The sequence below is a fragment of the Sulfitobacter litoralis genome (assembly GCF_900103185.1).
Classification (GTDB): domain Bacteria; phylum Pseudomonadota; class Alphaproteobacteria; order Rhodobacterales; family Rhodobacteraceae; genus Sulfitobacter; species Sulfitobacter litoralis.
Genome location: NZ_FNJD01000024.1, coordinates 1 through 56,590 on the forward strand (window position 1 = coordinate 1; position 56,590 = coordinate 56,590).

Annotated in this window: 47 protein-coding genes and 5 pseudogenes; 25 read left to right on the forward strand and 27 right to left on the reverse strand. The window is 56.2% G+C overall.

What is annotated here, in order from left to right; translation table 11 throughout:
• Positions 1–421 precede the first annotated feature (421 nt).
• The 4 genes and pseudogenes from BLQ98_RS15445 to repA all read right to left on the reverse strand — a co-directional run bounded on the left by BLQ98_RS15445 (position 422) and on the right by repA (position 4,885).
• A pseudogene (locus tag BLQ98_RS15445) lies at positions 422–1,395 on the reverse strand (IS5 family transposase).
• Between the two features lie 75 nt (positions 1,396–1,470).
• Positions 1,471–2,490, reverse strand: coding sequence for a plasmid replication protein RepC (gene repC / locus BLQ98_RS15450; RefSeq protein ID WP_244148455.1), 1,020 nt, complete (start codon positions 2,488–2,490; stop codon positions 1,471–1,473).
• Between the two features lie 260 nt (positions 2,491–2,750).
• The gene (repB, locus tag BLQ98_RS15455) at positions 2,751–3,710 is read right to left on the reverse strand and encodes a plasmid partitioning protein RepB (protein WP_093734156.1); all 960 of its coding nucleotides are present in this window, start codon (positions 3,708–3,710) and stop codon (positions 2,751–2,753) included.
• Positions 3,710–4,885: a plasmid partitioning protein RepA gene (gene repA, locus BLQ98_RS15460; RefSeq protein WP_093734157.1), complete on the reverse strand. Its 1,176-nt coding sequence runs from the start codon at positions 4,883–4,885 to the stop codon at positions 3,710–3,712. Before repA ends, repB begins: the two co-directional genes overlap by 1 nt.
• 981 nt (positions 4,886–5,866) lie before the next feature.
• On the opposite strand from repA, the gene BLQ98_RS15465 reads away from it, so the two are divergent.
• The 5 genes from BLQ98_RS15465 to BLQ98_RS15485 all read left to right on the forward strand — a co-directional run bounded on the left by BLQ98_RS15465 (position 5,867) and on the right by BLQ98_RS15485 (position 9,783).
• Positions 5,867–6,643, forward strand: coding sequence for a hypothetical protein (locus BLQ98_RS15465; RefSeq protein WP_093734158.1), 777 nt, complete (start codon positions 5,867–5,869; stop codon positions 6,641–6,643).
• 115 nt (positions 6,644–6,758) lie between these two features.
• On the forward strand, positions 6,759–7,127 hold the full coding sequence (locus tag BLQ98_RS15470; protein WP_093734159.1) for a hypothetical protein: 369 nt from the start codon (positions 6,759–6,761) through the stop codon (positions 7,125–7,127).
• Between the two features lie 9 nt (positions 7,128–7,136).
• Entirely contained in the window at positions 7,137–8,318 is a 1,182-nt protein-coding gene (locus tag BLQ98_RS15475; protein ID WP_093734160.1) for a DNA cytosine methyltransferase, read from the forward strand.
• A 126-nt stretch (positions 8,319–8,444) separates the two neighbouring features.
• The gene (locus BLQ98_RS15480; protein WP_093734161.1) at positions 8,445–8,873 is read left to right on the forward strand and encodes a hypothetical protein; all 429 of its coding nucleotides are present in this window, start codon (positions 8,445–8,447) and stop codon (positions 8,871–8,873) included.
• Positions 8,874–8,988: 115 nt separating this feature from the next.
• Complete coding sequence (locus BLQ98_RS15485) at positions 8,989–9,783, forward strand: hypothetical protein (protein ID WP_244148456.1); 795 nt, start codon at positions 8,989–8,991, stop codon at positions 9,781–9,783.
• Between the two features lie 13 nt (positions 9,784–9,796).
• Here BLQ98_RS15485 and BLQ98_RS15490 read toward each other — a convergent pair whose 3' ends face one another.
• Positions 9,797–10,474, reverse strand: a complete 678-nt coding sequence (locus BLQ98_RS15490) for an SOS response-associated peptidase (RefSeq protein ID WP_093734163.1) — start codon at positions 10,472–10,474, stop codon at positions 9,797–9,799.
• 165 nt (positions 10,475–10,639) lie between these two features.
• Between BLQ98_RS15490 and BLQ98_RS15495 the strand changes: the two genes are divergently transcribed.
• Positions 10,640–12,256, forward strand: a complete 1,617-nt coding sequence (locus BLQ98_RS15495; RefSeq protein ID WP_093734164.1) for a BCCT family transporter — start codon at positions 10,640–10,642, stop codon at positions 12,254–12,256.
• Positions 12,257–12,298: 42 nt separating this feature from the next.
• Here the strand turns inward: BLQ98_RS15495 and BLQ98_RS15500 are convergent, their stop codons facing one another.
• Genes BLQ98_RS15500 through BLQ98_RS15520 form a run of 5 tightly spaced genes read right to left on the reverse strand, consistent with a single transcriptional unit; the run spans position 12,299 to position 18,056 of the window.
• Positions 12,299–13,612, reverse strand: coding sequence for a TRAP transporter large permease (locus BLQ98_RS15500; RefSeq protein WP_093734165.1), 1,314 nt, complete (start codon positions 13,610–13,612; stop codon positions 12,299–12,301).
• A gap of 15 nt (positions 13,613–13,627) precedes the next feature.
• Positions 13,628–14,149: a TRAP transporter small permease gene (locus tag BLQ98_RS15505; RefSeq protein ID WP_093734166.1), complete on the reverse strand. Its 522-nt coding sequence runs from the start codon at positions 14,147–14,149 to the stop codon at positions 13,628–13,630.
• Positions 14,150–14,186: 37 nt separating this feature from the next.
• Positions 14,187–15,272: a C4-dicarboxylate TRAP transporter substrate-binding protein gene (locus BLQ98_RS15510; RefSeq protein ID WP_093734167.1), complete on the reverse strand. Its 1,086-nt coding sequence runs from the start codon at positions 15,270–15,272 to the stop codon at positions 14,187–14,189.
• Positions 15,273–15,329: 57 nt separating this feature from the next.
• On the reverse strand, positions 15,330–16,877 hold the full coding sequence (locus BLQ98_RS15515) for a class I adenylate-forming enzyme family protein (RefSeq protein ID WP_093734168.1): 1,548 nt from the start codon (positions 16,875–16,877) through the stop codon (positions 15,330–15,332).
• A 6-nt stretch (positions 16,878–16,883) separates the two neighbouring features.
• The gene (locus BLQ98_RS15520; RefSeq protein ID WP_093734169.1) at positions 16,884–18,056 is read right to left on the reverse strand and encodes an acetyl-CoA acetyltransferase; all 1,173 of its coding nucleotides are present in this window, start codon (positions 18,054–18,056) and stop codon (positions 16,884–16,886) included.
• Between the two features lie 111 nt (positions 18,057–18,167).
• Between BLQ98_RS15520 and BLQ98_RS15525 the strand changes: the two genes are divergently transcribed.
• On the forward strand, positions 18,168–18,737 hold the full coding sequence (locus BLQ98_RS15525) for a PAS and helix-turn-helix domain-containing protein (protein ID WP_235183679.1): 570 nt from the start codon (positions 18,168–18,170) through the stop codon (positions 18,735–18,737).
• 6 nt (positions 18,738–18,743) lie between these two features.
• Here the strand turns inward: BLQ98_RS15525 and BLQ98_RS15530 are convergent, their stop codons facing one another.
• The 4 genes from BLQ98_RS15530 to BLQ98_RS15545 all read right to left on the reverse strand — a co-directional run bounded on the left by BLQ98_RS15530 (position 18,744) and on the right by BLQ98_RS15545 (position 23,866).
• Positions 18,744–20,171, reverse strand: a complete 1,428-nt coding sequence (locus BLQ98_RS15530; protein ID WP_093734170.1) for a Y4yA family PLP-dependent enzyme — start codon at positions 20,169–20,171, stop codon at positions 18,744–18,746.
• Positions 20,168–21,718 (reverse strand): FAD/NAD(P)-binding protein, encoded by a 1,551-nt coding sequence (locus BLQ98_RS15535; RefSeq protein ID WP_167354565.1) that lies wholly within the window; start codon positions 21,716–21,718, stop codon positions 20,168–20,170. Before BLQ98_RS15535 ends, BLQ98_RS15530 begins: the two co-directional genes overlap by 4 nt.
• Positions 21,715–22,767 carry a 2,3-diaminopropionate biosynthesis protein SbnA gene (gene sbnA / locus BLQ98_RS15540; RefSeq protein WP_093734172.1) on the reverse strand — a complete coding sequence of 351 codons (1,053 nt, stop codon included), beginning with the start codon at positions 22,765–22,767 and terminating at the stop codon, positions 21,715–21,717. Before sbnA ends, BLQ98_RS15535 begins: the two co-directional genes overlap by 4 nt.
• 310 nt (positions 22,768–23,077) lie before the next feature.
• On the reverse strand, positions 23,078–23,866 hold the full coding sequence (locus BLQ98_RS15545; protein ID WP_093734173.1) for a sulfotransferase family protein: 789 nt from the start codon (positions 23,864–23,866) through the stop codon (positions 23,078–23,080).
• Between the two features lie 216 nt (positions 23,867–24,082).
• Here BLQ98_RS15545 and BLQ98_RS15550 point away from each other — a divergent pair, with 216 nt between their 5' ends.
• Genes BLQ98_RS15550 through BLQ98_RS15565 form a run of 4 tightly spaced genes read left to right on the forward strand, consistent with a single transcriptional unit; the run spans position 24,083 to position 29,414 of the window.
• A complete protein-coding gene (locus BLQ98_RS15550) occupies positions 24,083–26,128 on the forward strand; it encodes an HAD family hydrolase (protein ID WP_244148457.1) in 2,046 nt (681 codons plus the stop codon).
• A gap of 2 nt (positions 26,129–26,130) precedes the next feature.
• Positions 26,131–27,288: a glycosyltransferase gene (locus BLQ98_RS15555; protein ID WP_093734174.1), complete on the forward strand. Its 1,158-nt coding sequence runs from the start codon at positions 26,131–26,133 to the stop codon at positions 27,286–27,288.
• The gene (locus BLQ98_RS15560) at positions 27,281–28,255 is read left to right on the forward strand and encodes a glycosyltransferase family 2 protein (RefSeq protein WP_093734175.1); all 975 of its coding nucleotides are present in this window, start codon (positions 27,281–27,283) and stop codon (positions 28,253–28,255) included. Before BLQ98_RS15555 ends, BLQ98_RS15560 begins: the two co-directional genes overlap by 8 nt.
• A 4-nt stretch (positions 28,256–28,259) precedes the next feature.
• Positions 28,260–29,414, forward strand: a complete 1,155-nt coding sequence (locus BLQ98_RS15565; RefSeq protein WP_093734176.1) for a glycosyltransferase — start codon at positions 28,260–28,262, stop codon at positions 29,412–29,414.
• Here BLQ98_RS15565 and BLQ98_RS18680 read toward each other — a convergent pair.
• A complete protein-coding gene (locus BLQ98_RS18680) occupies positions 29,371–29,730 on the reverse strand; it encodes an allophanate hydrolase-related protein (RefSeq protein ID WP_425263964.1) in 360 nt (119 codons plus the stop codon). The genes BLQ98_RS15565 and BLQ98_RS18680 overlap by 44 nt on opposite strands.
• Between BLQ98_RS18680 and BLQ98_RS15575 the strand changes: the two are divergent.
• Positions 29,704–30,411: pseudogene (locus BLQ98_RS15575) on the forward strand (IS6 family transposase). The gene BLQ98_RS18680 and the pseudogene BLQ98_RS15575 sit on opposite strands and share 27 nt — an antisense overlap.
• Before the next feature lie 220 nt (positions 30,412–30,631).
• On the opposite strand, the gene BLQ98_RS18130 reads toward BLQ98_RS15575, so the two are convergent.
• Complete coding sequence (locus BLQ98_RS18130; protein ID WP_244148459.1) at positions 30,632–31,516, reverse strand: glycosyltransferase; 885 nt, start codon at positions 31,514–31,516, stop codon at positions 30,632–30,634.
• A 643-nt stretch (positions 31,517–32,159) separates the two neighbouring features.
• Here BLQ98_RS18130 and BLQ98_RS15585 point away from each other — a divergent pair.
• Positions 32,160–32,438: pseudogene (locus BLQ98_RS15585) on the forward strand (transposase); the annotation flags it as partial.
• Here the strand turns inward: BLQ98_RS15585 and BLQ98_RS15590 are convergent.
• Positions 32,415–33,575, reverse strand: coding sequence for an IS30 family transposase (locus BLQ98_RS15590; protein ID WP_093734178.1), 1,161 nt, complete (start codon positions 33,573–33,575; stop codon positions 32,415–32,417). The pseudogene BLQ98_RS15585 and the gene BLQ98_RS15590 overlap by 24 nt on opposite strands.
• Before the next feature lie 66 nt (positions 33,576–33,641).
• Here BLQ98_RS15590 and BLQ98_RS15595 point away from each other — a divergent pair.
• Positions 33,642–34,541 (forward strand): annotated as a pseudogene (locus BLQ98_RS15595) (IS3-like element ISSusp1 family transposase); the annotation flags it as partial.
• 223 nt (positions 34,542–34,764) lie between these two features.
• A complete protein-coding gene (locus BLQ98_RS15600) occupies positions 34,765–35,697 on the forward strand; it encodes a stealth family protein (protein WP_093734179.1) in 933 nt (310 codons plus the stop codon).
• A gap of 663 nt (positions 35,698–36,360) precedes the next feature.
• On the opposite strand, the gene BLQ98_RS15605 is transcribed toward BLQ98_RS15600, so the two are convergent.
• From BLQ98_RS15605 to BLQ98_RS15620, 4 genes are all read right to left on the reverse strand, one after another.
• Positions 36,361–37,041, reverse strand: a complete 681-nt coding sequence (locus BLQ98_RS15605; protein WP_244148460.1) for an outer membrane protein — start codon at positions 37,039–37,041, stop codon at positions 36,361–36,363.
• A 557-nt stretch (positions 37,042–37,598) separates the two neighbouring features.
• Positions 37,599–39,185, reverse strand: a complete 1,587-nt coding sequence (gene tnpC, locus BLQ98_RS15610) for an IS66 family transposase (protein WP_093734180.1) — start codon at positions 39,183–39,185, stop codon at positions 37,599–37,601.
• 55 nt (positions 39,186–39,240) lie between these two features.
• Positions 39,241–39,594, reverse strand: coding sequence for an IS66 family insertion sequence element accessory protein TnpB (gene tnpB / locus BLQ98_RS15615; protein WP_093734181.1), 354 nt, complete (start codon positions 39,592–39,594; stop codon positions 39,241–39,243).
• The gene (locus BLQ98_RS15620; protein WP_093734182.1) at positions 39,588–39,995 is read right to left on the reverse strand and encodes a transposase; all 408 of its coding nucleotides are present in this window, start codon (positions 39,993–39,995) and stop codon (positions 39,588–39,590) included. Before BLQ98_RS15620 ends, tnpB (BLQ98_RS15615) begins: the two co-directional genes overlap by 7 nt.
• A 197-nt stretch (positions 39,996–40,192) precedes the next feature.
• Between BLQ98_RS15620 and BLQ98_RS18525 the strand changes: the two are divergent.
• A pseudogene (locus BLQ98_RS18525) lies at positions 40,193–40,365 on the forward strand (transposase); the annotation flags it as partial.
• A gap of 208 nt (positions 40,366–40,573) precedes the next feature.
• On the opposite strand, the gene BLQ98_RS15625 reads toward BLQ98_RS18525, so the two are convergent.
• The 6 genes from BLQ98_RS15625 to BLQ98_RS15650 all read right to left on the reverse strand — a co-directional run bounded on the left by BLQ98_RS15625 (position 40,574) and on the right by BLQ98_RS15650 (position 46,850).
• Positions 40,574–41,185 carry a tyrosine-type recombinase/integrase gene (locus BLQ98_RS15625; protein WP_093734183.1) on the reverse strand — a complete coding sequence of 204 codons (612 nt, stop codon included), beginning with the start codon at positions 41,183–41,185 and terminating at the stop codon, positions 40,574–40,576.
• Positions 41,186–41,469: 284 nt separating this feature from the next.
• On the reverse strand, positions 41,470–42,900 hold the full coding sequence (locus BLQ98_RS15630) for an ATP-binding protein (RefSeq protein WP_167354566.1): 1,431 nt from the start codon (positions 42,898–42,900) through the stop codon (positions 41,470–41,472).
• A gap of 422 nt (positions 42,901–43,322) precedes the next feature.
• Entirely contained in the window at positions 43,323–44,006 is a 684-nt protein-coding gene (locus BLQ98_RS15635) for a UPF0149 family protein (RefSeq protein ID WP_093734185.1), read from the reverse strand.
• Positions 44,007–44,340: 334 nt separating this feature from the next.
• A complete protein-coding gene (locus tag BLQ98_RS15640) occupies positions 44,341–45,780 on the reverse strand; it encodes an NAD(P)/FAD-dependent oxidoreductase (protein WP_208596080.1) in 1,440 nt (479 codons plus the stop codon).
• Positions 45,781–45,818: 38 nt separating this feature from the next.
• Positions 45,819–46,163 carry a RidA family protein gene (locus BLQ98_RS15645; protein ID WP_093734187.1) on the reverse strand — a complete coding sequence of 115 codons (345 nt, stop codon included), beginning with the start codon at positions 46,161–46,163 and terminating at the stop codon, positions 45,819–45,821.
• Positions 46,164–46,229: 66 nt separating this feature from the next.
• Positions 46,230–46,850: a cupin domain-containing protein gene (locus BLQ98_RS15650; RefSeq protein WP_093734188.1), complete on the reverse strand. Its 621-nt coding sequence runs from the start codon at positions 46,848–46,850 to the stop codon at positions 46,230–46,232.
• Positions 46,851–47,161: 311 nt separating this feature from the next.
• Between BLQ98_RS15650 and BLQ98_RS15655 the strand changes: the two genes are divergently transcribed.
• The 9 genes from BLQ98_RS15655 to BLQ98_RS15695 form a co-directional block, all read left to right on the forward strand.
• Complete coding sequence (locus tag BLQ98_RS15655; protein WP_093734189.1) at positions 47,162–48,862, forward strand: peptide ABC transporter substrate-binding protein; 1,701 nt, start codon at positions 47,162–47,164, stop codon at positions 48,860–48,862.
• Positions 48,863–48,892: 30 nt separating this feature from the next.
• Entirely contained in the window at positions 48,893–49,846 is a 954-nt protein-coding gene (locus BLQ98_RS15660; RefSeq protein ID WP_093734190.1) for an ABC transporter permease, read from the forward strand.
• Positions 49,846–50,721: an ABC transporter permease gene (locus BLQ98_RS15665; RefSeq protein ID WP_067622639.1), complete on the forward strand. Its 876-nt coding sequence runs from the start codon at positions 49,846–49,848 to the stop codon at positions 50,719–50,721. Before BLQ98_RS15660 ends, BLQ98_RS15665 begins: the two co-directional genes overlap by 1 nt.
• Positions 50,722–50,735: 14 nt before the next feature.
• A complete protein-coding gene (locus BLQ98_RS15670; RefSeq protein ID WP_093734191.1) occupies positions 50,736–52,565 on the forward strand; it encodes an ABC transporter ATP-binding protein in 1,830 nt (609 codons plus the stop codon).
• 389 nt (positions 52,566–52,954) lie between these two features.
• Positions 52,955–53,335, forward strand: coding sequence for an IS66-like element accessory protein TnpA (gene tnpA, locus BLQ98_RS15675; RefSeq protein ID WP_069301501.1), 381 nt, complete (start codon positions 52,955–52,957; stop codon positions 53,333–53,335).
• Positions 53,332–53,679: an IS66 family insertion sequence element accessory protein TnpB gene (gene tnpB / locus BLQ98_RS15680; RefSeq protein WP_093734192.1), complete on the forward strand. Its 348-nt coding sequence runs from the start codon at positions 53,332–53,334 to the stop codon at positions 53,677–53,679. The genes tnpA and tnpB (BLQ98_RS15680) overlap by 4 nt, the downstream gene beginning before the upstream one ends.
• Positions 53,680–53,741: 62 nt before the next feature.
• The gene (gene tnpC, locus BLQ98_RS15685; protein WP_093734193.1) at positions 53,742–55,355 is read left to right on the forward strand and encodes an IS66 family transposase; all 1,614 of its coding nucleotides are present in this window, start codon (positions 53,742–53,744) and stop codon (positions 55,353–55,355) included.
• A complete protein-coding gene (locus BLQ98_RS15690) occupies positions 55,355–55,651 on the forward strand; it encodes a hypothetical protein (RefSeq protein WP_093734194.1) in 297 nt (98 codons plus the stop codon). Before tnpC (BLQ98_RS15685) ends, BLQ98_RS15690 begins: the two co-directional genes overlap by 1 nt.
• A gap of 138 nt (positions 55,652–55,789) precedes the next feature.
• A partial coding sequence (locus BLQ98_RS15695) for an IS110 family RNA-guided transposase (protein ID WP_093734195.1) occupies positions 55,790–56,590 on the forward strand: 801 nt, incomplete at its 3' end.

Here is a 56,590-nt window from a genome sequence, read left to right on the forward strand (position 1 = left end):
CGTATGCTTGTTGCCGTGGCACTGGCGAATAAGATGGCCCGCGGTCTGTGGGCCATGGTGACGAAGCAAGTGGACTACCGAACCCCGGCAACGATGGCATGAGCGCAATGCGACAGACATCAAAACCCGGGACTTGAGCGTGTGACGAGATCGATGAACAGTAAGGGAAAATGATCGGAAAGATCCGGACCAGACAAAGCAGTCTTTGTGCAGGAGCCCATGAGCTCGATTTGTTGATCTGCCTTTGGTTCGCGCATCGCCATACCGGCCCGCGGCTGTATCAACCGCTGCAACGAGAGGCCTGATACATGACCGCATCCGATCACACACTCAAACCGTTCAGAAATCTCTTGCACCAACGGGGGCATCCATACATGCACAAATCCGTCTGAGGTTGGACTTCCCCTTACCTCAGGCGGATTTAGCCTACGGGGACGGTACGGGGTATGCCGAGAGCTGTGAAGTCGTTTAGGATCGCGGCACGAATTTGGATCTCCGCAACTTGCCGGTCGAAGTCACGTGCCGAAAGGCGCTGACCGAGCAACTTCACACAATGCATCCACTGACCGACAGGGTTATGCGTAGCATGATCCCGAGAGGTTTTGTTTCGACGCGGCTGCGGCGGTGGTACCCGGTCACCTGTCGCCACAATGCGCGACCCAGATACTTTGAGGATTGGACGGCTTCGTTGCGTGCTTTGGCCCCGGGCGTATCGGGCTTCCACAGCTTGGCATTCTTACGCGGCGGTATGACGGCATGGGCATTTCGTGCTGCAATCGCCTCATGGCATTTGCGCGTGTCCTAGGCTCCGTCAGCAGTGACACTCCCGAGGTTTTGATCCGGGGGGATCTGATTGAGTAGGTCAGGCAGCGTTGGAGCATCGCCGACACTGCTGCTTGTTACCTCAATGGCCCGTATCTCCAGCGTTTCCTCATCAATCCCTATACGGATCTTGCGCCATAGGCGGCGTTTGGAACCACCATGCTTACGGGCATTCCATTCACCTTCGCCCTCCGCCTTGATGCCTATGCTGTCTATCAGCAGGTACAGAGGACCTGCTGATCCTTTGTACGGGATAGCGACAGACAATGTTTTTTGACGACGACACAATGTATTGAAGTCCGGCACCGCCCAATCCAGCCCAACCAATTTCAGTAGGCTTTCCACAAATCCCGTCGTCTGCCTCAACGGCAGGCCGAACAAGACTTTAAGGGTCAGTCAGGCTTGCATAGCAGCGTCGCTGTAGGTTTGTTGACGCCCCCTTCGACCAGACCCGACCGCTTCCCACGTCATCCCTGGATCAAACCAGATGGATAGCGATCCTCATTGTTTGAGTGAAAAATTGTACTCCGCCCAGTTCCGGGTCTTGTACTTCGTCGGTGTCCAGCTGCTCATAGCAGCCTGTTACTATACTGGATTCATACAGTGAATCCTACAGGATGTGATTTGCGCAACAAAGCCGTCAAATTGTCAGCTGACAATTTGACGGTTGGCAAGAGCCATCAGCATAGGCTGCAGTGTAAACGCGCCATCATGCGCCATTTGTGTCAGCCGACGAAGGTATGCGCCTGGGCTGCGGATGGCATTGGCTTTCTCAAGCATACACAGAACGGTGACCGCAGCGGCTTCTGCACCCATGATGCGTTTTGCCTCAATCATCACAGGTTGGTCGATCCCGAGCATTGGCGCGATTTTATCTGAGATACGCTCCAGATCGGACCAGGTGCGCAAACTCTCGGGAAAGAAATATTGGTGTTCTTGGCATGCTGTCAGAACTTGACTGAGGGAGACCGCCTGAACTTTGTCAGCGCTTAAAGCTCGTTGACACTTGAAGGTATCACTAGTGTGAGCCCCCTGCCCTTCAGAGTCAAAATGGATTATATCTGAATCCTGTATGTGCCGCTCATTTTGGATGTAAGCGGTGCTCGTTTCTTCTGCTACCAATACCGTTTCTTCACCACTTTCCAACAGGTTCTTAAGTTTTTCTACTATTGACTGAAGCTCAGCCTCGTCCGATTTCCGGCGCAACAATTTGGCGAGCTCTGCAAGTTCGGTTTCATGCCCTGTTTGACGCATTAGCTCGGCACGCAACATGAGAACTTCATCACGCAACGCAAGCAGCTCTTCCTGACGTGCCTGTGCTTTACCCGCTGCATGACCGATGGCGTCGGCTTGATGCACCATCGGTGCCAGATTGAAACCAAAAGCAGCGGTGATCTCTCCGCCACGGTTGCGGGCGAAGCGTTTACGGTTGGGGCTGTCGTGACGGCTGACAATACCAGCGCGCAGCAGTTGTGCCAGATGACGGCGCAAGGTGCTTTCCGGCATCCCATGCAGTCGTTCGGACAACCGTTGGTTCGAGGCAAATACAATGCCCGCGGGTCCGGTAGGAATGTGTCGGCTGGGCAGGAAGGTCAGCAACGCCTGCAACACAGTGAGTGTCCGGTGAGACAGCTCATATGTTTCTGCCGCCTGTGTGAGCTGATCCATTAGCTGCCATTTATCAGGCCCGCAGGGGTTCTCTGCGCGGACGTTTACTGGAAGCCCGATGAGTTTTCGGAACGTTTTTCCCATAAAATTTTCACGAAAGACAATAAAATACCCGCACCACCCGAGAGGGTGGAGTTGACAGAGGTAAATCTTTAGGGCTATCTCGAAGGTACAAAGTTTGAGAATGGCCTTCCGGGATTTATCCTGGGGGGCTTTTTTTATGGTCCGGTTGTGCCTCCTGTTGTTACTTCCTCAATGCTTCACGCCTTGGCCTGTCGCCAGCGGTCGTGAATCTCTCTCATCAGCTCTTCGGCATGGGTGTCGAGCCATTTGTCGAAACCTTCGGCCGTTTGGGCGGATATACTCAGCGAAACTCCTCGCGGTGTGCGCCGCACATCAGCCAAGGCTTTGCCGTCTTGGCTTCGTAGCGTACGCGTTTCGGTCGTTGCCGGGGCCTTGGGAGATCGTTTATTACTCGCGGCCTTGAAGATACTTTCGAAACGTTCGTCCGAAGTCAGATCGCTAAAGGTATCGGTGGTTGTGGCGTCATCTGCTCGGGATTTCGCATCCGCATCCTGCGCGAGCTTCGCCAAAGTCAGCCAGCGATCCCGCCCAATCCCGGGAGCAGAGCCAATCTTGCGCAGGAAGGTCAGATCAAAAGCATTCCCGACCTTGAGCATACGGCTCACCATGGGCAGGTCGATCGTCAGCGCATCCGCGATTGTCTGCCGGTCATGCCCGCTTGCATCAAGCTGCGCTGCAAAGCTCGCCTTTTCCACAAAGGAGAGATCCTGCCGCGCGGTGTTTTCCTGACCTTGGGCCATCACCAAAGCATGATCATCCAGATGGCGGACCATAGCTTTGACTTTCACGCCGATCGCTTTCAGCGCCTTCAGTCGGCGCCGGCCATAGACAATCTCGAACCGTCCGGCTTGGGACGGATGAGGGCGGACAAGTACAGGCACCTGTTGACCGTAGGTCCGCAGGCTTTCTTGAAGCTTTCGCTGTGATTCATCATCAATACCCAAGCGGTCTTCGACACCCGCCATATCAATCAGGTTGGCATCAAGATCCTGAACCGCGTTCTCCTGTAGCCGCGTCAGCGAGGATTGCAGCGCGCCAACCGCACCGCGAGGCGCAGTAGAGGGTTTCGGTGCAGGCCGTTCCTGCGACGGGGCAGGGGCCTTTGTCGCGGATGAAAGAATACCTTTACGTGCCATTAACGCCCCCATGCTTTCTGAATCATGGATTCAATTTCGTCATTAACCAGATTTAGTGAATCGAGCGCACGGTCGTAGGTATTGCGGTGGAACTGGGCACGATCGACCTCGTAAATCGTCTGGTGGGTCAGGCCCGCATCAGAGATCGCAGTAGATTTTAGCATCGGGGCAACCATGACTTCATCGTCAAAAAGCTGCCGCAAGAATGCGAGCACCTGCTGTTGCGGCCCGTCATTTGGTTCGTATCTATTAATGAGAAAACGCATGAAATCGAATTCCATGCTCGCACCGGCATTCGAGACGACGTCAAGAAGATCCGCACTCATTTGAAGGAACTGTGACATGGAGGCGACATCAAGCATGTTTGGAACAACCGTAATCAACACGCCTGTCGATGCGCAAAGCGCTGCCATTGTCAGGTAGCCGAGCTGCGGCGGGCAATCGAAAATCACTACGTCGTAGTTCTGTTCGACATCGCGAAGCGCCGTCGCCAACCGTGCGAAGAACGGCGGCTGCGCGTGGTTCATCAATGCCTGAGGGGTCTCGTGCTCGAACTCTTGCAGCATCAGCCCACCGGGTGCGAGGTCAATCCCAGTAAAGTAGGTTTTCTGGATGACGTCTTCTAACGCGACCGGATCATCATACCGGATCGCGTCATAAATCGTACCGGAATTTAGGAAATCATACTCAGGACGATAGCCAAACAATGTGGTTAGAGACGCTTGCGGGTCGATATCGACACAAAGAACGCGGTAGCCTTTGAGGGCCAAACGTTGCGCAGCATGTACCGCACTCGTCGTTTTGCCCGAACCACCCTTGAAGTTCAGAAAGGATAAAACCTGCAGCTTGTCCCCTTCACGGCGCCCGCGTTGGTACGCCCCGCGGCTTTTGGCACTAGCCTCAAGAACGCGACGCAGTTCCAACAGATCGTCCGCAGAATAGTGTCTACGTCCCCCGGGCGAGGTGTGGACTTCGGGGGCCTTGTCATCAAAATGTAGCTTGCGCAGGAAGCTGGTTGAGATGCCCAAAAGCTCCGCCGCTTCGCCCGCAGAAAACAGGCGAAGCTCTTTGAGCGCATCGGGCGCAAAGATCTTATGCATGTGACCTTCCAGGGCCGCAGCCAAGGTCTCCGCATTCTGGCGGATCCGTGTATTGATGTGTACGGTGCCTGTCACATCGCCCTCGCTCTCAGGAACGCTATTATTCGGTAGCGCATTTGTTTCCGTTACTTAACGTCGAAACATCTGCCAGCGCAACAGATTCTTGAAGCAGCCGTCGGTTGGGGGTGGGGCTAGATGATGTGGGAGGTAGTAGCGAGATCGTCTAATTGTTGGTTAGCTGTCTGAAAACTATGGCGTATCGAGCGGTGTATTGAATAAAGATCACATCTTCTCGCATACCGGCGAAGTCACAACAGGCGGCTGAACAGCCTGCTAATAATCCTTCACACCTGCGAACCTCCTCCGGCAGCGCGATGTCCCTGATGATCCAGCCGCAAAGAAGCACTTATGGGATCTTTCGCGGGTGAAGTAAATTTCGCCCGTTCTCACAAACTTTTCAGGCTGGCTGTAACGAGGTTTTCCGGGGTTTTCCTCATTTACCGCCCAACACATCCCGTTAGACAATAGCCGGCCCCCGTTCCTTCCCCCCATCCTGTAGGGGAAGGCCCTTCGTGCACGTCCGTATCAAATGCAGTGCCTTATATCGGTGGCCAGTCGCTCCCCCGCAGGGTTTTCTCCTGCTCCGCTCTGATTTTTGGTCAGAGCAGTCCCCGATCTACATGCGGGTGATATCCACATGACAGCCGGTGGGTTTTTCGTCTGCATATCTGCGCCAGACTAGAAGGAGCCGTTTATGGCGCGGGGTGGGGTAGTCCCCGGACGTTCTTCTGTATTGATGGCCGGAAACAGAAATCCGTGGCCGTCGCTCTTTGCAATATCTTGATCCAGCTTGGAGGAGCATCGGGTGTAAACCAAACCGAACCGCTGCGCCCCGAAAGGCGCTGCTGGTACGGTGGGGTTTCAATCCATCGCCGGCCAAGTGGCTTAATTAGACCATTTTGGATCCGACCGCGGATGGCATACGGGGGGTCACTAGGTGCGCGCGCTGCCCATTCATGCTTCCATTAGTGACAAGCGAATCCGAGAGGGATGAATATGACAGACGAAAGCGATGAACTGGAAGGGCATGTCTATGTGCACTTCGATGGGATCAAAAAGTCGGCAGAATGGATTGTTAAAGATTACAGGGGCAATGGAGCCTTTACGGACGCACAGATTGAGGTGCTTTGCCAACAGTTTCAAATGCCGCGCCCGTTGATAAAGGAGCTATCCTTCTACGTAGGGAACTCTCTGGATAGTGACTCCGAAGTTGATCTGTTGCAGGTGACAAAATCTAAGGCGATCGCGCATGCGAACAAAAATATTCGCCGAGCTCGACTGCTTCTTCGAAAGAGTGAAAGCATTGAACGCGTGAAGGAGGAACTGTCAGGGCTCTCTAATATCTTTGCAATTACGAAAGCGGACGCTGAGATCTTGCCCACAGCGATGACCGCTGATCAGGACTTAGAGCAGCAGCTAACCCGTCTATTGCAAACGCCGGGTTCCGCTGCATTGTTGAAACCGGATCATTCTCCGAGTGCGAGCGACAATCGCCGTTTCCAGGTTGTGATGAGCTGCTGCTACATCTGGGAAGACGCGGGAAAGGATTTTGGCTTTTCAAACGAGTTGGATGACACGAACCGCGTGGATCGTGTGGGCGGGATCTATCAGTTTGTGCAAACGGTCGCTGCGATGGTTTCAACCTCGAAACACAGGCTGCGTGGTGAAGTCTTTCATAAAGATATCACCCATTTTAAAGCGTATCGCCTTGGGCGAGACCCCGACGCCTTTCTGAACGAAGAGCCGGAATTCGGATCGCCCAAAACGGTCTGATTGAGCCACTTTTTTCAAAAGCCCGCGTCATTGCATCTTCTCCTCGACCGGCCGTCGCGACCAAGACCGCCGGTTTTGATTGTTTATCAAAGTTTTATCAAAACAGGAGAAGAATATGGACAACCGTGGGGGTAAACGCAAAGGGGCGGGGCGGCCAAAAGGGTCCACAAAAAAAGGCACCAAGTTGGACGAGTTCAACATGATGGTGCGGGCTCAGGAATATTGCGAGGAAATGCTGGAGGTGCTGGTAGATCTCGCACGTCACAGCACGAGCGAAAGCACAAAGCTGAGCGCGGCAACGCAGGTGTTGGATCGCGGCCATGGCCGGCCGGGGACGGTGAAAATGCCGGATCCGCATGATGAATACAAAGCCTTCTACCTTTCGATTCAAAGGGATCATTTTATCAATAACCCAAATTACGGTGCGCCCTTTAGCGACAGCTATTATCTTGATCAAATGGCTGAGCCAGAAGGTGGTGCGTAGGTGGGCCCTATGACCTTCTATGAATTCTTCGCCGGCGGCGGGATGGTGCGGGCGGGGTTGGGGGCGCAATGGCGGTGTCTTTTTGCCAATGATGTCTCGCCCCAGAAAGCGCGTGTCTATCGGCGCAACTGGGGTGGGGACACGCTTGTTTTGGCGGATATTGCGGCGCTGACCTCTGCCGACCTTCCCGATGTGCCGGATCTGGTTTGGGGGTCTTTCCCCTGCCAGGATCTCTCGGTCGCCGGTACGGGGGCGGGGCTTGCGGGGCAACGATCGGGGAGCTTCTGGTCTTTGATCGGGTTGTTGCATGACCTCAAGGATCAGGGGCGGGCGCCGCCCTTGATCGTGTTGGAGAATGTGTTGGGCACACTGAGCGCCAACGGCGGGGCGGACTTTACAGCTCTTTGCCAGGCGGTCGCGGAGCTGGGCTATGATCTGGGGGCCGTGGTGATGGATGCTGCGGATTTTCTGCCGCAATCGCGTCCGCGCTTGTTCATCATTGCGGTCCGGAAAGGGATAACGCCGCCTGATGCCGTGCTTAGCAAGGGCCCGCAGAGCCTCTGGCATCCTCCGGCGATTGTTACGGCATACCAACGGTTGCCGCAGGGGCTGCAAAAACGCTGGCGTTGGTGGGCGATGCCAACACCTGCGCCGTGCGTTCTGAAGCTTGCCGATCTGATTGAAACGGGATTGCCAGCTGACAATTGGGATACGCCGCAGAAGACTAATAAATTGCTGTTGATGATGAATGAGACGCATCTGCAAAAGGTGGCCGCCGCCAAGGCGCGAGGGGGCACGATGATCGGGACGATATACAAACGCACGCGGAGTGAGCAGGGGCAGAAGTTCCAGCGGGCTGAGGTGCGCTTTGACGATTTGGCCGGGTGTTTGCGCACGCCGGGCGGCGGGTCCTCTCGTCAGCAGCTACTTGTAGTGTCGCGCGAGGCAATCCGTTCGCGGCTGATATCCCCGCGTGAAACGGCGCGGCTTATGGGGTTACGTGACAGCTATGTGCTGCCCGAAAAGGCATCGGAGGCATATCAGCTGACCGGCGACGGGGTTGCCGTTCCGGTGGTGCGCTATCTTGCGAAATGGCTTTTGGAGCCGATATTGGCAGGCGGGACCCCTTGGGAACATGCCACAATTACTTCGCCTTCCCATTCTCAGGCAAGAATCCCCCATTCCCTTTAAAAACCACCGGAACCAACTCCGGCAACGCGTGTTAACTTCTCGGAAATAATGATCACGATATCAACTCTTTACCGGTCTCTTCGGCACCGGTGAGGCTTCCGTTAAATCATAGTAAAAGGTGTGAGTATGCAGACCAATAATGACGCGATGAGTGAGCTTTGGCGGGTGCTGAGCGGCACCCAGACGGCTTATGAAACGGCTTTGACAGACCTTGATGATAATGCGGGTAAGGACCTGGTGACCAAGATCACCTTGATGCGCAAAGCGAACATCGAACAGGTTGAGAAATACCTCTCCGACGCAGGGACTGACGTGAGCGAACTGGAAGCGCCGGAGCGAGTGTATTCCGCGCTTGATTGGACCTCTGCCGGGATCGACGGGCCTGATGGGGTCAAGGCTCAGGTGCGTAAATACGAGGCGAATGTGCTGGAGGCCTATGACCGCGCGATCGAGCCTTATGCAGCGGGCGATCCAGAGCTTCAGTTCCTGACGGAGCAATATCACCAGCTGAGCCAGAAGCTGGGCGGGCTCACCCCTGATCGCGCAGTCGCCTGACTTTGACATGCAGTGAACCTCATTGCGTAAACTGATGTAACATGTGGCAGTCTGATGCAGATCGGGCTGCCATCCTCTATTGGTTGGCAGCCTATCCGCGAAGTGAAGGAGCACGATGATGATATCTGCGATCCTCGGCATCTGTTTATTGCTGGTCGTAACAGCGGATATTGTAATGTCGACGCTTGGGGTGGGGGCAAATGGTCCACTTGCTCCACGCGTTGCGCGCGGTACTTTCCACAGCATTCGGTTTTTCCCGAAACCGGATTGGGTGCATCGTACGTGCGGACCATTGGTGGTGGTTAGCATCGGGGCGGCCTGGATCGTTTTGATGTGCCTCAGCTGGACACTCATCTTGTCGGGATCGACAGGATCGGTTGTCTCGCCGGCGACAAGCGCGCCGACGAACATTGTTGAAAAGGCGATTTACGGGGGGCATTTATTGTCCACTCTGGGCGGTGGGAACTATGAAAGCAGTGGCCTGCTATGGGGGGCTGTTTCGGCTCTAATAGGAATTTCAGGGATGGTTGTGCTGACATTGTCGGTCTCTTTTGTCTATTCCACGACCCAAGCTGTTTCTGCTGGGCGGGCCATTCTGGCGTTGTCTGATATCCACCAGCCAGGTGCCGACCAGTTCAGCCGGGTTCTCTTGCCGCAGTTCGCGACGCTTGTCGCGCAGATCAAGGCGATACCCTTTGCGCTTTACTTCAGTTCTGTGCGCGAGGAGCGTCGGCTGCCGCAAAAGCTGGCGCAGCTTCGGTCACATCCGCAGATATCCGAGCAGGACCGCAAGAACCTCGACATTCTACTGCGGGAACTGCCGGGGTTGGAACATGTGTCTCAGGATAGCTTTGACGACGCATTTAACGATTGGGCCAAAGGATACACCCTGCGCCCTGAAAAAAGGTGAGCGACAAGAATTACTACAGCCCGCCGAGGTCGGATTTCAAATCTTCCCCCTGTTGATGAATCGCCATATTTTCCGCAGGATAGGGTCTAATCAGGCGAAACGCATCCTCCGCTGGCGCTGTAAGCCATGCCTCGTAATCCTCAGGGTCCAAGATCGCAGGCATCCGGTCGGGGTGGGTGTCCTTGACCAAAGCATTCGGTGTGGTCGTGATCATCGAAGACGTGATCAACTCGCGGTAGTCTGTCCCGTAGTTGCCCGCAAAACTGCGCCATATACCGGCGAGGGCGAAGGGCGGGCGGGCTGCCTCTCCGGTCACGCCGAACCAGACATAGGTCGCCGGATTGCGCCCCTTGGCCTCGCAAAAGCTCGACGCGGGGATCAGGCAGCGGCGTTCGGTAAAACTCGCTTTCCAAAAGGACGAGCTGCGCAATTTATCATCCCGCGCATTGTTCACTGCTTTAGGCCGGATCGGTTTGCCGGTTCTCTTGGAGACTTGCGGCAGCACGAACCCCCAGTGGGTATTTAAAAGCACGCGTTCGCCATTTTCATCCAGCGCCACGATAGGGGCGGTGCCCTTGGGAAAGATGGCCGTATGCGGCTCTGCATTGCCCAGATGGTCGTTCATGGTGCTCACCGCGAACAGCTGCTGCATGAGGGTAGGGGCCAGGGTGTTGGCATAGAGGTTGCACATCCGTTGGACCTCCTTTGGCGGTGGGGACGGTCATATATTTTAACGTTAACGTAATAATATGCGGGAAAGTCCCACAAGGCGATCTAGTTCAACTTATAGACCCCGCAATTTGACGCCCAGCCACCCACTTTACAGCCCGTATTTAATCACAAGGACGGAGAGAGCATGACCGACCCCACGTCAGAAAACGGTGAGATAGAGACTGATTTCGAGGTCGGTCAGGACAATATCGACGGCAGCCTCGGCCCCATCGGGTTTGATATTCATAACCCCGTTTTCGTGATCTCTGGTGTGACCGCGGTGGCCTTTGTGCTGCTGACGCTGATCTTTCCCGATCAGGCAGGCGCGGTGTTTCTTGCGGTGCGCGATTTCGCGACAAGCAAGCTCGACTGGATGTTCATGATCATCGTGAACTTCTTTGTCATCTTTTGTATCGCGCTGATCTTTATGCCCATGTCCAAGGTGCGTTTGGGCGGCGATGATGCGGTGCCTGAATATTCCTACCCCGCGTGGTTCGCGATGCTCTTCGCCGCCGGTATGGGGATCGGGCTGCTGTTCTTTGGTGTACTGGAACCTGTCTATCACATGAACGTCTCGGGCCCGCTTGGGGTGCCGTCGCCCATTGCAGCCGACGGATCAATCGTCCCCGAGAATGTCGCGGCCGCGCGGTCCATGGGGCTGGCGGCGACCTTCTATCACTGGGGACTGCACGGTTGGGCTGTCTACGCTGTTATGGCGCTGGCCTTGTCGCTGTTCACCTATAACAAGGGTCTGCCGTTCTCGATCCGGTCGTGCTTCTATCCGATCCTGGGTGAACGGATCTGGGGTTGGTCCGGCCATATCATTGATATTCTGGCGGTCTTTGCGACGCTGTTCGGCTTGGCCACATCGCTGGGTCTTGGTGCGCAGCAGGCGAATGCCGGCTTCAATTTTGCCTTCGGGCTCGAGATTTCGACGAATGTTCAGGTGATCATCATTATTCTGGTCACGGCTGTCGCCCTTGTATCGGTCTGGCGCGGTTTGGACGGCGGGGTAAAGGTGCTGTCCGAAGTCAACATGGGCGTCGCCATCCTGTTCTTCCTCTTCGTCCTTTTCGCAGGGCCGACATTGATCGGGCTGAGCGGTTTCTGGACCGGCCTGATCGCCTACACCCAAGAGCTGATCCCGCTCTCCAACCCCTTTGGCCGCACAGATGACGCCTACCGCGAGGGATGGACGGCGTTCTATTGGGCGTGGTGGATATCCTGGGCGCCTTTCGTCGGCATGTTTATCGCGCGGGTGTCCAAAGGGCGCACGGTGCGGGAATTCATCATCTGCGTCTTGCTGATCCCGTCGTTGATCATCTTTGTCTGGATGGGTGTGTTCGGCGGCATCGCCATCGACCAGATCCTGACCAGCCCCGAGACATCACTGGTCAAAGCCAACGTCATCGACAGCTATTCACCCGAGCTGAGCCTGTTCGGCATGTTGAACGAGCTGCCATTCACCAAAACGGCATCAACCATCGCGATTGTACTGGCGTTGGTGTTCTTTGTGACCTCGTCGGATTCAGGCTCGCTGGTGGTGGATACGATCACAGCAGGCGGCAAGATCGACGCGCCGGTGCCACAGCGGATCTTCTGGTGTGTGGTCGAAGGGCTGATTGCAATCGTGCTGCTGATCGGCGGCGGGTTGTCGGCGCTGCAAGCGGGTGTCACCGCCACAGGTATACCGTTCAGTATCCTGATGTTGGTGATGTGCTACACGATCTACAAAGGTCTGCGCAGCGAACCGCGGCAGTGAAATCGTCAGCCGGCGCGCCCCTAAGGCGCGCCGGATAAGGCTTTAGGATCCCATCCAGTTCGGCAGAATGGTGGTGATGATCGGGAAGGCAAAGAGGATTACGATCGTGATAACCTCCAACAGGACAAACCAGAGCGCACCTCGGAAAATCTGGGGCAGGGGTGTTTCGCGATCAATGCCGGCGATGACATAGCAGTTCAGGCCGACCGGCGGTGTGATCAGACCGATCTCGCACATTTTCACGGCCAGAATGCCGAACCAGATCGGATCAAAGCCAAGCGATTGTATTGTGGGGAACATGATCGGGATGGTGATAACCATCATCGAGAATGCATCGAGGAACATACCCAGAGGGACAAAGACTAGAAGCAACATCGCCACGATAAAATACGGCGGTAGACCTGATCCGACGACCGCCTCGGCCAATTGGTTGGGAACTTGGATCAGGGTCAAAAAATAGCTAAAGACGGCAGCGCCGATCATGGTGAACATGATCATCACCGTGGTGTCGATGGTCGACCGGAAGCTCGCAACAATACGGCCCGCCATACCGGACCAGCTTGGGCGGTGCATCAATAGCATGATCAAGGCGACAAAGGCACCCACGGCACCCGCCTCTGTCGGGGTGACGAGGCCCAGATAAATACCGCCCATCACGACGATGAACAGCACCATGACCTGCCACGCTTTACCCGTTTCGCGGACGGCCTCGCCCCAGCTGGCGCGTGGCGTTACCGCATGGCGCATATCTCCACGACGGGCGATGAAATAGATACCGACCATGAACATGATGGCGGTCAGCAGCCCCGGCAAGAATCCGGCGACAAGCATCTTGCCTGCCGAGGTTTCCGTCAGCGCGGCATAGAAGATCAACAAGACGCTTGGTGGAATAAGAACACCCAACACCCCTCCTGCCGCGACTGCACCTGCGGACAGGCTGCCCTCATATCCGGCCTTCTTCATCTCGGGTATCGCGACCGACCCCACAGTAGCGGCGGTGGCCACACTTGATCCCGATGTGGCCGCAAACCCCGCGCTGGTCAGGATCGCCGCCATGGCCAGTCCACCGGGCAGATGCCCGACCCAGCGGCTGGCGACGTCGAATAACTTTTTACCAACCTGCGCATGATGCGCGAAACTGCCCATCAGGATGAACAGCGGGATGATCGTGAGCGTATATACGGCGGTGGTGGAGTATGAGATCGACTTGAGCCGCGTCATCAAAAACGCGAAATCTTCGACCAAGACGATACCGACGGCACCGGACAGCGCCAGCGTGGCAAATACCGGCGCGCCGAATGCCATCAGTAGGATGATCAGCGCGACGGCGATATAGGGGGCAAAAGACGGATCCATCGGGGCTTCCTGACGTCAGTGAAAGTCGGGTGAAGCCTGCTTTTTCTGTGCAGGCTCCCCGAAGAGAAAAAGTTGAATAGATTGGATCGCCATCTGAATGAACGCGAACCACAGGCCCGTGGCCATGCTGGCCTTTGTCCACCAGATCGGGATCTTGACGTAGCCCCAGCGGTATTCGCGAATAGAGACGGAATAGATCGCCTCATGCGTGGCGGGGATCGCCAGCATCAGCAGACCCAAGGCACCTACCGCCCACGCCAGTGCGACAATACGGGCACGGATGGCGGGGGAGAGTTTTTCCGTCAGAACGGTGACGCGGATATGCGCATCGTCCCGTTGGGCCCATCCCGCGCCAAGAAACACGACCATGACCAGCGCCAGTTCGGTAAACTCAAAAACGCCGGTGATCGGGCTACCCGTGATGGCACGTACCAAAACGTCGAGCGTAGTGCCAAACACAAGGAACGCCAGAAACAGCATGGCGACCGCACCAAGCACATCGGACACGATTTTCAGTAAACTGTTGATAGTTTGCATTATCTAATCCTTCGCAAAATGCGATCGCGATACCCGATTACGATGCTTGGCTGATCTCGTAAGGGCGTTTGAGCGTTGCTTCGGCGTCGTACTTCTCGATTGCGGCATCGATCAAGGACTGCATTTCCTCGCCATCGATACCTGCGGGTTTCGCGGTATCTTCAAGCCAGGAATTCACTTGCGCAGGCTGAACCAAATCCTTGGCCATGGCTTTTTGCTCGTCAGAAACGGTGTTCAGTGTGACGCCTTCTGATTCAGCGGTTTTGACATAGGTAGCAAGCACATCTTCGTAGATCGCGCTGAACTGGCCGCCATAGATGTCATCGACGATCTCGTCCGAGATCTTGCGCACGTCGTCGGGAAGCCCGTCATAAACCCGCTTGTTCATGATCGTCGCAGCCGGGGCATGGGGGCCGTCGCCAATGTCATAGAACTGAGGCGCGATTTCGTGCAGTTTATAAGCAATCGCAGTCACGAAATCGAAACCGTAGACGCCGTCGAGAATGCCGCGCTCCAGCGCCTGATACACTTCGGGTGCGGCCATGGCGACCGCCGTACCGCCAAGCGCTTCGACCACATCGGCAGAGACACCGTAAGCACGGATGCGTTTGCCCTTGATCCCGTCTAACGTATCAATCGGGTCGCGCAGGATCAGCGGCGCGTAGTTCCAGTTGGTCCAGTACAGCACTTTCGACCGGTGACGATCTTCCCATTCAGCGCGCAGTGGGTCGAATTGGTCGTAGACATCGCGGCAGACCTTTTGCAGCGCGTCGGCACGGTTCATGCGGAAATACCATTCAAGCCCGCGGGTGACGGGCAACTCTGACTGGTAATAGCCGGGCGAGATCAATGTCATCTCGGAGGTGCCATCGCGCACGGCGCCAAGGTGTTCGCCCACCTTGTTCAGCGAACCGGACCAGTAGCGGCGGATGGAGACTTCGCCCTCGGTGCGTTTTTCCAGCTCGTCCAGATACCAGCGGTCGATCCACGACGGGCCTGCGGAATCCGACACATAGCTGTCGAATTTCAGCGATGTAGCGGCCAGCGCAAGCGACGGTGCGGCCAGCGTAAAGGCACCCGATGCGGCGGCCGCGCCGGTTTTTAGGAATGTTCTGCGTTTCATGTTTCTCTCTCCCGATCTGCGCGTCAAAGGCTGACACGCGTTGTTCTGCATCGCGGCTTAGGCCTGATGCTCTCCCTCCAGCTCTTGCGCAATACGTTCACGCAGGCTGGTTTTCAGGACTTTCCCATAGCTATTCTTGGGTAGATCCTGAACAAAGTGGTATGTTTTCGGCTTCTTGAACGAGGCCATGCGGCTTTTGCACCAAGCATCGAGCTGGGGGGCGTCGCAGAGGCCATCGCCAGTCGCGACGACAAAGGCCACGACATCCTCGCCCCATTCCGGACTGGGCACACCGATCACCGACACTTCGGACACATTTTCATGGGCCAGAAGGGTCTCCTCCACCTCCCGTGGATAGATGTTGGTGCCGCCCGAGATGATCACATCCTTCGACCGGTCGGTGAGCGTCAGAAAACCGTCCGCGTCCATCGACCCCAGATCACCCGTGCGCAGCCAGCCGTTGACGACGGTATCAGCGGTGGCCTCTTCATTGCCCCAGTAGCCTTTCATCAGCGCGTCGCCGGATACGACGACCTCGCCAACGTCGCCGGCGGGCAGGGCGCGCATGTCGCTGTCGACGACCCGTACCTGCACACCCGCCTGCGCAAACCCGACAGAGCCGCGCCGCGCGTTTGCGTTAGGATGGGCCGTGTCGGCGACAAGATCACGGGGCAGTACGGTGATTGTCATGGGGCATTCGCCCTGACCATAAATCTGGACGAACCGCGCGCCGAATACCGCCAACCCTTCTTCGATATCGGCGAGATACATCGGACCACCGCCATAGATGATCGTCTTGATGCCCGTACCGTCATAGCCCGACGCACGGGCATGTGCGATCTGGCGTTTGATCATTGTGGGGGCGGCGAAAAACACGAGGTTATCCAGCGCCTGCGCCAGCTCTGCGATCTCGGCCGGATCGAACCCGCCGGAACGCGGGATGACATGGCAGCCCCCTGCGCGGATGATCGGAAAGTGATAAAGCCCCGCCCCGTGAGACATAGGCGCCGCATAAAGCGAATTGTCGCGCGCGGTGGGGCTGTCCACATCCATCGCATAGGCGAGTGACATCGCCATGAGGTTGCCATGGGTCGTCATCACGCCCTTGGGCCGCCCCGTGGTGCCAGAGGTATAGAACAGCCAGGCCACATCGTCTTTGCCAGTGTCGACAGGGGCCGGGATCGCCGCGCCAGTCTGTGCCGCAGCTGTCAGGGCGGGATCGTGGATGCCGAGTTCATTACAGGTATCGGCAGGCTGGGCGCTGCTCGCGAATACCGTACCGGTTTCGGTCACGACAACACGTGCCTTGGCATCGCCGATGATCCACGCCGCTTCGCGCGGGTGCAGCTTGTAATTGATCGGCACGACAATCGCGCCCATCCACAAAACCGCGTGCAGGATCTCCAGATATTCGGGGCAGTTCTGCATGAACAGCGCCACGCGGTCGCCTTTTCGGATGCCTAAAGTGTCCGACAGATAGGTCGCCATGCCTGCGCTACGCGCCGCGAACTGCCCATAGGTCGCGTGCAGATCCAACCCGCAGCGGATCGCCGGCGCATCGGGGGACACCCGTGCGGCCTGAAGCAGCCATTCAGAAATATTCATATGTAATCAGACCTTGCGCGCTTCGAGCACCGAAACATAGTTGGCCACAGCAGAGCCGCCCATGTTGAACAGCAGCCCCAGATCGGCACCGGGGACCTGCAAATCACCGGCTTGGTTCGTCAGCTGACGGAAGGCCAGCGCATGCATGGAAACGCCCGTCGCGCCTACGGGGTGGCCCTTGGCCTTCAGCCCGCCCGACAGGTTTACCGGCAACGCACCGCCGCGGTAGACCGTGCCGTCCTCCAACGCGCGCGCGCCCTGACCCTTGGGGGCCAGTCCCATCGCTTCGTAAGTCAGCAGCTCTGCGATGGTAAAGCAGTCGTGGACCTCGGCGAAATCGATATCCTCAAGCGTGACATTGGCCGCTTTGAACGCCTGCGCGAACGCGCGTTCGGGACCTTCGAATGCCAGAAAATCGCGGCGCGACATGGGCAGGAAATCATTCACATGCTCCGCCGCGCGCATGGCCACGGATTTAGGGAAGGTCGCCGCATTTTCATCGGTGGTGAGGATCAGGGCAGCGGCACCATCGGTTACCAGCGAGCAATCGGTCAATCGTAGCGGCGGCGCGATCTCGGGGTTCATCTCGGACACGGTGCTGCAATGTTCGAAGGTGAACTCTTTATGCATATGCGCCAGCGGGTTGGACATGGCATTGGCGTGGTTCTTCACCGCGATCTTCGCCATCGCATCCAGCGGGCTGCCATACCGCGCATCATAGTCCCGCGCTGCAACACCAAAGACTTGCGGAAAGCTCAGCGACGCCTCCGCCGGATCGTTCTGGTATCCCGCACCGGCCAGCGCCTGCGTGACCTCTTTGGTACTGCGGCTGGTCATCTTTTCCGCGCCAACGACAAGCACCGTGCGCGCTTGCCCTGCGCGAATAGTGTTCATCCCCGCATGGATCGCGGCAAAGCCGGACGCGCAAGCGTTTTCGGCCCGCATCCCGGGTTTGAAACGCAGCTGCGGATAAGCCTGATGGATCAGGGATGACGCAAAACCGTCCGCCACCAGGCCAGAGTTGAAATGCCCCAGAAAAACAGCGTCGATATCATTGGGATCGATGCCGGACTCCTCGACCGCTTCGCGCGTTGCGGCGACGATCAGCTCTTCAAGGTTTTCTTGCAGGCGGCCAAATTGCGTGTGGCCGCTCCCGACGATGGAAACTCCGGTGGTCATAATATCCTCCCTGATATGAGGATCATTTTACGGATGTGCGATCCGCGATCTATTGGTAGAAACACGTAATATGATACGTATCACTACGTAGTGATTTAAGTAGAAATGCAGATGATCGATACTTCTACCACGCAAAAAGCCTCCAGCCTCGGGTTTCAGGAATCACCCGTGGCGCAGATCATCGTGCGCTATCGCCGCATCATCGAGGCCAACAAGGCGGTGGAACGGTTGTTCGGCTACACGAGGGCTGATCTGATCAACCGGTCAGTGCAGCGGCTTTACCCGTCGACCGCCGATTTCAACCAGATCGGGGAGCGTTGCGAAGCACGTATGCGCGAGACGGGGGATACCCACTATGAAGACGAACGCTTTATGCAAGCGTCAGACAAGACCATCTTCTGGGTGCAGGCCAAGGGGGCGACCCTATCCCCACAGGATCCGTTTTCGCTGATGATCTGGTCGTTCGAGAAGATCGCTGACAAGAGCTATCGTTCTGTCGACCTCAGCCCACGGGAACGCGAGGTGGCGCATCATCTGGTCAACGGGCGCACCTCGCGCGAGATTGGCGAGGCGCTCAATATATCACACCGAACGGTAGAGGTGCATCGCGCGCGGTTGATGCGGAAGTTCAACGTCAAGAATACCGCCGCATTGGTGTCTGAGATTGTCCACGCCTTCTAAGGGCGATTACCCCCCGTCGATATCATCCAGCGCGACGGCTCCCGCGTTCCCTTCCGTCACAAACACGTTCCGCGCCAGTGGGAACTGGTGCGAGCGGCTTTCGAGGAAATGCATCAGGTAGCCAGCGGTGTTGGGAAAGACCATGAGGTCTCCGGGTTTGACACCTTGGGGGAAGGACATCTTGCGCCGCGTCAGCCATTCGCTTTCTGTGCAGTAGGTGCCGGCGAGGTAGCCTTCGATAGGTTCCTTGCGCGGGCCGGGGGCGGCGACCATCAGCGGATCCAGCGCGAATTCGGCGAAGCCGGATCGGGACTGGGTGCGGTTCATTTGCACGCCGATCACGGGGGTGCCGGCGCTGTCGCGTTTGCAAAAGGCGACGCGGGCGAGGGTCATGCCGCAACCGTCCAGCAGCGAGCGCCCCGGCTCGCAACGTAGGAAGATATGCGCATCCCTCAGATGCGCTGCCACGGTTTGACCGTCGGCCATGTGATCGAGGATGCGGCGCATCCAGTCTTCTTGCACCAGAGATTGCGCAACGGGGTAGCTGTCGGCCTTGCCTTCACCGTCTGCTTTGCGTCCCAGCCCGTCGTTATGCTGGGTGATGGGGGTGCGGTCACCGGACAGGGCGCGGTCAAGCTCGGCCAGCCATGTCTCCCACTCCGCCGCGTCGTCGAGGTAGTTCATCGGGATGCCGCCGCCGATATCAAGGAAGAAAGGCGCGGTGCTGTCGCCCTTGATCTTGTGGATCAGGGGGAGCGTTTGCAGGATCGCGGCGATGCGATCCTCGGCGCTATAGCCGTTGAGGTGGAAGTGCAGCCCGTCGAGGCGGAGCGTTTCTGACGCGACAATGCGAGCGGCGAGAGTAGGGACCTGCGCCAGCGGAAAGCCGAACCGCGAATAGAGTTTTGTACCGTCACGCTCAAACCCGTTGAGGCGCAGGCCGACAGAGACGGGCTTGGTCGCCCCTTCGGCCACGTCCTCCAACAGTTCCAGCTCATCCTCATTATCAAGGATCACAGTCACGCCGCCACCCACACAAAGGGTCATCAGCGCGCGATCCTTGACGGCGGCGGTGCAGACGATACGGTCACCCGGCAGCCCCTGTTCAAGGCATTGTTCCACCTCTGCATGGCTGGCCGTATCGATGCCAATGCCCATATCCCGCGCGGCCTGCACATAGCTGAGACATTTATTCGCCTTGCGCGCAAACATGGGCAGGAAGGGCAGGCCATAGTCGGTCACACAATCGGTCAGCCGCGCGATATTGCGGCGGAAAGGATCGACCGACTGGATGTTGAGCGGCGCGCCAAATCGGTCGGTCAGCGCATCGAGGCGGGGGCGATCCCGCAACAGCTCTGCCATCCAGTTTTCCAGCCGCGGGCGCAGGGGGACGACGCCGTGGCAGGGGCTGAAGATCGTTTGCGGGATAGTCATAGGGAATGCTCCAGCGCGTTGGATTGGCGGGCGTTTTGCACGACGGCGGCGGCCCAGTTTTCGGGAAGATCATGGAGGGAGCGCGACAGCGTGTCGTTGCCAAGCACGCAGCCTTCGGTGGCGCGGCCGATGACGGAAAGGCCCTTTGCGATGCCGTCGCGTGTCAGGGCATGCGCGTTTTTATCGACCCTAACACCGCTCATTGTGCCGATACTGAGGTGCCCGTCGCGCAAAAGACCGTCGAGCGGGGCGGCAAGCTCGGCACCGCCAGCGGGTGGGATCGTGGCGTTGATCGTGACATCTGCCGTGGCCTCGCCCGACATATGGTCAAAGCTGACGATGCCCGCCTGTTCCAGCGTGATCAGCTTGCCGATGTTCTGCGCGGGCGGGCCGAAGGCAAGCCGCTCCATCTCTGCCGCGATCTGGCGGAAGTGGTGGGCATCGTCGGGGGCCATCTCGCGGTGGCTGATCCAGTTGATCAGCTGCGGGTAGCAGCGGCGCCAGACCTCGGCCAGAGCCCAAGCGCTGTCCTGGGCTCGGCGCCCCATGGCGATGTCATAGCCGATGCGCAGGTCTTGGCGGATTTCATCGGGGGTGAAGGTGGTTTCGGTCCGGTGGGTGAAGAACGCGGCGCTGGTGCCGGCGGTGTCGCCCAGAACCTGATCGGAAAATGACAAAAACGCGGGCCAAATGTGGTGGGTGAAGGTAGCGTTTGTGCCGCGCAGGATGTGCGAAAGCTCGGCGCGCCGTTCGTCCCAGAAGGCGTCGTCTTTCGGCTGCGTGAACAGTGCCGCCTCGACCTTGGCGCGCATCGGGCGACCGCTGCGGCTGAAGGGGGCGATGCGGCGCGGCTCCTGTCCTGAGGGGGTATAGTTATAGCCGGTGGCGGAGAGGGCGAAGACCCCGCCGCGGCCTTCGGTCAGTGCGAGCATCGTGTCGATAAAGGTGAGGGCGAAACCTTTGCAGCGCACGGTTGACGCAGGCGGCACGGCGGTCTGGGTTAGGCGCCGATCAATAGGGAAGGGGGAGGGGATGTGGTCGAGCGTACTGGTTGCGCCGTGACGAAACCCGTCTTGGTGTCCGGTTGTGATCAGGACGTGATCAACGGTGATGTTAACAGGCGATATCGACCACCGGTCCGCTACGCGCTGCAGGTCGTTTACGCGCGTTTCATGCCGGATCTGTCTCACATTGGACGGGGCCTGCGCGATGACATGCTCAAAGCTCCAGAACAGGTACTGGCCCACACGGGCGCGTGGCACATAATCCCCCGCATCGACGGGGCTTGGGCCACCCGCGGCCCACTCCAGAAACGAGGGACCGCGCCCACCAGTCCAAGCGTTGATCAGGCCGGCGGGGAAATTCATCAGCAGCACCTCGGGCTGGCGCGGATCATAGACCGGCCCCGCACCGGGATGCACTGACGGCTCTAAAATATGAACGACAAAACGGTGTTCGGGTTCACGCCGAGCCGCTTCGCAGAGACTATCAAGCGCATACAGACCCTTGGGGCCGCAGCCGACAATCGCAATCTGTCTCTCGCTCATGAATCCGCGGAGGCCAATCCTGCCAGCGCTTTCACATCTGCCTCGCAAATCCCAAGCTCCCGCTCGACCCATTCGGGGTCAAAGACGGTACCCAAATAACGCGAACCGGAATCGTGGATAATCGCGGCGACGGTTTGACCGACGAGTTCATCCTGCATGCTGCGCACCGCCTCAAGCACACCACCACCGGAACCGCCCACCAACAATCCTTCGCGCGCGACCGCGCGGCGACACCCGGCGACGCAGGTCACATCGGAGACACGGACGAGATCGTCGAACTCCTGCCCTATAGCAAGCTCGGGGATACGACCCGCCCCCATGCCGGAGATTTTGCGCGGACCTGCGTTGCCGTTGAAGAGCGTGCTGCCCATAGCATCCACCGCGACGACCTTTGTCTTACGCCCCATCCGGCGCAAGAAATCGCGACACCCCCGCGCCGTTCCGGTGCTGGAGCAGGCGACGAAGAGTACGTCAATCTGGCCCCCAAGAGCCGCGTCAATCTCGGCGATGGTGCCGAGTTCATGGGAGGCCGGGTTGTCGAGGTTGGCGTATTGGTTGGGCCAGAAACGACGGGAGTCTTGCTCCAAAAGGGCGGCGACCCTATCAAGACGCGCGGCGAGAAAATCTCCATCGGGGGCGTAATCTACAAGCTCGATCTGCCCACTAAGGGCACGGATGATCGCCACGTTCTGGGACTGTGCATTGGGGTCGACGACGCAGATGAACTGCAGACCATGCACCGCACAGGCCTGCGCCAGGCCAATCCCCATATTGCCGGATGATGACTCAACCACCGTGTCGCCCGACTTGAGCCGACCGTCCGCCAAAGCGCGTTCGATCATGTGAAGCGCAGGCCGGTCTTTGGCGCTGCCACCGGGGTTCAGCGCCTCGACCTTGGCGATCAGATTAACGTCTTCGCGGTCGAGATAGCGGGGCAGACGCACCATCGGCGTCTGGCCGATAAGGTCGAGCACATTGTCCGCGATCCGCGTGGCCGCAAAGGGCGTAGCTGTTTGGGAATGGGTCTTTACCTGAGTACGAATGTTCATCTGCGTAGCCTTTCGGGAAGCCAAATCATCTCTCACCTGCGGCGCAAGGAGGCGTCGCGGTTCGTTTAGCGTTTCTTCCACCGGCCGCATGGGAATTGCCTCATTTGAGGGTGAAGCGCGCTGGTGGGGAAGAGAACGAGGGTCGAAAAATTGCTAGTTTAGATTGAACCACGCGCGGTGAAAAAAGTTCCGCCTCGCGCTTGATATCAGTTCTGACAGGAAGGTGACGGGCGAACCTCGGCTGGAGAGACGCTTGAAGTATCCGTCCCTAATACAAGTTTTGTATCGATTTTTGTGGAGTGGGCAGAGGTTATGTCAGCGCTTCGCGACCCGCCGCCGCCTCAACATTCTCGACAATGCGCCGCAAGGGGTGACTGTTGACACCGACCCAAGGCGATACTTTTAGCCCGGGCCCATACCCCCATTCAGACGCCCGTTCCGCCTGGCTGGCAAAAAGCGTGCCCGTCCCAGCATAATCGAGATTGCCGTCGCGAATTCCCTGAGGCGCAGGCACCGTATCCACATCAAGAAACGCCGCGAGACGCGCCAGCGTTGCGGTGGGATTAGCGATCAGATCTTCGTAGCGAACGGTTATCACCGCGTGCAAATACGCCAAATCCCGCCGCACGATGTCATGGGCATCCAGCCAGTGGTCCATCATCGTGTCGTGATCTATGTCGACCCATTTGGAGGTGGCGGCCGCAACCGCCTCTGGGTGGCGGGTCACGACGACGAATTGCGACAGTGGGAAAAGCTGCTGATAAAGCCGCATCCGTGTCAGGTTCACAGGCGACTTTTCCACACGCCATGGCGCATCGGCAAAGAACGGGGCCCAGTCCCGTTCCAGCCGCATTTGAGTCTCTAATCTGTCGAAATATGATCCTTCCTTATGATGCTGCGCAGGATCGGTGGCGAATTGCATTGGCATGCCGTGACGTGCGGTATGGGGAATGGCACCTTGCAAATAGACGCCTTCATTCTCTGGCACAGGGGCCGCGTTTATGGCGCTGACACCGGGCAAATCGCCGATCACGCGCGCAACCAGACTGGTGCCCGAGCGATGCAGCCCGCCGACGAATACATAGCGATGTGGTGTCATGAGGTCCCTCTTTCCCGCTCGTTTCAGTTAGGGTGTTCGTGGGATGCGGCAAGTTGAAAGCACGTCGTAGGGCATAGCGGCTTTATGCGGCTTGCCCGTTCACCTGTGACTGAAAAGAATCTCTCAATCCGACGGGAACCATAAGGTAACTTTACTGTTAACTATGTGAAGCTTGCAATCTGAGCTCTGAATACATCAAAATTTTTGGAGGCTGATATGCGCATCATGCATATTTCGCTGGGCGGATGTCTCTCCGCCCCGCCCGTTAAGTACGGCATGACAGAAGATACCGGTGGGCACATCGCCTATGTTCTTGGTTCCGCTATGGCTCAAGCGAAACTCCCTGAGGTTGATGAGGTCACGATCGTGACGCGTCTATTTGATGCGCCGGAGCTGGGGGCTGTTTTTGCACAAGCCGAGGAAGATATCGCGCCCAAGTGTCGGGTGGTGCGACTTGCGTCCGATCGGGCTGAATATTTGGAAAAGGGTAATTTGGTGGGGGAGCTTCCGTCATTGCAAAGCGCCCTGTTAGAGACACTTGAGGCGATGGGGGAAGCGCGTCCCGATGTGATCCATGCGCATTTTGCAGATGCGGCGGAGTTGGCCCTAGCGGCGCGGGAGAGGTTCGGGATTCCGGTGATCTATACCGCGCATTCGCTGGGGGCGGAGAAGCTAGTGCCGAGGGAGGTACCCTCGGCCGAGTTGAAAGCGCGGATCGCACGCGAGACTCGGGCGCTGGCAGAGGCGGATGCGATTATTGCGTCGTCCCGAGATGAAGTGGAGCGGCAAATTCCTAAACTTGTATCGAATGCCGAAGGGCGTGCGCATCGGATCGGGCCGGGGGTTTGCGTGCAGGAAGCAGGCGATGCGGCCCGTGCGCGGCAAATGTTGGGCGGGTTTCTGAGGGATGTGAATAAACCCATAATCCTCGCCATAGCGCGGCCCATTCGGAAGAAGAATTTGCGGCGGTTGGTGGATGCCTATGCGTCTGACCCCACGCTGCAAGAACGCGCGAACCTTGTGATTATCGCGGGGCTGCGTGACGGGCTGGGGCAGGGGTGCAGCGAGCGTGATGCGGTGATTGCTGATCTTTTTGACGGGGTCGACCGGCATGATCTTTGGGGCAAGGTGGCACTGCCACGGCAACACTCTGCGCAAGATATCAGTGATCTTTATGCGCTGGCAGCCGAGGGCGGTGTATTTTGCAACCCAGCGTTTCACGAGCCCTTTGGCCTGACCTTGATTGAAGCGGCTCAGGCGGGCGTGCCTTTGGTTGCAACGCAATCTGGCGGGCCGTCGGACATCATCCCTGAGCTGGGCTTTGGTGCATTGATTGATCCCTATGATACAGCAAGCGTCACCCGCGGGTTGCGCCAAGTGCTGATTGCGCCAAAGCGCGAGCTGGCGGCGCGGCAGGCGCAGAACATTGCGCGGCGGACCTACGACTGGACGGCTTGGGCTATGCGTACACAACGGGTGATGGAGGCAGTGACGAAGGTGCCTGAGATCGTGGTCACCGGCGACGTGCGCTACGATCATCTGCTTGCCTGTGACATCGATAATACGCTCACCGGTTGCCGCAACAGCGCGCGAGCGTTTGCGCAGTGGCTGGGGCGGGAGGGAGGAATATATGCCTTTACTGTCGCCACCGGTCGCTCGGTCGCAGAGGCGCAGCGCGTGTTGACCGAGTGGGACTTGCCCACGCCCGATACAATCGTAAGCTCTACCGGAACAGAGATTTGGCGCCGTGAGGGTAGCGGGTTTACCCTGTGTGAGAATTACGCGGCGTTGGTTACGCAGGATTGGGACGCGCAAGCGGTGCGCGCGGCATTGCATGGCACCGACGTGAGGTTTCAGCCGGTCTATGACCAGCGCCGTTGGAAGGTCAGCCTGTTCGGCGCCACCAGCGATGTATCCGCGATCGAGGCGCGTTTGCATCAGGCGGGCGCCTCGGCCCGCATCATTCCGTCCCATGAGAAGTTCATCGATATCATTCCCGTACAGGCCGGCAAGGCCGCCGCGATCCGGTTCGAGGCGGCGCGGCGTAGCATGTCGGACGACCGCGTGATCGTGGCGGGGGATAGTGGCAATGATCTGGATATGCTCTCGCGCTTCGAGAACGCCGTGCTGCCCGCAAACGCGCTGGCGGAGCTGGATGGTCTGGCCTCGGTCTATCGCTCGCCGCTGAAACATGCGGCGGGGGTTCTGGATGGGGTGCAATACTATCGCACGCCGCAGCCGATGCTGATGGCGGGCGAATAATTATGCGTGATTTTCCTGACGCTCCCCTACGGCCCTTCGGCTATTTCGTGCATCACCAAGGGCGGGGCCATGCCGAACGCTGCGCCGCCGTAGTCAACGCGCTGCCAGAGGCGCGCCCGGTGCGGATTTTCTGCGCGCGCGACGATATCTTTCCGCCTTTGCGTGAGAATGTGACGGTGCAAAAGCTGCCCTCGCTGTTCGAGGCGCGGGGGGATGAGCCGCGTGGAGCCGCCTTGCTCGATACGCCTGACACGACCCATTGCGCCCCCGTTGGATGGTCCGGCATTCGCAAGGCGATGGCTGCAATGGCGCAGTTCTTTGCCGCTGAGGCACCGGAGCTGATGATCGTCGATGTCTCAGCCGAGGTGGCGCAGCTGGCGCGGCTATGCTCGGTGCCGCATGTCAAAATTCTGCAGCACGGCGACCGCAGTGATGCGGGGCATCGGGCGGCTTATGACGGCTCCGCGGGGTTGCTGGCGCCGTTCCACGCGGATTTGGCGCAGGAGGGTTGGAGCGCCTGGATTGAGAAAATTCATTACGCTCCGGGTTTGGGGGTGAATGTGTCGCTGCCGAAGGTAAAGGCTGCTCGCGCGCGACTGAAGCTTGGCAAACGCCTCATGGCACTGGTGGTCTGTGGCGGCGGCGGCAACGGGATTTCCGAGGCTGCCTTGGGTGTCGCCGCGCGCAGCTATCCGCAGATGGACTGGATCACTATCGGCGAGGTGCAGCGCGATTGGCATGCGACCTTGCCGCCGAACCTAATTCATAAAGGCTGGGTCGACGACGCCCCCGACTATATTGCGGCGGCGGATCTGGTGATTTCATCGACCGGCAACACAACCTGCGCTCAAGTGCTTACCGCCGCGAAGCCGTGGATCGTTGTGCCGGAATGGCGCTATTTCGACGAGCAAGAGGAGAAAGCACGTGCTTTGGGCCAAGCGGGTGCCGCGCTGCATTTGCCGCATATGCCAAGTTATGCCCATGCCTGGCGCGCCGCGATTGAGCAGGCACAGCAGCAACATAATCCAACGAGGCAGCGCGCTTTGGCGGGGGGGGCCGATGTGGCGACCCGTACCGCGCATTGGCTCAGCAGTTTGGCCGATCGGCTCTGGGACCGCTCCGACATTTCAACATCTTTGAAGGAGGTTCACCATGCGTGACGTATCCGTTCTGACAATCGCCCGCGGCCGCGATGCCCACTTGCACAACGTTATCCGTGGCTTGGCCGCGCAAACCGTGCCCCCGCGTGAATTGGTGATCGCCGCCATGCAGGATGAGCTATACGAGGGGCTGCCCGACGCGCCCTTTCCCATCCATCAAATCCAAGTCTCTCGCGCCGATGGGGAGCTTCCCCTTGCCGCCGCGCGCAACGCGGTTGCGGCCAAGGCGAGCGGCGCCGTTCTGGCCTTTGTCGATGTCGACTGCATCCCGCACCCCGATCTTGTCGCCGATATAGCCGAGGCGTGCCACGATGGCCGCGGGCTGGTGATGGGCGAAGTCGCCTATCTGCCTAAAGGCACCACGGAAGGTGGGCTTGATTTCCACCACTTCGACAAGATCGGGGTCAAACATTCCGACAGACAGGGGCCGCCGGCAGAAGGCTTGCGTTATTGCGAGGATTACCGCTGTTTCTGGTCGCTCAACTTCGCCATGCACCGCACCGATTGGGCGCGCAGTGGCGGGTTTGATGAAGGCTATTTCGGCTATGGCGGTGAGGATACAGATTTCGGCCGCGTGCTGGACGCCCGGGGGATCGACATCTGGTGGATGAAGGGGGCCAAGGTCTATCACCAGTATCACGACCATTGCATGCCGCCGATCCACCATGTCGACGCCGTGGTGCGCAACGCCGAATATTTCGGCGCCCGTTGGGGGCACCGCACGATGGGGCATTGGCTGCACGCCTTCCATCTGATGGGGCTGATCGACAACAGTGAAGAGGCACTGATCATCCTGCGCGCGCCTGATGAGGCGGATTTCGAACTGTGTCGCCAGACCGGCGATATGCCCTACGCCAACAGCCGCCGTGTGTTGGACAAGCTTCAGTGCGATCTGGATACCGAGGAAGAGCGCCGCGCCGCCGCCCAAGTGGGCGAAGACCGTATCTCTGCCTTCGCTGCGGAGTGACGCTATGAAGATCGCCGTCATCGGACATGTGCGCTTTCCTATCGCACGCCCATTTATGGGCGGGATGGAGGCACATTGCTGGCATCTATGTCGCGGGCTGCGGGCGCGGGGGCATGACGTGACCCTTTTTGCTGCCGGTGACAGCGACTGGGGTGGCAAGGTCGAACCCGTCGTCGACATTCATTATGATAGGGAGTTCCCCTGGCATAAATGGCACGGCACACCGGAGCTGACGGGGCATCTGGATCAAGCGTTCGAGCGTATCTTGCCGCGCATTGCCGATGGCGGTTTCGACGTGGTGCATAACAATTCACTGCACCGCTTTCCTCCGCGCTTCGCCGCACGGCATCGGATCCCGATGGTGACCTCCCTGCATGTGCCGCCGTTCGATGTATTGAAGCGTGCCATCGCCGATGGAGGGGCGCCGTGGTCGCTGTTTACCACCTGTTCGCAGCGGCAATTGGCAACGTGGTTTGATGACGGTACTGCACCCTTTGCCCGCGTGGTCCCCAATGGCATCGACTTGGCCGATTGGCCATTCCGCCCCCAAGGCGACGGCACCGCCGTCTGGATGGGCCGCATCACGCCCACCAAGGGGCCGCACCTAGCTGCAAAGGCCGCGAAGCTCGCTGGTATCCCGCTCACGCTTTACGGCACGATCGAGGATCAGACATATTTCGACAAAAAAATCTCGCCGCTGTTGGGTGAAGGGGCCCGCTACGGCGGCCACCTGCAAGGTAAAGATCTGGCCGAGGCCATTGCCCGCGCCTCTGTCCTGCTGTTCACGCCGCTTTGGGACGAACCCTTCGGCCTCGCCGCAATTGAGGCCATGGCCTGCGGCCTGCCAATCGCTACAGTCGAGAATGGGGCGATCCATGAGGTGGCTGGCGATGTGGCGCGTTATGCTGGGGCAGATGCTGGCGAATTGGCAAATGCGCTGAAGGAGGCGATCACCATCCCCCGCACTGAAGCGCGGAAGCGGGTGGAGCGGTTGTTCACGCTAGGCCAGATGTTGGCAGAGTATGTGGCGTTGTATGCCCGGGCGATTGAGGCTGTAGGGGAAGGCTTTGACGTGCTGGATTTTGAGGCGTTTCAATTGCCACCCGCCCCCAACCTTACACCTGCGCTAGATACTGCCGCCAATCGCCAAGCTGGGTGATGTCTGCGCTATCTGCAATTGCTTCGGCCTCACAAATGAACCCTTTCACCTGCCGCCCGTCTGACAGATCGACAGTGCCTATTCCCAGCGGGGCAGGAATGTCCTTCAGAAAGCTGCCGACAGTTTCAACGGGTAGGGACCAAAGCTCTACCGCAATGGGGGCACCCGATCCGGTGGTGCCTTTCACTAATCCCGGCCGAGCAGGGGGGTCACCGGCGAGAGCGTAGAAGCGATGGGACTGTTGCGTTAATCGTCGGCGTCGGCCAGCTTTGGGCTTTTGAGGTTGAGCATGCCGCGCAGATCCCCATTCAAGCATCACCGTTTTCCGCGCGACATCATCCTTTGCGCGGTGCAGTGATATCTGCGCTATCCACTGTCCTACCAGGACGTTGTGGATCTGCTCGCAGAGCGCGGGATCACTATTGATCGGTCGGCGGTGTATCGCTGGGTTCAGAAATTCGGACCTGAATTGACCAAACGAGCGGAAAAATTTTTGCGCCGGGCCAGTGTCGATTGGCATGTTGATGAGACCTATGTCCGGGTGGGCGGCGGGTGGCGATACCTGTGGCGGGCTGTCGACGCGAACGGTCAGATGGTCGATTTTCGCCTCACTGCACGACGGGACGCGAAGGCCGCTAAAGCCTTTCTGAACAAGGCGATTGAGCGTGTGCGACTGCACCCGCCCGTGACGATTGTGACCGACAAAGCGAAGAGCTATCAACGCGTCATTCGCGAAATTAATCATCGCTATTATCCACATTTTGACAGCATCCGGCACATCGACAGAAAGCGGCGCAACAATCTCATCGAAAGAGATCATGCAGCCATGAAACGGCTTCTCGGCTACCGACAGAGCTTTCGATCGCTGCGATCAGCCAAAGCGACCCTGAGTGGGATTGAGACGATCAGAACTATCAAACGCGGCAACATCCATCACAAGCAACCAGGCGTTCGAGGGGAGATAAAATTCATCAGCCAGTTGTTTGCCGGCGCATGATCCGGGAAACCTACATCGCCCCAACCCGGCCTCACCTAAACAATGCAACAGTCCCGGTAAAAGGCGTTGGATATGTGAAACCAGGGCGTCCGACCGGAAGTGCTCTCTCTGAGACTATGAAAAAATTAAATCAGTGTGCATTTGCATCATTTTGCGTTCAAAGCTTAGACATGATGTCGCAACAAGATCGAGATATTATCCTAACTGGTTTGCGATTATACTACGAAGGAGCGGTCGATGCCTGAATCATTGCCTGACGCCAGCGGCCAGCATCGCCATCTAGAGTCGGTTTTTGCGGGGCAACCCGGTTATCAAGCCGTGATAAAAGGTTTGGTGTGCAATATAAATTCTCGGCGATGGTTCGGACTTCTTCTAGATATGCGAGTCGCGAGGTATCGTCTTCGGAAATCGCCGAGATGAGACCGCGTACTTCGTTCGGCGCACAATAGAAAGCCAGATCACCAAACGTCGCCTCGAATCTGGGCGGCAGGATAACCGGCAAACCCGATAAAATCGCCTCAACGACTGTGCGGCCAAATGCCTCGTGGAGTGCTGGCGAAGGAAAATTTACGAACACGTCTAAATGTTCAAGATAAGTTTGGACACTGTCTACGCCAAATGGACGTACAGTCCAACAGCTTGGCACTCCCCCAAGGGCATTATCCACTGTTTCAGCACCGCCTAATATGTCCACCTGAATATCCGGATCATCTTCCGGGTAAACAGCAAGGAGGTCCGACCGATCTACCAACCACTTCCCTGGGTGGTCGCGCGCATGGCGCCCAATGACAATCGGCGGAACCATGTTGTTGCGAGGTCGGAATTTGAATTTGGAGGCTTCGATTACTGGCGACCAATCTCGTACGGATAGTTCAGCCACCTCCTTAGATTTGCTCATTTCTCGCTCGGCTTCCTCACGAATAATTGGTCCGGTGGGGCAGAGTTCGACCGAGGGCCAGCCCAATGAGGCTATTCGCTTGTGCAGTTCAGACCATGAGAAAACGGTTTTGCCATTTTCTCCATATGCCGAGTTGTTAACCACGAATATGGCATGTTCAGCCGATATTCTCTTTGTGAGCCGTCTGAAATTATTAGTCAGCATCATGCGTGGACCACGTACAATCAATTTGTTACATATGACGTGCTTTACGCGATGCGCTGGGTAAATAGTGTCTGCTACGAGTAGATATCGTTCGGCCGTCCAATTCCATTTCCATCGGCTTCTCCTGACGCTGCAATGCACAATCGCGACGCTGTATCCTGCTTCGACAAAGGCTTCTGCTTCTGTGACAGTAGTCGCAGCATTTCCACCGGGAAAGCCGCAATGAGTTATAATGCAAATATCTACAGATAGGAGGCGTTGAGACGGCGGGTCTTGGAGTTCAATGATGCCTGGAGGGGGGTAAAATCGACTAAAGACAGATCGATATTTGTACCACTTACACAGACCGTCAAAGTATTTCACTAACTCTGCAAACATAGTTCCTCATCAAACTGGATAGCTACTAAATTTGTAGTTCGCATGCCATGGATACAGGTAATATACAATTGTAGGGTAATCCCCCCTAAAATTAGAGGTGTTCAAAAGTAGAATTTTCTCGGCAGGATATCTGAGGAGATTTACGATGAAGAACGGACGATTTAGCGACGCGCAAATCATGGCAGTGTTGAAGCAGGCGGAGGGCGGTGTGAATAGCCCCTAGATTTGTAGACGCTTTCTTCCCTAACTTTGAGGCAAGGAGGCCGTTATGGGGAAGCCAAATTTCAGTGACGATTTCAAGCGCGATGCAGTCCATCAGATAACAGTGCGGGGGTATGCCGTTCGCGAGGTTTCGGAACGGTTGGGCGTCAGTACATATTCGCTCTACAAATGGATGAAGCTCTACGCAAAAGCTGCGTCACAGACATCATCTGTTGACCATGAAGCTGAGAACCGCAGGCTCAAGCGTGAGTTGGCGCGGATGACGGAGGAGCGCGACATCCTAAAAAAAGCGGCGGTGAGTTCAACCGGTCAACGCAAGGGCTGCATTGAACCTATCAGAGGGCGTTGCATAACCAAGTGTTTTTCTTGGGCGCGTATTCAGCTTCAGCGCCACTTGGTCGAGATCGTCTTGGCTGAAGGATGATAGATCGGTGCCCTTAGGAAAATACTGTCGCAAAAGCCCATTGGTGTTTTCGTTGCTGCCGCGCTGCCATGGGCTCTGAGGGTCACAGAAGTAGACAGAGATATCCGTCGTGACGCTGAACCTGGTATGATATGCCAGCTCAGTGCCGCGATCCCAAGTCAGCGATGCCATGACACTTTTGGGAAGTTGGCCAACCTGCCGGATGAGTGCGTCCACCACTGTGTTGCTATCTTTGCCCTTCACTTGAACCAGCATGACAAAGCGGGAAGTCCTTTCCACCAGCGTGGCGATGTGACTATTTTTGGCTCCGCTCAGCAAATCGCCTTCCCAATGGCCTGGCACCGCGCGATCCTCAATCTCTGCCGGCCTGTCCCGGATCGACACCGCATCAATAATCTGCCCACGGGTCTGCCCCGCTGTGCTGGCCGTTTTACCCCTACGCATGATCCGACGGCTGCGCAGATGTGCCATCAGCTCTTTCTTCAGTACACCACGGGCTTGAATGAACAGGCTTTTATAGATCGTTTCGTGACTGACATGCATGGTCTCGTCTCCGTCGAACGTGATCTTGAGCCATCCCGCTATTTGCTGGGGTGACCATTGCTCCTGTAACTTCTGTGCCACCATGGCCCGCAAAGCAGAGTGCGTCGACAGAAAGCAGGGCTTGGGCCGAAGTGCAGATTGCATCGCTCTCTCCTCAGCTTTCGCGGCGCGGTATGCTTGTCGCCCATCATTACGGGTAATTTCTCGGCTTATCGTCGATGCTGAGCGTCCAAGGACAGACGCAATGCGCTGCTGTGAATGGCCAGCACTCAAACCACGCGAGATCTCTTCACGCTCCGACTGCGTCAGGGACCCCGGTCGTCGTCGCCTAATCGCTGGCGCTATGCCGCCTTTAGCCACGACAATGGTAAAAACCGAAGCTGCATGTTTGCCCAAAGCGCGGCCGATGTCGCTGAGCGACTCTCCGTTCTTCCAACGTGTCCAGAGTTCCAACTTCTGTTCGGCGGATAAGCCGGGGCGACCAGTGCGAGGCATAGCGCAATCCTTTCAGGGCAGAGCCAAATACACCCTATTGCGCTGACCGGTTGAACTCACCGCTGCGTACTTCGCAAAGGATGCAAGGTGAAGTACGCGTTTATTGCCGAGCACCGCCCTCAGTATTCGGTACGCAGGATGTGTCGTTGCCTCAATATCCATCCCAGCGGGTTCTATGCATGGATTAAAAATCCATTAAGCCACGGTGCGCGTGAGGATGCGCGTCAGACCAAGCTGCTCGAAGAAGCTTGGAACGACAGTGGCAAGGTCTACGGATACCGTAAGCTGCATGACGATCTGGTGGAGTTGGGTGAGACCAGTTGCCCAAACCGTGTTGCTAGGTTGGCCCGTTTGGCTGGGATCCGCGCTGAGATCGGGTACAAACGTAAGCCGGGCAAGTATGGTGGAAGGCCGTCAGTCGTCGTCGACAACACGTTAGACCGGCAGTTTGATGTGACAGCGCCAGACACCGCCTGGGTGTCCGATATCACTTACATCAAAACCTATGAGGGGTTCCTCTATCTGGCGGTTATCATCGACCTCTACTCACGACGTGTGATCGGCTGGGCGACACAATCGCGGCAACCAACAGACCTCGTACTGCAAGCCCTTCTGATGGCTGTCTGGCGACGCAAACCTAAGCGACGCGTCCTGATCCACACGGATCAAGGCTCACAATACACCAGCAGGGACTGGGCGGCGTTTCTGCGGGCCCACAATATCGAACACTCGATGAGCAGGCGCGGGAATTGCCATGACAATGCGGTCGCTGAGAGCTTCTTCAACCTGCTCAAACGGGAACGCGTCCGGCGTCGAACATATAAAACCCGCGAGCAGGCCAGACAGGACATCTTCGACTACATCGAAATGTTCTATAACCCGAAACGCAAACATGTCAGAAACGGTATGCTGTCGCCTGTCAACTTCGAAAACAGACAGTTCAATGTGAACCAAGAAGGTGTCTAGGAAACTAGGGGCTATTCATTCTATTCGTAGTCTAGCACTACTCTTACCATAACTAGAAGTCGCCATAAAAATATTTAGGAAATCCGATTCCGTCGCCGTATTTGACTAGTTTACTGGACTTGTGATATTCTAATTTGTGGCTGAAGATACTAGCTTAATAAGATCTATCAGTTCTCGTAAGCTGATTTTCCAAGGGTAAAAATTTTGAACTGAAAGACCTAAAATGATTGATGCTGTAGTTACTTGGGTGAACGGTGCAGACCCGCAGCACCAAAACAAACGCGCCAAATATTTGGACCAAACGGTATCGCCAAGCTCATATGAGCCAACACGCTTCGATAGCTTGGGGGAAATCAGATTTGCAGTACTGTCACTTCTACAATTTTGCCCATTCCTGAGGAACATACACATCGTTACTGATGCTCAGCACCCAGTGATCTTAGATCCTATTTTGGCAGCGTACTCTAATGTCAAAGTCGTCGATCACGTAGATATTTTTGGAGAGCATGCTGATCTTTTGCCGGTTTTCTCGTCGAGGTCGATTGAAACGATGATACATCGTATTCCGGGCTTGGCGGAGCAGTTTTTATATTTGAACGATGATATTTTCGTAGGGCGACCGATGACGCCTCAGGATTACTTTTACGATGGTACACCTATTATTCGGGGCAGTTTTAGATCTTTCCCGAACCCGGCATTACAGTGGCTAAAATCTAAGGTTCGCAAGGATCGTCCCGGCTATAATGCCGCACAACGTGATGCAGCGAGACTAGCGGGACTGAAGGACAAGTACCTCATTTCTGAACATCAGCCACATCCGATGCGACGCTCGACACTCCAGACACATTACAAAGACAAAGTGCTAGAACTAAGGGAGCAAATTAGCTATCGTTTTAGGTCATCTCGACAGGTTTCGCCGATCGGCTTGAGCAATCACTTAGAGATGGCAAGAGGTGCGCGAGTGGAGGGTCCTTTCGATGTCGGGTATATTCGTCCAGGTCGACCTACTGGAACGGAGCTCCAAAATGTATTGTCTCATCTAAATGAAAACCATTTCGCATCATTTTGCGTCCAGAGCCTAGACCAAATGCCAGCAAAGGACGCTGAAGCTATAATTAACGCGCTTAATAGGCGCTACTATATCCGTGATGCATGATGCTGCTTGAGTTGCCAAATAATAGTGTATCTAAAAATTTTGGGGTTGGAGATAGACGGAAGAGTAATCTTTCCCTAGAATATAACGTGAATTGGTACGGGGCTTGCAGCTCGATCAGTTCTACACCTGCGTCAAGGTCATCAATGTCCTTAAAGAGGGGCATGAATATTCCAAGCCAATGCTGAATTTGTCGGTAACTAGGTTTCAATGCTGATACCATATATCAAGACTAAATCTCAGATCAGCAGGACCAAAGAGTAGCTCAAATTTGATGTAAAGTTCTATTTCGCACATGCAAATTACTAGATTTAATTAACAGAGTAGAATTCATGTGTAAAAAACAATTTAAATATTTTCTGTGCTTAATCGGATTTCATTCATGGCGAGAGAGCACAACTATGCCTGAAAAGGGTTGTAAGAGATGTGGTCAACGACACTCGTATTATTGAAACCAACGTGCAGCTTTCTAAAAAATTATTGCTTGTAGTTTTGGTCATATGAGGAAGTCTGAGTCGCTAAGTCATTCATCGCGCATCAACACTCATGTCGGCATCTAAAGTATCCAGCTCGCTAAACTGACGCTGGTTGCATTTCTAATAAAAAAACAGCTACCCTATTTACCCGGGTAGCTGTTCAAACTTAGGGTTCTGGAGGCCTATAAGTTTAGAAGCGGTAGTTCACACCGAACTTTATTTGCTGAAGATCAGCTTCTAGCTGGCCGTCAGTGTTATCAACATCACCAAAATCAGTGTAGCTATACTCTGCGTACCCTGTCCAGTTCTGGGTGAACATGTATTCACCGCCGAAACCGATTGTCACGCCGTCGAGGTCCTCGGATTCTTTAGTCCCACCGAGCGAAACTTCGCCTTCGGCCTGACTGTAGCCCAATAGGCCGTACGCAAGGAAGTTATCCTTCACAAGATAGCCGCCGCGCGCAAAAATTGTCGCCATATCTTGGATTTCGACGTTCACTCCGGAGCCCGCCAAAACACCCTCGCCGTCACCGTCGTATGAACCAAAATTGTATTCAGCCCCAAGACCGAACACGCCGCGGCCGAACTGCCAATCGTAGCCCGCTCGCAATGCGCCCGACACACCATCGGGTTCGGAGAGATTGTCACTGAAGCCGTTGGTGGCCAAAGTCGAAGCCAAATCATCGTTCGCATCGAGCGAGCCAAAACCGTAGCTGATGTTGCCACCAATGTAGCCGCCAGCCCATGTCTGAACTGAAGGCTGTTCAGCCATCATTACGGGTTGTTCGATAACTGGGGTGACCAAGTCACCTGCAAGCGCTGGTGCGGAAACAAGCAGGGCTAGAGCCATGCTATAGGTAAAAGTCTTCATTGGAAGGTCCTTAGTGGATTGATATTAACCACAGCAACATCTCAAGCATTTCGATGACACACAACAATACCCATAGGTTGTTTAACTTAACTTTAATACATGTTGTAATTACGCATCATTTAATATGGGCGCAATGTATAGCAAACACTAAATATATAATAATCGTAAGCGTTGCCTAGACAGCACCTTCCCAGTTTTCGCCTGAGCTGCGACTCCGTTTCTGATGGATATTGGGCGGGAGTTTCACGATGGCGACTACGGTAGAGTTTCTCAGGGACTACGGGGTGGAGTTATCTGGTGCTTAGACGTCTAAATATCAGGTACCAACACCTAGAAGGCCATTCTTTAATCATGCCTTAACTAGTTGTGTGTATGGTTATTGAGGTAAGGCAGCCGAATAGGCAGCCAAGTTTCCCGCCGAATAGGCGGCCTAACTCACTATGTCGACCGCCGAATAGGCGGAAGAAGCCTGGCCCCTGACGGGGCCGGGTTTTTTGATTTTAGAGACATGGCGGGACGCATGTAAGCGCTCCTAGGAGGGCACTGTCGGGTCAGCTTTACGGCTGGAAATTCCACGGAAGAAGATCGTCGATGCGATTGGCAGGATGACCTGACGCAATCGCTTCAAGGGTAGCCTTGAGGTATGCGAACGGTTCGACATCATTGACCTTCGCGGTGGCGATGAGAGATGCGATGCGGCCCCAGGCGTGGCCACCTTCGTCGTGGCCGGCAAAAAGCGCATTCTTTCGCGTCAGAGCAATTGTGCGGATCAGGTTTTCGACGGCATTGGAGTCGATTTCGACCCGACCGTCGTGCAGAAAGGTTTGCAACCCGCTCCATTGCCGATGGATATAGGTCAACTTCTCGCCGAGGCGGGACTTCGAGGATATCCGGCACCGTTGGTTCTGAAGCCACTCGCCGAACTCTGCAATCAATGGAGCCGTGCGGGTCCGACGTGCCGAGAGGCGCTGACTGGAACCCATCCCACGGATCTCGCTTTCAATGCGGTAGAACTCTGCGATCCGGCGCAGCCCTTCTGCGGCGATCTCTGAGCCGTCTCGGTCAAAGACCTCTTTCAGCTTGCGACGCGCGTGTGCCCAACAATACGCGACGGTGATCGGCGCGCCGCCTTTCCGCGACGGGCGCGTCAGTCGGTTGTAGCCAGCATAGCCGTCCAGTTGCAGAGTGCCGTCAAAGCCCCGCAATATCTGCTCTGCATTCTGCCCTGCACGACCCGGGGCATAGGTGAAGACAACGCCTGGCGGATCATCTCCACCCCATCCTCGGTCATCGCGCGCCAGTGCCCAAAGGTATCCTGTCTTCGTGCGGCCTCGACCTGGGTCCAGAACGGGGGCCGTTGTCTCATCCATAAATAGCTTGCCGGACTTCTTTAGATGCTCAGCCAAGCGGTCCACGACAGGGCTCAGATGGAAAGCCGCTGTGCCGACCCAATCGGCCAAAGTGCTGCGGTGGATATCGACGCCGGAGCGGGCAAGGATTTGGCTTTGACGATACAACGGCAGGTGATCTGAGAACTTGCTGACCAGCACATGCGCGATGGCGCCCTCGGTCGGCAACCCGCCTTCGATCAAATGCGCAGGAGCCGGGGCCTGCGTGATACCTTCAGCGCAGGAGCGGCAAGCATATTTGGGGCGAACGGTGACGATGACACGCAACTGCGCTGGAATGACATCCAGTCGCTCGGTGCGGTCTTCGCCAATACGGTGCATCTCGCCACATCCGCAGGGACAGCTTAAACTCTGAGGCTCGACCACCCGTTCAACCCGTGGAAGGTCTGCGGGAAGATTGCCACGGTTGCGCCGGGCAGCTTTGCGAGGCCGTGCCTCTGAGGAGGTCTGCTCAGCTTGCTGGGTCTCAACTTCGGCGACGGCCACCTCAAGGTCTTCAAAAGCCAGCTGCCGCTCATCCTCGCTTAACTTCTCCGAGCGCTTGCCATGTGTGGCGTTCTTGAGTTCGGCAATTAGGTGCTCCAGACGCTTAACCAAAACTTCCAGCTCGGATGTTTTGGTTTGGAGCCCGGTCGTCTCTTGCTTCAGCGAATTGTTCTCGCGCAGCACCGCCAAGACAGCTTCACGCTGGCTCTCGGGGATGGCGGATATATCGATGGGCAGCAGGTTGGACATGCCCGGATTATAACTTGATTTACGCCCAAATGGGCAGGCCTTTTGCGCCCCCGAGTCACTCTGCCGCAGCCGGTCTGCGGGGTTCTAAAGAGCGCACCCGACGCCAGTCCAACCCTGCAAAAAGCGCCTCGAATTGGGGGCGGTTCAAGGTGATCACGCTATCTCGAATGGCGGGCCAAATGAAGCTGTTCTCCTCGAGTCGTTTGTAGGTCATCACGAGCCCGCTCCCGTCCCAGAACAAAATCTTCATCCTGTCGGCGCGCTTGGCGCGGAATACAAAGACTGTTCCTGTAAAGGGGTCCTGGGCCAGTGCCGACTGAACCATCGAAGCCAATCCATCGTGCCCTTTACGGAAGTCCACCGGCCGCGTCGCAACCAATATCCGAACGCCTTGCGATGGCATCAGCATGAAGAAGCTTCAAGCGCATGGGCGATCTCTGCAATCCGAGAGGCGGAGGTTTGCAGCGGCAGCTCGATGGCGATCTCACCAAAGATCAATCTGATCGCCTCATTCGGAACGGTTAAAGCTTCTGGGGCCTCCTCCGGCCCAGCAGAAACGACCAGTGGAGCGAAGAGTGGCGCGTCAGCATCCGGCGCGGGTAATAACAGCTTTCCTTGCTTGGCCTGTCGACGCCACGCCGATAGCTGGTTCGGAAGGATGCCATATCGCTCAGCGACGGCGTTCACCGTTGCACCAACCTCAAGCGTGTCCGCAACAGCCTGTGCCTTTGCGGTATCCGACCAACGGCGGTGGCCGGACGCATAAATCTCAACGCCAAGCGTTCTGAGAAACGAATTTGTAGCGCACATTGCGAAACGCACTCCCCATCATAAGATGAGTTCGTTCTCGCAGCGCGGATCACACCCTACAACGTGACCCCGGGCCACCGCTTACTAATAATCTCTGTTTCCCTCGGCTCAGGTCCCATCAATCGGCCTGAGATTGAGGGTCTGCATAGTTTACCGTTCCCGAATTAAATGGGAATCGATGAGTAACCTTATTTAGGCTGAGCGAAGCACAGGTGGAGTGGCTGCGGCCTTATTTTCCGAAGAACCATGGCGTGGCACGCGTTGATAACCGGCGTGCCTTGTGCCGCATTATCTTCATCAAGCGTAACGGTTTGCGCTGTGCGATGCGCCGCGTGAGTATGGCTCTCATAAGACGCCCGACAACCGTTGGTAAAGATGAAGCGACATGGGAGTCTTCGCGCCGATCATGCTAAGCAGGTTTGTAACGTTGCGATGACCTAGGCAGGCAGGATGCTGTCGATGTTCCTCTGGGAATTCTGCAAAGCGCTCATGACCTAAAAGGTGTATTTGCCACGATGAGAGAGCCGTGCTGGCGACTTCATCCAAAAGCAGTATTCTCTCTTCGACGGGTAACATGATCAGCACTTCCCCCACATTCTGGACGCAATGCCCTGTTCTTCTTTTCCGACCGCGTCGGCGTAGATCGCAGTAGTGCTGAGTTGCGCATGGCCAAGCCAGCGCTGCAACATGTGCAGAGGTACGCCCTGAACTGTCGCATGTACGCCAAATCCATGCCTGAGACCCTTAGGGGAACGGTGCGGTGCATCTGGGATACTCGCATCAATCATGATCCGCTTCACGATCTGCCAGATCCGGACACGGCTCAGATCCCAGATAGGTGCGGTCGCTTTGCGCCGCGATTTCTGAGCCTCCCGGATCCCATGGGCGGTGTTCAAAGTATCGAGGAACTCGGGTGGGACCGGCACGGTCCGGAACACGGTTTTCTGACGTCCTGCGGCGTCTTGCCGTTTTTTCAGGGACCGGATCGCGATTGTGCCACCGGATAGGTCGATCCTGGCCGGTGTAATCTCCAGGAGTTCGGACGGTCGGCACCCGGTCCAGTGCAGGGTCTCACAGAGGGTGCGGTCGCGGGCGGGCTGCCGCCGGGCCACAGCCAGAAAAGCGGCGCGCTCCTCGGCATTAAGATAGAGCCGATTTCCTTGGGTATCGTGGAGGCGCATTTCGCTCATATTTAACACTATGCATGAAGACTGTTAAACTTAGAAGTGGTAACAGGCCCCGTATCCTACTGAGCCGGTGGCCGTGGCACCTGAATGTTTAACACTATTAGTAATAGTGTTAAGTCGGCCTCATTTTCAAAGGTATCCGAGGCCATTTGGGAGGCTGCCGGATGCCAATGCACAGTCCAGCACTAAGTGAGGTCTCTTTGGGCGGAAACCGGACTTTCGCTGCGCTCTGGATAGAGGTATGCTGTGCGGACAAACCTGCCGTTCGCCGCAGATGGCAAGGTGTTTTATTTGCGGTTTCTAACAGCGTTCCGCATTACCCTGTAAGCTGGACTCGAAAGTTCAAAGTCGTCTGGCAAGCCCCATTTAGTGCGATAAGCTTCCGGCGTCATGTCGTGCTTCTGCCTAATATGGCGACGCAGAATGCTCAGCTTCTCACCACATTCAAGACAGGTGATATAGCGGTGGTCATTCTGCTCGACCGCTTTTTCTAGCTCACTATCCACCAAGCTACGGGCTGTTGGGAGGCGAATGGTAAAATGAGTCCCTTTACCGAGCCCACTGGACAGAGATATGGTGCCCCCCAGCAAATCGATTTCACGTTTAATGATGTTCATCCCAAGGCCGGTCCCGCCACCGTCCCGGGCAGATCTCGGATCATGGCCCTCAAACTCATCAAAAAGCCTGCTTTGCAGATTTGATCCCATACCCACTCCGGTATCGCTAACGCGAATAATGACAGTGCCTTCTTGCGAAAGCACCTCTATTGTCACCCGAACTTCACCAGCGGCCGTGTATTTGATAGCATTTGCCACAAGCTGATCAACCACGTTTGTGAGAATGTGAGCGTCGAACAAAAAGACCATATTGTCTGGGGCCAGACTATTCGATGTCAGAGCTATCCCCTTGGCTTGCGCGGCCTCGCGGTTTCGGGCGACAACATCTTCGATGACGTTGATAGGATCAAAAGATTCTGCCGCAATGGAAGCAGTAGCGGTATCTAATTCAGCGATGCGAACCAAATCATCCGTGAGCGCGCGCAACCGAGAGGTATTTCGCTCGATCACCTCGACCAAGCTTTGCGTCTTATCATCTGTCGAAATAGCACCAAGAAGGCGCGCGGCCCCAGAAATTGCGCTTAAAGGCGTCCGGACCTCATGGTTCGCATGCGATAGAAAACTTGCTCGGGTCGACGCCGCTTTTTCAGCAAGAAGTTTAGCCCTTGCTCGATCTCTTACCGCAGAGGCCAAATAAAACTGGTCGTCCGCGATCGAAGCCAACTGCATCAAAAGCTCCACTTCCTGCTCAGTCCATGTTCGCGGACGTTGGTCCATGCAGCAAAGGGCACCCAGCGGCTTGCCTCGCTCGCCGTGAAATGGGACGCCAAGATAGCTTATAATGCCAAACGCATCTATTGCCGGATTGTGCATGTGCAGTGGATGTTCCCGAGCATCCGCCAAATACAAAAGAGCATCGCTATCTCGCACATGTTTGCAAAAGGAGTAGCTTAGCGGCGTGGAGCGGCTCTGTCGCAACTCGTCTGGGACACCTACGGCAGATTTCAGCAATTGCCGATCTCCCAGATCGTCAATGACAGTGAGTAGTGAAACAGGTGCCCGCAGAAGCTTTGAAGCCAGATGGGTGATTTTGTCGAAGCGGATATCCGATTCAGCAAAAGATAAATCGAGTGGCGACAAGGCATATGCGTCGTATTCCATGAGGATACCTCTCAGTAGCCGGGCGGGGGGGGGGGGCAAGAGCAACGCACCAAACTGAGTGCTAATGCTTGAAATCGCCATATAGGAATGACGGTCGGTTGAAACAACTGCGGATTGATTGATCATGAATGAAATTGCTGCGATGCAGCGAAAAAATGCTCAAACGCACACTTGTTCTCAGCGGAAGTTGGCCTATTTCGCTTTCTGCCGGAAAGTAGGGCGAGGCTTAACGAGCATTTCAGACCTGATGGGAAACGAATTCAGCTTGGTCTGGCACATTCATGGTCCGGCCTGGTAAAATATAGCTGCGTGACGCACAGATGGCTGGTTCGGCTCGGCACGGTCACTAAGGGCTATTCAGACCTTAGCTGCGCAATACCCCAAGGTCGGCTTAGGGCTGGTAGAAGCCTGAGCGTTCCAACTCAGTGTCGGCCGCAGCATTTCTTGTATTTGCGCCCCGACCCACAGGCGCATGGATCGTTCTGCCTTGGCCGGGGGCCTGCCTTGAACGGCCTACCGGGACCCATTTCGGAATGCCGAGGTGAAAGCTCAGGGCGAGACTGATGGAGTATTGTAGCGACACAGTTTGGGATCAGATCTGGTGCCTCCAGGTCGATCTCGTCGATCTCCTCATCCGTGAACTTACTTTGGCCGATGTAGATATCTTGAAGCGCCATCAGGAAGATCATCGTTGCCCGCGTCTCTTCGTCGGCTTGATCGAGAAGTTGACTCCAAGCTTCCGGCCGTAGCCGCATGGCGCGCGTGAAGCCATCGACCCAAGGCTCCCACATGACTTCGTCACTATTGGGATCAACCTCGTAAATCGGTTCGACCCAAAGCGAGCCGGTTATGGACGCGGCGATCGAATTATAATGTGCCATCACCGCACTAATGGTCTCCTCGGCGGCTTTTTCGTCAGGGAATTCTGCCTCTCCAGTCTCACCCCAGACCTGAGGCAGCCACCCCGAAGGCGGGATCATCTCCGGGCAGGCAAGAACACCGACTATGTAGCCATCGAGCTCGCTGAGCGTCATCGGCATGTTATCAACGGGCAGCGCACGCAGCAGCGCGTCAAGTTGATCGAGATCTTGATCGGACTGATCCATTGATATCTCCCGGCGATGGTGAGGACTTTTACGCTCCGCAACACGAGTCCGCAATTGCGTCAATGGCAGCTCCGAACGGGCACGAATGGATCGCCGCAGGCGGTCTGGATGTCGGCATTGGATCGGTCGCTACAGGTGTTTCTATATCGAAATAGAGAAGCCTCCGTGATCAATGGCTGTCGGCTTGCCCCAAACTCAACCGCTTTGTGTCGCATGCGGAGGCTCGGTGAAAGGGTATTTAACACTTTCCAAGTTTGGCCCGAGCATCGTGGCGTGAAACCGTATTAGCAATAGTGTTAAGCGAGGCGACGAGATCAAACCACTGGCGCAGGTTTTACCTCGTTCCTATGCGTAAGCCGAAGGTTTTAGGGATCGCGGCTCCGACACGGTAGAGAAGCCGCGGCTTCTCCCCTCGATCTTCTGCCGCTTCGCAGCCCATGATCGATCGGCGCACTAAACGACCACCAACTGTCCGAAATGGTTCCGGTGGTAACTTGGGAACTTCCCGACGGCAGAACGGCGAGTTCGCCCATTCGTCCTTAGAGTTAAGCACCAAAGCCGCTAGGCACTGACCTCCAATGTAGGTCGGGTTAACTCCGTGACCTGAATAGCCAGCCGCGTAGTGAATGCGCGTTCCGGGACGCGTGCGAAAGAAGGGGAGGCGGTCCGAAGAGATGTCGATCCCGCCACCCCAGACCTTGGATACGCCCACTGAGGAAAGTCCGGGGAGTAGGCGGCGCAAGCCCGCCACTGCGCGGGCACCGGACGCTTGATCTTTGGTGAGGAGGGTGGATGTCGAGCTACCATTGTAGCTAATGGGACCTGACCCAGACCCCATCAGCACACGATTATCCGCAGTCTTCCGGAAGTAATGGACGAACATCCGCATATCCGCCATCCCCTCATCACCCGTCCACCCCATATTGGCCAGCTCCCTTTCTGCTGGCTCACTCATAAGAGCATAGCTTGAAAAGACGGTAACATAAGGCTTCACCCAGCTTTCACTGGCGAGTGCGGTATTGGTCGCGAGCACGACATCACGAGCCTCAATCGACCCGCCTTTCGTCCTAATACGGTTTGGAGCGCCAGAATCCACTCCGAGCATCGGCGTATGCTCATAGATTCTCACTCCACGCTCTATAGCGGCTTTTCGGAGCGCGCGGGTTAGGCGGGCCGGTTGTACGTTGGCCCCTTCGGACAGGTACATACCCTTTCGAAAGGAAGGTGAGTTGCAGTAACTCGCGACCTCCTCGGAAGAGAGCGCTTGTGCGGTGTCCGTCACTCCGAGCTGTTCTACTACACGGATATGGTGATCGATCTTTGAATCTTGTGCCGCAGTGGTCGAAACACGCACGTTGCCTGCCTCGCGCCACCAAACATCTCTTCCAGAGGTAGTTGCAAATGCTCGAATGCCATCTTGAGCTTTGGTGCCCAGTTTTGCGACTTCAACCGCTGCATCCGGACCGAGAGTTTCACTAAGACCGGGAAGGCTAGCCCAATATCCATGGACTTTGCCACCGTTCTTACCGCTGGCACCGGCACCACATATCTTAGCCTCAATAAGAACGATGTCTTGAGTGGGATCCCGGTCTTTAATTGCCAAAGCAGTCCAAAGACCCGTAAAGCCACCGCCGACGATGACCACGTCGGCGCGTTCTTCTCCCTCCAATGGCGGCACTGGAGTCGGGTTCCCTTCTTTTTGTAGGGCTTCGGTCAGCCACCAAGATGGGTCGCCTGGTGAAGGTGCATTATGCTGCATGACAATGGTCTCCAAGTGCGTAACTGTGTGTTCAGCAGGGCAAAGGAAAAAGTTCAGGCGAGTGCTTGGACCTGAATTTCCACAAGAATATCTTCACGGGCCAAACGGGCCTCTACGGTTGCGCGCGCAGGTAGCGCATCCTTGTCTACCCAGGCTTCCCAGGCTTCGTTCATCTCGGCAAAGGTGCTGATATCCTTCAGCCACACGTTCCCAGTAACGATTTTGCTTTTGTCGGTACCTGCCAATTCGAGGTACTCATCGATCTGAGCAAGAATGTCTGCCGTTTGTTCGGCGACACCGCCACTGCGATCTTTTGCAGTCAAGCCCGAAAGAAATGCGAAGCCGTTTGCAACTAATGCCTTGCTAAGAATATGGGTGGTTTGATGACGTGTAATCACAGAATTATCCTGATGTTGTAGCCGCAATTCAGCGGGTCTTGGTGAAATTTGAAATTCAATCCGAGATCAAAAATGAGCATCCAGAATGCTGATGATCCACAGAACGCGGGCGGTCTCCCCAGAATGGTTCTCTACTCTGTGGGTTTCCGTGCTGCTGAACTGAAAGCTATCCCCTGGGGATAGGACTGCAGCCTCACTTCCCACCGACAGAAGCACCTCGCCCTCAAGGACATAGCCACCCTTATCGCCGGGACCTGTAAGGGTCTCGTTGTTCTGGGCTCCAGGAGGGATTGTCAAAATCATGAATCGCATCGATTCATTGTTCTGAGGGGATAGCAGCTCTTTACTAAACCCATTCGCCCCGACAACGACTTTGGGCCGGTTGGGCGCGCGTCGCACGAAAGATGCTTCACTTGGCTCCTTGGGAACCTCACGGAACTCCCAGATGTTGGCGCCAAGCACTTCCCGCAGCTTCTCAAGGGTATTGATCGAGGGGTTGGCGGTGCCGCGCTCGATCTGACTGACTAATCCAGCCGACATTCCTGCCTCGGCAGCTAGCCGAGCGATCGTCAGCCCGCGTTCTTTTCTAAGTACTTTTAAGCGCTGCCCAATCAGGACGGCCTGTGAAGGTTGCTGCGCAGACGCCACGTCCTCCGCAGGTTTCTTCAGGTTGGTTAAATCAGTCATCGTCTCGCCCTTTAGCCTGAAGTTGAGCGTAAGCTGTGCGTAAGGTATGTTCAATATATAATCGGTATTTTGAGTCGCATCGATCGGAAAATGAAGCCAAATGCGCCATTCCCAAGCCTTTGGATGGCGAAGAACATCAATAAAACTTTCGTAAAACAGTTATTTATGCTTGTATATCCATTTTCCTATCGCATTTTATCCCATAACCTTCGCTGAACGCACCTTGACAGAAAGTTCATTATATCTATCACTAAATTCATTATTGTGCCGCTCAGAGAATATTAGGCGGCCTGTGCCAACGGGGAAATTTCATGACACGCAATGCTTCTTATCGATCCACCAGATTAGAATCTGGCGCAATGATCCACTCTCGCCGCGACGTGCTAGGCTTTGGCTTAGGGCTCTCGTCGCTGGGACTTCTAGCGGCGGCCGGGCCGGCCTTTAGCCAGTCGGATGCTATGGGTACGCCGCCGGCAACACCCACGGGCGTTGTAGTGGTTGGACTTTCGCAGGAACCAGTATCCTTTCACCCACTTATGCCAGGCGTAGAAGTTGATGAGATTATCTGGACCAATATATTCAGCTCGCTTTGGGTTGCACAGCCCGATGGCAGCCTTCTTCCGGATCTCGCTGTGGAGATTCCTTCTGTAGAGAATGGCGGCATTTCAAAAGATGGACTCGTCTGGACCGTTCGCTTGCGGGACGATGTGAAGTGGCATGATGGGACACCTTTCACTGCCCATGACGTGAAGTTCAGCTTGGAACTGATCAATGCTGACGGTTTCCGGTCACGTACCCGTGTCGGGCACGAGCTTCTTGAGGAAATCACCGTCGTTAGCGATAATGAAGTGTCATGGCGGATGTCGGCAGCATTCTCTCCGTACCTCGCTCTTCTCGCCAACACCCATATGGCGCCTCGCCACCTCCTCGAGGGGGCGGAGGATCCCAATCAAACCCCATTTGACAGCGCTCCTATTGGTACGGGTCCGTTCAAGTGGGGCTCGCGCACGTCGGGCGATAACATCACTTTGATCGCAAATGAAACCTATCACGGTGACGGCCCCTATCTGGAGAAAGCCGTCCTCAAGTATGTACCTGATATGACCTCCCTCTATGCCCAATTTCGGACTGGGCAGGTAGATACGATCCTTATTTCCGGCATTCCCCAAAACTTCTACGAGGAAGCTAAGAACCTTCCAGATCAGGATGTGTTCATTGCCCCAAGCGGGAATATCGAGCTTGTTATGCCGAACCTCGAACACCCTGCTCTCAGTGAAAAAGCGGTGCGCCAGGCCCTTTATCACGCCATTAACAAGGACGTGATAATCGACGCCATCTATTATGGTGTACCGGAGGCAACAGAGTCTTTTGCGCCCCGTGAGTCATGGGCGTTCAATCCAAATCTGCCCGAGCACGTTTACGATCCGGAGAAAGCGAACGCCCTCTTGGATGAGGCAGGCTGGGAACGTGACGGGAGCGGGATGCGCAGCAAAGATGGGGTGCGCCTGTCCTTCGACATTTCCACAACGACAGGAAACCAACTGCGCGAACAGGTACAGCAATTTTTAATGCAGGATTGGGCAGCGATCGGAGTAGAGCTTTCGATTAATAACCTGCCTGCAGCAGTTATTTGGGGCGACTTTTACGTACAGAGTCAATTTGACAGCTTGCTCGTAGGCACAACGTTTCGAACCGGCTTGGACCCTGACCCGGCGGCCCGCTTCGCCAGCACCGCCATCCCCAAAAAAGGTGGCAGCGGTGGCAACTACATGCAGTGGGAAAATGACGAGGCTGATGCGCTTCTCAAAGAAGGTCAGGAAACCTTTGATGTCGAGCGGCGCAAGGAAATCTATTACCGCCTTCAAGAGATTGTCCGAGAGGAGATGCCCATCCTGCCAATCTGGCAATATGCGCCGGTTGAAGGCATCAAAAAAGGCCTAATGGGATTCAAGCCCAATATCAACCAGCGGCAAAACGCTTGGAACATGGGCCATTGGTTCTGGGGCGCTTGAGCCTTTCACACTGACTGACAGGTAATTCACTTGGCAACTTTTCTACTTCGCCGCTTCGGCCAGGCCGTCATCTTGCTAATCGTGGTCTCGATGATCGGGTTCACGATCCTGCATCTGGCTCCGGGCGGCCCCCTTTCCCAGTATGCCGTCGATGGAAGCATGACGCAGGCTGATTTGGACCGCCTGGCAGATCAGTTGGGACTAAACAGACCACTCCCCGTCCAGTACGGGGAGTGGTTCCTCAGAATGCTTCAAGGCGATTGGGGGGTATCATACCGGGATCGACAGCCCGTTCTCGATATCATCTTCTCCCATCTTGGCGCCACGCTCGAGTTGATGCTAACAGCTACTGTAATTGCGGTCGTCCTCGGCGTGTGGATCGGCACGCTTGGCGCCATTCGCCGATACTCATTTTTTGATAGTCTTGCGACTGTCGGTGCGATGGTGGCACTTTCCATCCCGACGTTTTGGTTCGGGCTGATTGTCATCTACGTATTCTCAGTAGGGCTTGACTGGCTTCCCTCTGGAAACCGGTACACCATTGGAGATGGCTCATTCTGGAACCGGGTACACCACTTGGTAGGCCCAAGTATCGTTCTGGCACTTGTGTCCACCGCAGTCTGGAGCCGATACATGCGGTCTTCCATGCTGGATGTTATCAACCAGGATTATATTCGGACCGCCCGAGCAAAGGGTGTGAGCGAAAGACGGATCCTATTTCGTCATGCAATGCGCAACGCTCTACTACCGATGATCACCATTGCGGGCGTTCAACTTCCAGTCCTTCTGTCAGGTGCATTGGTGACTGAAACCGTATTTACGTGGCCTGGGATGGGGCGGCTGTTTCTGGATTCAATTAGTTACCGCGACTACCCAGTTGTGATGGGTGTCCTGATGTTTTCGGCTGTAATTGTGCTCCTTGGCAACCTGTTGGCCGACCTTCTCTATAGTGTTGCAGACCCTAGAATTTCGAGGCAAAGCTGATGACCGAAGCCGTTTCCCCTGCACCAAACCGTAAGCTCGCGCGGTGGCCGGTAGCTCAGAGGTTTGCAGACCACCGTCTAGCGTTGTTTGGGCTTGCAACAATCATTGTTCTAGCATTCTCTTGCCTTGTCGGTCCTTGGCTACTGCCCTTTAGTGATACACATATCGATATGCAGAGCCGGTTCGCGGCGCCATTCAGCGGTTCCCATGTTTTTGGCACTGACATGATGGGAAGAGACACGCTGGCGCGGCTCTTAATGGCAGGACGAATTTCACTTTCTATCGGATTTTCCGCCATGGCCGTCAGTATGGTAATCGGCGTGAGTGTCGGACTTATCGCAGGTTTCTATGGCGGTGCTATTGGTGCTGTTCTGATGCGCTTCGTAGATGCGATGCTTTGCTTTCCTTCCATCTTTCTGTTGCTCGCAATCTCGGCACTGGTCTCGCCAACCGTACCTGCAATTATCTTTCTGATCGCGATGACGTCATGGATGGAAGTAGCACGTGTGGTGGAGGCGCAGACGCGCTCACTGCGGACTAGGGAATACACCCTTGCGGCGCATTCCTATGGCGCAAGTAGCAGTCGCTTGATGTTTCGCGAGATCTTGCCAAACGCGATCGCACCGATCGTGGTTGCTGCTACGCTAAATGTTGCGAACGCAATCCTCGCAGAAAGTTACATCAGCTTTCTCGGCTTCGGAATTCAACCGCCGACACCAAGTTGGGGCAACATGCTGAACAGTGCCCAAACATATTTGACGAGCGCACCTTGGCTGGCGATCATTCCAGGGGCAGCCATCACCCTTGCAGTGACTTCTTTCAACTTTATCGGCGACGGGATGCGTGATGCTCTCGATCCGCGCGCTGACCACTGACAGGACGAGACAACATGATTGAGAAAACCCAGTCTCCAATTCTGCGCGTAGATGACCTGCGGGTTGCCTTTGGGGCTCGCAAAAAATGGACTGAAGTAATTCATGGGTTGTCGTTTGACGTAAACCCTGGCGAAACCGTCGCGCTGGTCGGTGAATCCGGTTCTGGAAAAAGTGTAACTGCGATGTCTATCCTCGGGTTGCTACCACCCGGCCAAGCCCGCATTGAAGGCAACATCATTTTTGAGGGGCGAGAAATTCCTCAGCTTTCGCCTGATGAAATGCGCCGCCTCAGGGGCGGGGATATCGCTATGATCTTCCAAGAGCCAATGACATCACTAAACCCGGTCATGACCTGCGGAAACCAGATCGCCGAGTCGCTGGCCATACACCGAGGCCTTGATACTCGGGCAGCCCGCGCGGAAACCTTGCGACTATTTGATCGTGTGCGGATCTCTGACGCAGAACGGCGATTCTCGGATTACCCCCACAACCTATCCGGCGGGATGCGCCAGCGGATCATGATTGCGATGGCTCTCGCCTGTAAGCCGAAGATGTTAATTGCTGACGAGCCTACAACCGCTCTCGACGTGACCATCCAAGCGCAAATCTTGTCACTCGTCAAAGAGCTTCAAGAAGACGAAGGGATGGCCGTACTTTTTATTACCCACGATATGGGCGTTGTAGCAGAGGTATCTGACCGTACTGTCGTCATGAGAAACGGCGATCTCGTCGAAACCGGCACCACCGCCGACATTTTCGGGGCTCCCAAAGCCGGGTACACCCGCTCCCTGCTCTCAGCAGTTCCGCGGCTCGGCTCCATGGCCGGTGAAAGTTTACCCCGAAAGTTTCAGATCTACTCGCGTAATAGCGGCGAAGCCGAGGACATTAAGATAAACGAGACGCCAGCGAGCGCCCCCGGAGCACCGCTACTAAAAGTGCAAGGCCTCACAACGCGTTTCACGCTTAGAAAAGGCATCTTAGGTCGCGTCGCTGGCAGAGTGCATGCGGTTGAGAACGTCTCCTTTGATATCCGGTCCGGTGAAACTTTGGCTTTGGTTGGGGAGTCGGGGTGCGGCAAATCGACAACAGGACATTCAGTTCTAAGGCTAACCGAACCGGACGCGGGGACGGTCAACCTGAACGGTGAAAACGTACTTGAGATGGATAAAGACAAGTTGCGCCAAGCTCGGCGACGCATGCAAATGATCTTCCAAGATCCATACTCTAGCCTTAATCCGCGACGCAGTGTCGGCAATTCCATCATCGAACCAATGCTCGTCAATGGCCTCGCCACGCGCGAAGAAGCGCATTATAAGGCGCGCGAGCTAATGACGCAGGTCGGGTTACTTCCCGATACACTGGAAAGATATCCTCATCAGTTCTCGGGTGGACAGAGGCAGAGGATATGCATTGCTCGAGCCCTTTCTCTTGAACCCGATCTGATCGTAGCAGATGAAAGCGTATCTGCGCTGGACGTCTCGGTAAAAGCTCAAGTAGTTAACCTAATGCTAGACCTGCAGCAGAGACTTGGCATTGCCTACCTGTTCATCTCGCACGATATGGCAGTAGTCGAGCGCGTGGCTCACCGGGTGGCCGTAATGTACCTAGGAGAGATCGTCGAGATCGGGACGCGCGAGGCGGTACTAGGAAACCCACAACACCCATACACGAAGCGACTGTTGAGTGCTGTTCCTGTTGCTGACCCGTCAAGACGACATGTCAGCAGAGTTATTGACGAAAGAGAAATTCAAAGTCCGATCCGTCAACCTGATTACGTTCCACCGAGCAGAAGCTATCTTGAAGCTGCGCCGGGGCACATGTATCTCGATGCAGATATCTCGTGAGCTGAGTTTTGCGCCATCGTATAAGGTCTTTTCGCTGTTGAAGAGTGTCCTGCAACTTAACACTTTCAGGTTCCCCTCCCAGACCCGACCCTTAACTCTATTAGCAATAATGTTAAGTCTACCTCATTTTCAAAGGTACCCGAGGCCATTTGGGATGGCTGCCGGCTGCCAATGCACAGTCCAGCACTAAGTGTGGTCTCTTTGGCGGAAACCAGACCTTTGCTGCAGGTGCGAAATATAGGATCTCCGTTTGAGAAAGCAGACGTTCGGCAGCACGTGAAACTTTCAACGTAACCGAGCCATTGGCACCGCCTGCCTGAGGCTGGAGCGATGATCTAAGAGACGTCGCTAATGACGTCATTACTGACGTCACTTATGCGGGGCCTGTGATGCGTGGCGAAATTCTTGGGGCGGAGCGGCGACGCTTTTGGCATGACGACGACAAGCTTGAGATTGTCGCGTCGGTTGGGATTGCCGGGGCGAGCGTGACGCAGGTTGCGCAGCGCCATGAGATTAAGCGACAACAAATTTACGCGTGGCGGCATGAGCTGAAGAAGAAAGGCTTGTGGTCGCCCGATGGCGGGGCGCTTTTCTTGCCGCTGGACATGCCCGTAACTGCAGGAGTGCCGGTGGCGCAGGCCCCGGTCGCTGAGCTGCCGCCTCCAGTTGCTGTTGAACTGCGCCTGCGTGGCGGGCGCAGTTTGCATTTTGAAAGCACGATTGATCCTGCTGCGCTGTCGGCGCTGATCCGTGTGGTTGACGCTGCATGATCGGCCCGGGCACCGGTGTGCGTGTGTATCTGGCCTGCGGTGTCACGGATATGCGCAAGGGGATCGCAGGGCTGGCGGCGCTGACCCAGGACGTGTTGCGACAAAAGCCTACCAGTGGGGCGGTGTTTGCGTTTCGAGGCCGTCGGGGTGATCGGATCAAGCTTCTGTTCTGGGATGGGCAGGGCTTTTGCCTCTATTACAAAGTGCTCGAACGGGGCCGCTTCCCTTGGCCGAGCGCCAAGGATGGAGCTGTGCGACTGACTTCGGCGCAACTTGCGATGTTGTGGGAGGGGATCGATTGGAGGCGTCCAGATTGGGGCGCTCCACCCGCTCGGGTGGGGTGATTTTGCGTCGGGATTTGCGTTATTTATATGGTGCTTTGACCTGACTTTTGGTAGTCAGGCGTATGCCTGAACACGCCGAAAACCTCCCCGATGATCCCGCCGTTTTGAAGGCGATGATCGCGGCTTTGCAGGCCGAAAACGCCAAGATATCGGCCACGTTGCGCGTCCATGATCAGTTGGTTCAGGCGCTTCGCCTACGGATCGCCAAATTGCAGAAACTGGCTTTCGGCAAGTCCTCAGAAAAGATCGAGCGCGAGATCGAACAGTTGGAGCTGGCGCTCGAAGATCTGCTGGTCGCGGTTGCTGAGGAAGATGACGCGCCCATCAACGAAGGGCAGGATGAACCGTCACCGGAAGCTGCCGATGCACCCGCTTTGCGCCGCCGACCACGTGTCTCGGATACGACCCCGCGCGAACGCCGTGAACTGGACCCCGGCACCTGCTGCCCTGACTGTGGCGGTGATCTGCGCGTAGTGGGTGAGGATGTCAGCGAACTCCTTGACATGATTGCTGCCCAGATGAAGGTGATCCAGATCGCCCGGATCAAGAAATCCTGTCGCCGTTGTGAGAAGATGGTGCAGGAACCCGCACCGAGCCGCCCGATCCCGGGCAGCATGGCAGGGCCAAACCTACTTGCGCATATTCTGGTCTCCAAGTTTGATGATCACCTTCCACTCTATCGCCAGCACGAGATCTTTGAGCGTATGGGCGCGGACATCCCCGAAAGCACGCTGGTCGGCTGGTGCGGACGCTCCATGAAGACCTTGTCGCCGCTGATTGAACGGATTGAGGCTGACATCATGGGCAGCGACCTGCTGCACGCAGATGACACACCGATCCGGGTGCTGGACCGCTCAAAGCGCGACAAGGGTCTTGGCAAAGGGGTCAAGCAAGGCCGGATCTGGGCCTATGTGCGCGATCAACGCCCATGGGCGGGTGCATCGCCACCGGGGGCCGTCTATCGGTTTGCACCGAACTGGAAGGAAGAGCACGTTCTCAGCCATCTGGCCAACGCCCGCGGCATCCTCCAGGCTGATGGCTATAAGGGATATGCCAAGCTCTATGCGTCTGAACCCGATGGCAAACCGCGCTTGCGCGAGGCGGCCTGTTGGGCCCACCTGCGCCGTGACTTCCACGACTTTTGGACCTCAACCAAATCCGAGATCGCCCGCGAAGCGCTCGACCGGATCGGCAAGTTCTATGACATCGAGCGCGATATAAACGGCCAGCCCGCTGACGTGCGTCATGCGACGCGCCAAAAGCTGACCCAGCCAAAGGTCGCGGCCTTCTTCGCCTGGTCTGAAAAACAGCTCCTGCGCATCCCCGGCAAAAGCGATCTGGCCAAGGCGTTCCGCTATGGTCTCGCGCGGCAGGAGGCCCTCAGCTTGTTCCTAAGCGACGGACGTGTGGCCATTGACAACAACCCCGCTGAACGCGCCCTGCGCCCGATTGGAATAGGACGGAAAAACTGGCTCTTCGCGGGCGCCGATACCGGTGCAGAAACCCTCGCGCGTGCAATGACCGTCATTGAAACTGCCAAGCTGAATGGTCTCGACCCACTGGCCTATCTCGCCGACATCCTCGACCGTATCCACGATCACAAGATCAACCGGCTGGATGAATTGCTGCCGTGGAATTGGGTGCCGCTGGACACTGCCCATTCACAGGCCACCTGATGGCGGCCGTGACCCATGTCTGCAGCATCGACTACGTAGCCAAAATGTTGGGCGAGGATGCCGAACTTCTCGAAGCGATCATCTCCAACGACGACAACCTGACCTATGGAAACATCGTCAGCGTTTACGTCGGACCCGACGAAACAAGCACCACACTGACCGATGACGGGATCGAAGAGCTGATGGACATGATCCGCGCCGCTCGTATCACCAACAAAACCTGGCATGAGTTCCTTGATGACTTCGTGCATGACACCGATCTGGTGGCACGCATCAAAGCTAAATCGCCGCGGTAACAATGGCGCGGTTACCTTTCAACCGCAGCGAACGGCAGTAAAGAGCGGCTTTGTTGATGGCGTGGATGCCCCCACCTACCGGCATCGTAATGTGCCACTGTGATGTTTCAGAAAGTATCACTCAAAGGGAGAGCATCCATGTCAGAAGTTAGCATAATCGGCATAGACCTTGCAAAGCGCGTATTTCAACTTCACGGGGCTTGCGCAAACGGAGCAGTTATTTTTCGCAAGAAACTAACGCGTGTTCAGCTTCTTGCGTTTATGAGCCAACAGCCCGAATGCATTGTTGCGATGGAGGCTTGTGCGACAGCCCATTGCTGGGGTCGCGAGATTGAGAAACTCGGCCATACGGTGCGGCTGATTGCACCGAGCTATGTGAATCCGTTTGTAAAAAGACAAAAGAACGATGTTGCTGACGCCGAAGCCATTGTTGAGGCGGCGTCGCGGCCAACAATGCGGTTTGTTGCGCTGAAGTCCGAGGCCCAGCAGGCGCGTGCCATGCTGTTTCGGACACGGCAGATGTTCATCGGTCAGCGCACTCAGACGATCAACGCACTGCGTGGCCATCTTGCGGAGCACGGTGTCGTTGCACCAAAGGGAGCCATCCACCTCAAACGCTTGGCCGACACAGTTGCGGATGAGACCATAGGCTTGCCCGAAGACGTCCGAGAACTTGCCCAAGTATACCTCGCCCAGATCGAAGGTCTCAATGTTCAGGTTGCAGCGCTGGATCAGAGGATGAAGGGTGCTGCTAAAGAAGCTGAAGCGGCACGGCGGGCCCAGACCATGCCGGGTGTGGGGCCAATCACAGCATTGGCAATTGAGACCTTCGCGCCTGATCTGAACTGCTTTCGCCGAGGTCGGGATTTTGCGGCATGGCTGGGCTTGGTCCCCAAGCAGAGCTCGACGGGTGGCAAACCTCGCCTTGGTAAGACCTCG

Coding starts and splice junctions, on each gene's coding strand:
- BLQ98_RS15605 (WP_244148460.1), bottom strand. CDS start 37,041: ATGAAGACTTTTACCTATAGCATGGCTCTAGCCCTGCTTGTTTCCGCA.
- BLQ98_RS15465 (WP_093734158.1), top strand. CDS start 5,867: ATGACAGACGAAAGCGATGAACTGGAAGGGCATGTCTATGTGCACTTC.
- BLQ98_RS15480 (WP_093734161.1), top strand. CDS start 8,445: ATGCAGACCAATAATGACGCGATGAGTGAGCTTTGGCGGGTGCTGAGC.
- tnpC (WP_093734180.1), bottom strand. CDS start 39,185: ATGTCCAACCTGCTGCCCATCGATATATCCGCCATCCCCGAGAGCCAG.
- BLQ98_RS15655 (WP_093734189.1), top strand. CDS start 47,162: ATGACACGCAATGCTTCTTATCGATCCACCAGATTAGAATCTGGCGCA.
- BLQ98_RS15635 (WP_093734185.1), bottom strand. CDS start 44,006: ATGGATCAGTCCGATCAAGATCTCGATCAACTTGACGCGCTGCTGCGT.
- BLQ98_RS15520 (WP_093734169.1), bottom strand. CDS start 18,056: ATGACCACCGGAGTTTCCATCGTCGGGAGCGGCCACACGCAATTTGGC.
- BLQ98_RS15670 (WP_093734191.1), top strand. CDS start 50,736: ATGATTGAGAAAACCCAGTCTCCAATTCTGCGCGTAGATGACCTGCGG.
- BLQ98_RS15555 (WP_093734174.1), top strand. CDS start 26,131: ATGCGTGATTTTCCTGACGCTCCCCTACGGCCCTTCGGCTATTTCGTG.
- BLQ98_RS15495 (WP_093734164.1), top strand. CDS start 10,640: ATGACCGACCCCACGTCAGAAAACGGTGAGATAGAGACTGATTTCGAG.
- BLQ98_RS15650 (WP_093734188.1), bottom strand. CDS start 46,850: ATGACTGATTTAACCAACCTGAAGAAACCTGCGGAGGACGTGGCGTCT.
- BLQ98_RS15535 (WP_167354565.1), bottom strand. CDS start 21,718: ATGAGCGAGAGACAGATTGCGATTGTCGGCTGCGGCCCCAAGGGTCTG.
- BLQ98_RS15490 (WP_093734163.1), bottom strand. CDS start 10,474: ATGTGCAACCTCTATGCCAACACCCTGGCCCCTACCCTCATGCAGCAG.
- BLQ98_RS15560 (WP_093734175.1), top strand. CDS start 27,281: ATGCGTGACGTATCCGTTCTGACAATCGCCCGCGGCCGCGATGCCCAC.
- BLQ98_RS15625 (WP_093734183.1), bottom strand. CDS start 41,185: ATGAGCGAAATGCGCCTCCACGATACCCAAGGAAATCGGCTCTATCTT.
- BLQ98_RS15485 (WP_244148456.1), top strand. CDS start 8,989: ATGATGATATCTGCGATCCTCGGCATCTGTTTATTGCTGGTCGTAACA.
- BLQ98_RS15505 (WP_093734166.1), bottom strand. CDS start 14,149: ATGCAAACTATCAACAGTTTACTGAAAATCGTGTCCGATGTGCTTGGT.
- tnpC (WP_093734193.1), top strand. CDS start 53,742: ATGCCTGAACACGCCGAAAACCTCCCCGATGATCCCGCCGTTTTGAAG.
- BLQ98_RS15665 (WP_067622639.1), top strand. CDS start 49,846: ATGACCGAAGCCGTTTCCCCTGCACCAAACCGTAAGCTCGCGCGGTGG.
- BLQ98_RS18680 (WP_425263964.1), bottom strand. CDS start 29,730: ATGCTTGAATGGGGATCTGCGCGGCATGCTCAACCTCAAAAGCCCAAA.
- BLQ98_RS15510 (WP_093734167.1), bottom strand. CDS start 15,272: ATGAAACGCAGAACATTCCTAAAAACCGGCGCGGCCGCCGCATCGGGT.
- BLQ98_RS15550 (WP_244148457.1), top strand. CDS start 24,083: ATGCGCATCATGCATATTTCGCTGGGCGGATGTCTCTCCGCCCCGCCC.
- BLQ98_RS15545 (WP_093734173.1), bottom strand. CDS start 23,866: ATGACACCACATCGCTATGTATTCGTCGGCGGGCTGCATCGCTCGGGC.
- BLQ98_RS15630 (WP_167354566.1), bottom strand. CDS start 42,900: ATGGAATACGACGCATATGCCTTGTCGCCACTCGATTTATCTTTTGCT.
- BLQ98_RS15525 (WP_235183679.1), top strand. CDS start 18,168: ATGATCGATACTTCTACCACGCAAAAAGCCTCCAGCCTCGGGTTTCAG.
- BLQ98_RS15690 (WP_093734194.1), top strand. CDS start 55,355: ATGGCGGCCGTGACCCATGTCTGCAGCATCGACTACGTAGCCAAAATG.
- BLQ98_RS18130 (WP_244148459.1), bottom strand. CDS start 31,516: ATGATGCTGACTAATAATTTCAGACGGCTCACAAAGAGAATATCGGCT.
- BLQ98_RS15565 (WP_093734176.1), top strand. CDS start 28,260: ATGAAGATCGCCGTCATCGGACATGTGCGCTTTCCTATCGCACGCCCA.
- repC (WP_244148455.1), bottom strand. CDS start 2,490: ATGGATCAGCTCACACAGGCGGCAGAAACATATGAGCTGTCTCACCGG.
- sbnA (WP_093734172.1), bottom strand. CDS start 22,767: ATGAACATTCGTACTCAGGTAAAGACCCATTCCCAAACAGCTACGCCC.
- BLQ98_RS15590 (WP_093734178.1), bottom strand. CDS start 33,575: ATGCCTCGCACTGGTCGCCCCGGCTTATCCGCCGAACAGAAGTTGGAA.
- BLQ98_RS15500 (WP_093734165.1), bottom strand. CDS start 13,612: ATGGATCCGTCTTTTGCCCCCTATATCGCCGTCGCGCTGATCATCCTA.
- BLQ98_RS15475 (WP_093734160.1), top strand. CDS start 7,137: ATGACCTTCTATGAATTCTTCGCCGGCGGCGGGATGGTGCGGGCGGGG.
- BLQ98_RS15530 (WP_093734170.1), bottom strand. CDS start 20,171: ATGACTATCCCGCAAACGATCTTCAGCCCCTGCCACGGCGTCGTCCCC.
- BLQ98_RS15515 (WP_093734168.1), bottom strand. CDS start 16,877: ATGAATATTTCTGAATGGCTGCTTCAGGCCGCACGGGTGTCCCCCGAT.
- BLQ98_RS15620 (WP_093734182.1), bottom strand. CDS start 39,995: ATGTGCGCTACAAATTCGTTTCTCAGAACGCTTGGCGTTGAGATTTAT.
- BLQ98_RS15470 (WP_093734159.1), top strand. CDS start 6,759: ATGGACAACCGTGGGGGTAAACGCAAAGGGGCGGGGCGGCCAAAAGGG.
- repB (WP_093734156.1), bottom strand. CDS start 3,710: ATGGCACGTAAAGGTATTCTTTCATCCGCGACAAAGGCCCCTGCCCCG.
- tnpB (WP_093734181.1), bottom strand. CDS start 39,594: ATGCTGATGCCATCGCAAGGCGTTCGGATATTGGTTGCGACGCGGCCG.
- tnpB (WP_093734192.1), top strand. CDS start 53,332: ATGATCGGCCCGGGCACCGGTGTGCGTGTGTATCTGGCCTGCGGTGTC.
- BLQ98_RS15600 (WP_093734179.1), top strand. CDS start 34,765: ATGATTGATGCTGTAGTTACTTGGGTGAACGGTGCAGACCCGCAGCAC.
- tnpA (WP_069301501.1), top strand. CDS start 52,955: ATGCGTGGCGAAATTCTTGGGGCGGAGCGGCGACGCTTTTGGCATGAC.